Origin of the sequence: Buttiauxella agrestis ATCC 33320, assembly GCF_000735355.1 — a bacterium.
In the GTDB taxonomy this organism is placed as follows: Bacteria; Pseudomonadota; Gammaproteobacteria; order Enterobacterales; family Enterobacteriaceae; genus Buttiauxella; species Buttiauxella agrestis.
Genome location: NZ_JMPI01000076.1, coordinates 1 through 47,888 on the forward strand (window position 1 = coordinate 1; position 47,888 = coordinate 47,888).

At 52.8% G+C, this 47,888-nt stretch carries 42 protein-coding genes and 3 pseudogenes; 9 read left to right on the forward strand and 36 right to left on the reverse strand.

From position 1 onward, the window contains the following. Positions 1-80: 80 nt before the first annotated feature. Both GBAG_RS21250 and GBAG_RS21255 read right to left on the reverse strand, forming a co-directional pair. Positions 81-452, reverse strand: a complete 372-nt coding sequence (locus tag GBAG_RS21250; RefSeq protein ID WP_034500123.1) for a type II toxin-antitoxin system death-on-curing family toxin — start codon at positions 450-452, stop codon at positions 81-83. Further along, positions 449-670: a type II toxin-antitoxin system Phd/YefM family antitoxin gene (locus GBAG_RS21255; RefSeq protein WP_034500125.1), complete on the reverse strand. Its 222-nt coding sequence runs from the start codon at positions 668-670 to the stop codon at positions 449-451. Before GBAG_RS21255 ends, GBAG_RS21250 begins: the two co-directional genes overlap by 4 nt. A 417-nt stretch (positions 671-1,087) precedes the next feature. Here GBAG_RS21255 and GBAG_RS21260 point away from each other — a divergent pair, with 417 nt between their 5' ends. After that, positions 1,088-2,137 (forward strand): DUF262 domain-containing protein, encoded by a 1,050-nt coding sequence (locus tag GBAG_RS21260; protein ID WP_034500128.1) that lies wholly within the window; start codon positions 1,088-1,090, stop codon positions 2,135-2,137. A 4-nt stretch (positions 2,138-2,141) separates the two neighbouring features. Beyond that, a complete protein-coding gene (locus tag GBAG_RS22880) occupies positions 2,142-2,750 on the forward strand; it encodes an MAE_28990/MAE_18760 family HEPN-like nuclease (RefSeq protein ID WP_156104920.1) in 609 nt (202 codons plus the stop codon). A gap of 67 nt (positions 2,751-2,817) precedes the next feature. Here the strand turns inward: GBAG_RS22880 and GBAG_RS21270 are convergent. Beyond that, a pseudogene (locus tag GBAG_RS21270) lies at positions 2,818-3,378 on the reverse strand (tyrosine-type recombinase/integrase); the annotation flags it as partial. A 91-nt stretch (positions 3,379-3,469) separates the two neighbouring features. On the opposite strand from GBAG_RS21270, the gene GBAG_RS21280 reads away from it, so the two are divergent. Then, positions 3,470-4,698, forward strand: a protein-coding gene (locus tag GBAG_RS21280) for an IS3 family transposase (protein ID WP_167333351.1) whose coding sequence is annotated in 2 segments (ribosomal slippage) — positions 3,470-3,785 and positions 3,785-4,698 — 1,230 coding nt in all. Because the reading frame shifts where the segments join, the coding sequence is not laid out codon by codon here. Between the two features lie 3 nt (positions 4,699-4,701). Here GBAG_RS21280 and GBAG_RS21285 read toward each other — a convergent pair. Beyond that, positions 4,702-4,941 (reverse strand): annotated as a pseudogene (locus GBAG_RS21285) (phage integrase family protein); the annotation flags it as partial. A 12-nt stretch (positions 4,942-4,953) separates the two neighbouring features. Beyond that, the gene (locus tag GBAG_RS21290; protein WP_051873769.1) at positions 4,954-5,586 is read right to left on the reverse strand and encodes a hypothetical protein; all 633 of its coding nucleotides are present in this window, start codon (positions 5,584-5,586) and stop codon (positions 4,954-4,956) included. A gap of 899 nt (positions 5,587-6,485) precedes the next feature. Between GBAG_RS21290 and GBAG_RS21300 the strand changes: the two genes are divergently transcribed. The 3 genes from GBAG_RS21300 (at position 6,486) to GBAG_RS21310 (ending at position 10,846) form a co-directional block, all read left to right on the forward strand. Further along, positions 6,486-7,574, forward strand: coding sequence for a hypothetical protein (locus GBAG_RS21300; protein ID WP_034500138.1), 1,089 nt, complete (start codon positions 6,486-6,488; stop codon positions 7,572-7,574). Between the two features lies 1 nt (position 7,575). After that, positions 7,576-9,801: a KAP family P-loop NTPase fold protein gene (locus GBAG_RS21305; RefSeq protein WP_034500140.1), complete on the forward strand. Its 2,226-nt coding sequence runs from the start codon at positions 7,576-7,578 to the stop codon at positions 9,799-9,801. Positions 9,802-10,063: 262 nt separating this feature from the next. After that, the gene (locus GBAG_RS21310; protein ID WP_081908440.1) at positions 10,064-10,846 is read left to right on the forward strand and encodes a TraX family protein; all 783 of its coding nucleotides are present in this window, start codon (positions 10,064-10,066) and stop codon (positions 10,844-10,846) included. 820 nt (positions 10,847-11,666) lie between these two features. Here the strand turns inward: GBAG_RS21310 and GBAG_RS21315 are convergent. The 25 genes from GBAG_RS21315 to GBAG_RS21435 all read right to left on the reverse strand — a co-directional run bounded on the left by GBAG_RS21315 (position 11,667) and on the right by GBAG_RS21435 (position 42,177). Further along, positions 11,667-12,713: a Replication protein gene (locus GBAG_RS21315; protein ID WP_081908441.1), complete on the reverse strand. Its 1,047-nt coding sequence runs from the start codon at positions 12,711-12,713 to the stop codon at positions 11,667-11,669. Positions 12,714-13,276: 563 nt separating this feature from the next. Then, positions 13,277-14,056: a DsbA family protein gene (locus tag GBAG_RS21320; protein WP_034500141.1), complete on the reverse strand. Its 780-nt coding sequence runs from the start codon at positions 14,054-14,056 to the stop codon at positions 13,277-13,279. Between the two features lie 14 nt (positions 14,057-14,070). Next, positions 14,071-19,395 (reverse strand): conjugative transfer relaxase/helicase TraI, encoded by a 5,325-nt coding sequence (gene traI / locus GBAG_RS21325; RefSeq protein ID WP_034500142.1) that lies wholly within the window; start codon positions 19,393-19,395, stop codon positions 14,071-14,073. After that, positions 19,392-21,860 (reverse strand): type IV conjugative transfer system coupling protein TraD, encoded by a 2,469-nt coding sequence (gene traD, locus GBAG_RS21330; protein WP_034500144.1) that lies wholly within the window; start codon positions 21,858-21,860, stop codon positions 19,392-19,394. Before traD ends, traI begins: the two co-directional genes overlap by 4 nt. 234 nt (positions 21,861-22,094) lie before the next feature. Then, positions 22,095-22,826: a conjugal transfer complement resistance protein TraT gene (gene traT, locus GBAG_RS21335; protein WP_034500146.1), complete on the reverse strand. Its 732-nt coding sequence runs from the start codon at positions 22,824-22,826 to the stop codon at positions 22,095-22,097. Between the two features lie 171 nt (positions 22,827-22,997). Then, positions 22,998-23,690 (reverse strand): hypothetical protein, encoded by a 693-nt coding sequence (locus tag GBAG_RS21340; protein ID WP_034500147.1) that lies wholly within the window; start codon positions 23,688-23,690, stop codon positions 22,998-23,000. A gap of 6 nt (positions 23,691-23,696) precedes the next feature. Continuing rightward, positions 23,697-26,942 (reverse strand): conjugal transfer mating-pair stabilization protein TraG, encoded by a 3,246-nt coding sequence (gene traG / locus GBAG_RS21345; protein WP_034500148.1) that lies wholly within the window; start codon positions 26,940-26,942, stop codon positions 23,697-23,699. After that, entirely contained in the window at positions 26,942-28,306 is a 1,365-nt protein-coding gene (gene traH / locus GBAG_RS21350; RefSeq protein ID WP_034500149.1) for a conjugal transfer pilus assembly protein TraH, read from the reverse strand. Before traH ends, traG begins: the two co-directional genes overlap by 1 nt. Positions 28,307-28,420: 114 nt before the next feature. Next, complete coding sequence (gene trbB, locus GBAG_RS21355; RefSeq protein ID WP_034500150.1) at positions 28,421-29,023, reverse strand: F-type conjugal transfer protein TrbB; 603 nt, start codon at positions 29,021-29,023, stop codon at positions 28,421-28,423. Next, the gene (locus tag GBAG_RS21360; RefSeq protein WP_246864894.1) at positions 29,013-29,306 is read right to left on the reverse strand and encodes a hypothetical protein; all 294 of its coding nucleotides are present in this window, start codon (positions 29,304-29,306) and stop codon (positions 29,013-29,015) included. Before GBAG_RS21360 ends, trbB begins: the two co-directional genes overlap by 11 nt. An 8-nt stretch (positions 29,307-29,314) precedes the next feature. Further along, the gene (traF, locus tag GBAG_RS21365) at positions 29,315-30,100 is read right to left on the reverse strand and encodes a type-F conjugative transfer system pilin assembly protein TraF (RefSeq protein WP_034500152.1); all 786 of its coding nucleotides are present in this window, start codon (positions 30,098-30,100) and stop codon (positions 29,315-29,317) included. After that, positions 30,097-31,959, reverse strand: a complete 1,863-nt coding sequence (gene traN / locus GBAG_RS21370) for a type-F conjugative transfer system mating-pair stabilization protein TraN (RefSeq protein ID WP_034500154.1) — start codon at positions 31,957-31,959, stop codon at positions 30,097-30,099. The genes traF and traN overlap by 4 nt, the downstream gene beginning before the upstream one ends. Then, complete coding sequence (gene trbC / locus GBAG_RS21375; protein WP_034500155.1) at positions 31,956-32,576, reverse strand: type-F conjugative transfer system pilin assembly protein TrbC; 621 nt, start codon at positions 32,574-32,576, stop codon at positions 31,956-31,958. Before trbC ends, traN begins: the two co-directional genes overlap by 4 nt. Positions 32,577-32,585: 9 nt before the next feature. Continuing rightward, entirely contained in the window at positions 32,586-33,590 is a 1,005-nt protein-coding gene (gene traU / locus GBAG_RS21380) for a conjugal transfer pilus assembly protein TraU (RefSeq protein WP_034500156.1), read from the reverse strand. Between the two features lie 176 nt (positions 33,591-33,766). Then, positions 33,767-33,988 carry a hypothetical protein gene (locus GBAG_RS21385; RefSeq protein ID WP_034500159.1) on the reverse strand — a complete coding sequence of 74 codons (222 nt, stop codon included), beginning with the start codon at positions 33,986-33,988 and terminating at the stop codon, positions 33,767-33,769. Between the two features lie 227 nt (positions 33,989-34,215). Continuing rightward, a complete protein-coding gene (locus GBAG_RS21390; RefSeq protein ID WP_034500160.1) occupies positions 34,216-34,512 on the reverse strand; it encodes a hypothetical protein in 297 nt (98 codons plus the stop codon). After that, on the reverse strand, positions 34,509-35,141 hold the full coding sequence (gene traW / locus GBAG_RS21395; RefSeq protein ID WP_034500161.1) for a type-F conjugative transfer system protein TraW: 633 nt from the start codon (positions 35,139-35,141) through the stop codon (positions 34,509-34,511). The genes GBAG_RS21390 and traW overlap by 4 nt, the downstream gene beginning before the upstream one ends. Then, positions 35,138-35,554, reverse strand: a complete 417-nt coding sequence (trbI, locus tag GBAG_RS21400; RefSeq protein ID WP_034500201.1) for a type-F conjugative transfer system protein TrbI — start codon at positions 35,552-35,554, stop codon at positions 35,138-35,140. The genes traW and trbI overlap by 4 nt, the downstream gene beginning before the upstream one ends. Beyond that, positions 35,551-38,151, reverse strand: a complete 2,601-nt coding sequence (traC, locus tag GBAG_RS21405) for a type IV secretion system protein TraC (RefSeq protein WP_034500164.1) — start codon at positions 38,149-38,151, stop codon at positions 35,551-35,553. The genes trbI and traC overlap by 4 nt, the downstream gene beginning before the upstream one ends. Beyond that, positions 38,148-38,705 carry a type IV conjugative transfer system lipoprotein TraV gene (gene traV, locus GBAG_RS21410; RefSeq protein ID WP_034500165.1) on the reverse strand — a complete coding sequence of 186 codons (558 nt, stop codon included), beginning with the start codon at positions 38,703-38,705 and terminating at the stop codon, positions 38,148-38,150. The genes traC and traV overlap by 4 nt, the downstream gene beginning before the upstream one ends. Positions 38,706-38,776: 71 nt before the next feature. After that, positions 38,777-40,183 carry an F-type conjugal transfer pilus assembly protein TraB gene (gene traB, locus GBAG_RS21415; protein ID WP_034500167.1) on the reverse strand — a complete coding sequence of 469 codons (1,407 nt, stop codon included), beginning with the start codon at positions 40,181-40,183 and terminating at the stop codon, positions 38,777-38,779. Further along, entirely contained in the window at positions 40,180-40,920 is a 741-nt protein-coding gene (traK, locus tag GBAG_RS21420; RefSeq protein ID WP_034500169.1) for a type-F conjugative transfer system secretin TraK, read from the reverse strand. Before traK ends, traB begins: the two co-directional genes overlap by 4 nt. An 11-nt stretch (positions 40,921-40,931) precedes the next feature. Continuing rightward, entirely contained in the window at positions 40,932-41,513 is a 582-nt protein-coding gene (locus GBAG_RS21425; RefSeq protein ID WP_034500171.1) for a TraE/TraK family type IV conjugative transfer system protein, read from the reverse strand. A gap of 5 nt (positions 41,514-41,518) precedes the next feature. After that, the gene (traL, locus tag GBAG_RS21430; protein ID WP_034500203.1) at positions 41,519-41,821 is read right to left on the reverse strand and encodes a type IV conjugative transfer system protein TraL; all 303 of its coding nucleotides are present in this window, start codon (positions 41,819-41,821) and stop codon (positions 41,519-41,521) included. 2 nt (positions 41,822-41,823) lie between these two features. Continuing rightward, a complete protein-coding gene (locus GBAG_RS21435) occupies positions 41,824-42,177 on the reverse strand; it encodes a type IV conjugative transfer system pilin TraA (RefSeq protein WP_034500173.1) in 354 nt (117 codons plus the stop codon). Between the two features lie 196 nt (positions 42,178-42,373). On the opposite strand from GBAG_RS21435, the gene GBAG_RS21440 reads away from it, so the two are divergent. Then, entirely contained in the window at positions 42,374-43,015 is a 642-nt protein-coding gene (locus GBAG_RS21440) for an Arc family DNA-binding protein (protein ID WP_034500176.1), read from the forward strand. 34 nt (positions 43,016-43,049) lie between these two features. Here GBAG_RS21440 and GBAG_RS21445 read toward each other — a convergent pair whose 3' ends face one another. Further along, positions 43,050-43,445, reverse strand: coding sequence for a relaxosome protein TraM (locus GBAG_RS21445; RefSeq protein ID WP_034500178.1), 396 nt, complete (start codon positions 43,443-43,445; stop codon positions 43,050-43,052). Positions 43,446-44,024: 579 nt separating this feature from the next. On the opposite strand from GBAG_RS21445, the gene GBAG_RS21450 reads away from it, so the two are divergent. Further along, on the forward strand, positions 44,025-44,549 hold the full coding sequence (locus GBAG_RS21450) for a lytic transglycosylase domain-containing protein (protein WP_034500181.1): 525 nt from the start codon (positions 44,025-44,027) through the stop codon (positions 44,547-44,549). A 37-nt stretch (positions 44,550-44,586) separates the two neighbouring features. Here the strand turns inward: GBAG_RS21450 and GBAG_RS21455 are convergent, their stop codons facing one another. Further along, positions 44,587-45,408 (reverse strand): DUF932 domain-containing protein, encoded by an 822-nt coding sequence (locus GBAG_RS21455; RefSeq protein ID WP_034500182.1) that lies wholly within the window; start codon positions 45,406-45,408, stop codon positions 44,587-44,589. A 61-nt stretch (positions 45,409-45,469) separates the two neighbouring features. Next, complete coding sequence (locus GBAG_RS21460) at positions 45,470-45,754, reverse strand: hypothetical protein (protein WP_034500183.1); 285 nt, start codon at positions 45,752-45,754, stop codon at positions 45,470-45,472. Positions 45,755-45,960: 206 nt separating this feature from the next. Here GBAG_RS21460 and GBAG_RS23190 point away from each other — a divergent pair, with 206 nt between their 5' ends. Further along, complete coding sequence (locus tag GBAG_RS23190; RefSeq protein WP_281630607.1) at positions 45,961-46,083, forward strand: hypothetical protein; 123 nt, start codon at positions 45,961-45,963, stop codon at positions 46,081-46,083. Between the two features lie 471 nt (positions 46,084-46,554). Here the strand turns inward: GBAG_RS23190 and GBAG_RS21470 are convergent. From GBAG_RS21470 to GBAG_RS21480, 3 genes and pseudogenes are all read right to left on the reverse strand, one after another. Continuing rightward, positions 46,555-46,692 (reverse strand): annotated as a pseudogene (locus GBAG_RS21470) (succinate dehydrogenase flavoprotein subunit); the annotation flags it as partial. Positions 46,693-46,777: 85 nt separating this feature from the next. Then, entirely contained in the window at positions 46,778-47,266 is a 489-nt protein-coding gene (locus GBAG_RS21880; RefSeq protein ID WP_051873770.1) for a hypothetical protein, read from the reverse strand. Positions 47,267-47,324: 58 nt separating this feature from the next. Next, positions 47,325-47,693, reverse strand: coding sequence for a hypothetical protein (locus GBAG_RS21480; RefSeq protein ID WP_034500190.1), 369 nt, complete (start codon positions 47,691-47,693; stop codon positions 47,325-47,327). Between the last annotated feature and the right edge of the window lie 195 nt (positions 47,694-47,888).

Genomic DNA, 47,888 nt, shown 5'->3' on the forward strand with positions numbered 1-47,888 from the left:
GAGCCTCTACAAGTTAACTTCGTATAACGTTAATTATGTTAAATTATAAAATAATAATCATTTATAATTAATGGTTTATATCACATCCCTGACTTCAGTACCTCTGCAATCTGCCAGACATCAAGACTTCCCTTTGCAGCTTCCACGGTCAGTTCTTCATGTTCAGTGGAATACATGATCAGAATACCATTGCGCCGGAGGAACATAATCGCAGATGCAAATGCGGTTCTTTTATTTCCATCGTTAAAGCAATGACCACGAGCTATTGCCAGGAGATATGCAGAAGCAAGAATGTATACATCTTTTTCACCTTCATAAATATGACGGTTAAGAATACGAGTTATCATGCTTTCAATTCTGCCTACATCAGCAAATCCATGTAACCCACCATATACAGATATCATACGGTCATGAATAGTAATGACATCTGTAGTCGTCAGGAAAGTTATCATCTGTTCTTAAGTGCTTGTAGCGTTTGTCCATGTTCAGCGAACAGCCAGTCAAAATCGGATTCAGCCTGGATCTTCATCATTTTCTCGTATTGCTCTGCATCTATAACTACAACCGGTTTAGCTGAACGTCGGGTGATCATAACTGGTTCGCCGCTGGCAACACCATCTAAGACAGAAGCCAGCTTGTCACGTGCAGTAGTAAAGTTTATAGCTTGCATATGTAAGACCTCATTCTAAATACGATGAAATGAGTGAAATAACTGAGTATCCAGTCAACTGTACAACTTAAATGGGGGAATATCAACTAATCTACTATTGATGTGCGCATAAGAGCAAGATCATGAAATCTATCTTATGTTAAATAACCTGTTGATTTACATGTATTTTAACAAATTATAGTATCTAGGTACTACCTTCCCATCCTTTCCAGTATCTAATGAATACTTCTCTCCAGGGCCTATAGTCGAACAAGGTGAAGAAAGCGTGCCACATAACCCCTGCCCCTAAGCAAAATACAACCAAAATGAATCAAAGTTATTGTTTCAGTCCTACTTCACCTGCAATAATAAGAGATCACATCAGTATTTTGATAAAATCATTATTTTTCAAATTATTAGAGGGTTGGCGGAGCAGGTATGTTTGATATTGAAGAAGTCATAACTAAGAAAAGAAACTCTTTAAAAGCAGATCGTCTTGACATGTCTTTCGGTGAACTGATGAACATGTATGAGGATGGTGATTTATTTATCACCCCTGAATATCAAAGAGCATTTCGGTGGTCGAATTTCCAACAAACTAGATTTATTGAGTCAGTGTTACTGGGGATCCCAATCCCTCCAATTTTTGTAGCAGAAGATGATAAAGGGAAGTGGGAAGTTGTAGATGGGCTTCAACGTATATCTACAATATTCTCATTCTTTGGTGTGCTTTCTAGTTTTCCTGAAAAAAATAACCTTCAACTTTGTGAAGGCGAAATGGTTGCTGAATTAGCAAACATAAACATAAATAATTTACCTATCAGGTTAAAAACTACAATTAAAAGAGCTGTTTGTCGTGTGGAAATAGTTAGGTGGGATAGTAATGAAGATATTCGTTATGAACTCTTTAACCGGCTTAATACTGGTGCAAGCCCACTATCGGACCAAGAAATAAGAAATTGCATATTTAGATCTTACCCTGTAGATCTAAATCAAATATTACGTGATGTGGCTGTCATGCCTAATTTCATAAACTTAATAAGCCCCTCATCAACAAAAAAAGAAGAAATGTTTTTAGAGGAGCTTGTTTTACGCTATTTTGCATTTAAACATTTTAATGATGATTTCAAGACTACCATTCCGAATTTCCTTTCAGACTTCATGCGTGTGGTTTCAAAGGGTGAGTATGCATTCGATTTAGAGGCAGAAAAACAATCCTTTGTTGATTTAATCGATTTCCTTATGGCTAATAATGGTCGGGAGCTGTTTAGACCGAAAGGCCCATTTGTACTTCATTTATTTGATTCAATGTCTTACGCCTTACCAAAAGTATTCGACACAATTAATGGTAACGAAGATAGAATTTTAAAAGCCATTAACACCCTGTTAACTGATGATGTATACCAAGGTGTAAGTGTCCTAGCATTTTCAACTACTCGCATTCGCAACCGTATGGATCGTGCATTAGAGATTTTCAGAAGTGCATAGTTTAGTGGAGGAAATTAATGAGACAAACTCCTGGAGAGATAGGGAGTTTGCAAAATTTAGGGTCAACCCTCATCAAGTAGAAAGTATATTGTGGGGGCGCATGTGTGTACCTATGATATATGCAAACTGGGAGGGTTTTGTTGTAAGTTCCCTAAAAATGCTTTTACAGCATTTAAATAACCTAGGATTAACTCCCTTACAAATCCCTACTCGACTTGTTGTTGTTGGATTAGGTGACACCTATAGAAGTTTAAGTGGTAAGCAATCATTTGAACAGAGATGTATTTTTACAGATAAGTTTAATGAATTATTGAGGAATACTGTTAGGTTTAAAACTAAGATAGAGACTAAATCTAATCTGCATAGTGAGGTTTTAAAGGAACTGTGCCAAATGTTTGACTTTGATTTTGAACGTTTCTCTGATGTAAAAAGTACACTAGACCGTTTGGTGCATGTCAGAAATTGCATTGCCCATGGTGAAAATTCAATATTACCGACTCAAGAAAATATTGAAAATTTCATTGATGCAGTAAAACAAGGTATAGATATTTTAATGGATGAAATTGATATATTTTTGATGCAAGAGTGTTACTTATATCAACAACAGGCATAAAAAAGGATGCCATCTAGATAGGTGGCATCTTGTAAAGTAAATCTAATGCGAGTTTTTTCACTGGGTCTCAATTATTAATATTTACTGCTTTCAGCATGGCTACCGCCTCTGCTGCCGACATCTGAAACTGCACTCTATGTTGTGCCGCCACATCAAGTGCAAACACCTTCGTATATACTTCCGTTGAGCTGTTACTCCGGTGTCCCATCAGGCTCTGCAATACCTTAAGCGGAATACCAGCATACAACATGTGCATGGCATAAGAATGCCGGAACGTATGAGGTGTAACCGGCACGGAGAAATACACACCGTCAGCATTTGCTGCTTCCACAGCTTCATTTATCCAGCTGCGCACTGTCCGGTCAGCAACAGTCCAGATCCGCGCCCTTTCTGTTCGTCCTGTTTTCTTGTTACGTCTCTCCATAGGAATTTTTAGCGTGGCGACCATAATCTGCAGTTGCGAGACGAACTGAAGATCTGACAAAGGAACAATTCTGCTGGGAATGACGCCTGAAGGAGCACGGCCCGCTGTTCGGGCTGCCTTTTCTAGGCGCTGCTTCAGGGTGGCCAGTTGTACGAACGGGTACGGGGGAGTCAGTGTGAAATCTCCCCGAGTTAGTGCCAACGCCTAGACTGGCCCCCTGAATCTCCAGACATTTTGACTCGCTTAATAAGTGATAGTCTTAATACTAGTTTTTAGACTGGTTATGGAGTTGAGGATGATCGATGTTTTAGGCCCTGAGCGCCGTAGACGACGTACCCCGCAGGAAAAAATGGCCATCGTTCAGCAGAGTTTCGAGCCCGGTATGACAGTGTCGATGGTTGCCCGCCAGCATGGTGTTGCTGCAAGTCAGTTGTTCCTCTGGCGTAAGCAATATCAGGAAGGCAGTCTGACCGCCGTTACCTCCGGTGAACAGGTTGTTCCCGCATCGGAGCTGGCCTCAGCCATGAAGCAGATAAAAGAACTTCAGCGTCTGTTGGGTAAGAAAACGATGGAGGTTGAGCTGTTGCGTGAAGCAGTGGATATCGGCCGCCAAAAAAAGTGGATAGCGCACGTACCCTTGTTACCAGAGGATGGCGAATAAGCTTCGTCAGTCGCTGTTTGCGGGTCTCACGTGCGCAGCTTCATGCGATAGCCCGCCGTCCGGATGACTGGCAGGATCGTCGATGTAAACGTCAGCCCGATGATACTGAAGCACTGGCCCGCATCCATGCTGTTATCGGTGAAGTGCCGACTTACGGCTATCGTCGGGTATGGGCATTGCTGCGCAGACAGTCAGAAACTGAAGGTGTTGCGGCTATTAACGCCAAACGCGTCTACCGGATCATGCGTCAGCACGCGTTATTACTTGAGCACAGGCCAGCACTGGCAGTAGCAAGCCGGGCTCACACAGGCAAAGTAGCGGTAAAAGAAAGCAATCGACGGTGGTGCTCAGACGGGTTCGAGTTCCGCTGTGACAATGGAGAAAAACTGCGAGTTACCTTCGCGCTGGACTGTTGCGATCGTGAAGCGTTGCACTGGATGGCGAGTACAGGTGGGTACGACAGCGCCACGGTACAGGATGTGATGCTGGGAGCGGTAGAACGGCGCTTCGGAAGTCGGTTACCACCGAAACCAGTTGAATGGCTGACAGATAATGGTTCGGCCTATCGTGCTCACAAAACGCGACGGTTCGCGAAAATGGTGGGTCTGATACCGAGAACAACAGCAGTACGCAGTCCGGAAAGCAACGGTATGGCTGAGAGCTTCGTGAAAACGATGAAGCGGGACTACATCAGCATCATGCCAAAGCCGGACATGATGACAGCAGCGATGCATCTTGCGGAAGCGTTCGAGCACTACAACGAATGGCATCCGCACAGTGCGCTGGGATACCGGTCGCCACGGGAATATCTGCGGCGTCGGACCCGTAATGGGTTAAGTGATAAAAGGTGTATGGAAATATAGGGGCAAATCCAACGCCTCATTGATTCGCGCACCGGTATTCCACAGCGTGGCGATAAGCGTCTGGCGATAAAGGTCAGGAATATAATGAAGAAGTGCGCTGACTTCCGGGGCCAGTAGGTATTTCGGGTAATCCTCATGGGCCAGCGCCATCTGACGTAATGCCAAGGCGGCCGGGTAATTGATGGCCACAGGTAGCGGCGATGTCGTCATTAGTTCGTAGCCTGCTGGTAGCGCGGGCATCATCTGACTTCTTCCTTACAAATCAAAATCAGGAACTTCACGTGCCATGCGGGCCCGGAATTTTCTTTCTTTTCGCCACTGTTGCCATAATACGTGCTGTGCTGACCAGCGGCTGGCATCAAGGCGTGAGGAGGGCATATGATTCAGCCTGCGTAGTCGCTTTGCCAGTAATACGGCGCGCATCCCCAGACGGGAATATTGATACCTTCGCTCACGAAAGGTCATCTGCCAGTCAGGAGGATTATCCCATTCGTTAATGACGCGAATATACCGGTTGGCTTCGGGGATCAGTACCGTCAGCTCGCGGATACGGTACAGAATTGTGGCAGGAAGTACTCGCCAGTCGCCAGCAATATCATCGGAAGAAAATGATTCTGCACTTGTCGTTGTCCGAGTGTATCCTTGTTCATCTTCTTGACCTTCATCGTTCACGACGTCAGCACATCCCTGAGCAAATCGCTCTAGCCTGAATACCAGTTCGGTGGAAATGAAATAGAGTTCCGCTTGGCGCTTTTCCGCCGCCGCTTTTGCTTCCCGGTCGAGCGTATAATGATGATTAAGCTTACTGACTAGAAGCGCGACTCCCCCAGTGAGAACTCCTCCAGCCAGAGCCGAATATAAAGGCACCCATGAGATTCCATCAGCCATACATTCTCCTTTAATAAATCCGGTCAGCCATTAAACCGGTCTCTATAGTCGTCTGATCGTACATTGGGGCGCACTGCCATCGTGCTTAAGTTTAAAAGGGTTATCTTCAATCCTTGGCTCATCACGAACACAGTCATCGTTCTCGCGCCGGCGCCAGCCTCCCATAGGTTCAACGAAGATAGCTACAACAGTCCCTTCCGGTGTGAGTAAATGTTTTGCAGGTGCAATCTGGCCAACGCCAGCTAATACAGGATATTCAGTTATTCGCTCGTAAATAACAGAGTGTCCCTCGTTATGAAGCTCCTGGATTAACGCGTCAATCGTTCTGTATCTCGGAATATGCATTAAAAAAGTCCTCCTAGATTGCTGCTGACTATGGCAAGGAAAATAGTCACATATAGTAATTACATTCTGCGGCCAGTCTAATCGTCACCAATATGATTATCCCTTCCGTAAAAATCATCTACCTGATAATAACCAGCCATATAACCACGCCGGTAAATTACCGTTTGGGTGTTTTCTCTTGATCCGGTTTATCCCGTATTCAGCAGTTTCCGGAAGTATACCATGCGCGGTATTCAGACAAATCGCCCTTTTCTGACCCTTACCTGCCGCAGTCTGCGACGGTTGAAAGCACAAAATATGCCCGTTATCTGCGATGTGAAATACCACATAATGTGTTCTGAAGCTATTTGTCGATCGAGCAAGGAAGCATGATCCGCAACTCAGGGTTTTCGGATCTCCGGTGAAAAGGAGTGACTACTTAAGAATTGTATCCAATTAAGTGACATGATGTCATTAAATTGACCGCTAGATAATTAAATGATTTACTTCATTTCTGATTAATTCATTCACTGAAACTGTATTCAGAGAATACAGCCACCCTGACAGGAGCCCAAATGCTGAGTCAGCTGACCCTGCGCTTTCACAAGAAACTGATCGAGGCACTGAAAGTACGTGCCGGTCGCGAAAATACCTCGGTCAACGCCCTGGCCGAACGCTTCCTCGATGATGGTCTGAAGACGGCCGCCACCGGCGACGGTTATTTTCAGCTGATCGCCGATCCGGAGGCGACCGTCCGCCAGCTTTACCGTCAGGTCATTCTGGGCCAGACGTTTGGCCTGCCATCGCTTTCACGTGATGAACTGCGTTTCGTGCTGTCCCACGCCAGACAGGGGTACATGCACAGCCATAACCGGCTTGTCACACAACCTGCCCTCGGAATGCTGCTGCAAATCATCCGCGAGTTGCTGGCATGGCAGGTCGAGCATAACAGGATCAGGGATGAACATTATCTTAAGGGGATTTACAAAATCGCGGGAGAAAACTGGGTTGACGAATTTGACCACTTCATCACCACTCTGCGACCGGTCGTTGACCCGATGTATGCAGAGCAACTGTTGCGTCCGCTGGAGAGTGGCTGTTTTGAGCTGGCCGAGTTCCCGGATGCAGTACTGAATGAAATTTTCACCCTGCCCCGTCTGCAGCAGATTTTCCCGCTGATGCTGTACGGGCTTGACTGGTCTGACAGCAAAGCGGAAGTGCTGGCCCAGGAGCTGCGCCCGCTTATCCCGGCAGTGACGGAAACCATCCTGGCCGGTACGCTGCGACTCGATATCCAGGTATACGGTCAGCCGGCTGGTCAGCGTCCCGACGCCTGGTATCAGACTCCGCGACTGCACCTGATCATCACCGGCAAGGAATTTGTGTTGCCCTGCAGCTGGACCCATTTCTCCGAGCTGCTGGGGCTGTTTACTCTGTATAGCTGCTGGCCAGAAGCCCTGAAGCAGGGCCATCAGGGCAGACACGTGATGTTTTCTCCGCCAGGACACGTGACGGCGGACGGCTTTTTTGGCATTGACGGACTGCGGATTTTCCTGCCAGCGGAGGCGTTTGAGACGCTGGTTCGCGAGCTGGTAACGCGCAGCCGCGAAGGCTTGCTGGCTGACGCCCTGACCGGGCTGCGCTGCCTGTACGGAGATCTGTGATATGGCTGATATCAACGCAATGAGGCTGGATCAGTCCGTCACCCGTCCGGAACAGGATCGCTATGGTTTCCGCTATGTCGCCGCACAGCTGGCACAGTCTGTTCAGGCTATTGGCCGCGAAGGAAGCGCCGTTATCGGTATTGAAGGTGCATGGGGCTCAGGAAAAACCAGTCTGCTGAACCTGCTGCGTGCGGCACTGGATGAGCAAAAAGAGGACAACACCTTTGTCCTGAGTATCTCCCCCTGGCTCGATGGCAGTGACACCAGTCTGGTGGAATCGCTGCTGATACCGGTGGCAGGTATCATTGCCGCTGAGGAAGAGCGTCGCCTTTCGCCCGAAGAGCGGGAAAGCCTCGAAAAGAAAAAGGGGCTCACCCGGACAGCCCGTACCCTCATGGAATATACCAGAGCGACGGCCCGCCATCTGGCTCCGCTGGCTCAGGCCGCGACGGTGATCCCGGGCGTACCTGATGCGAGCGGGGCGCTGAACGCACTATCGGAAACCAGCTGGTTAAAAGAAAAACAAAAAACCGCAGCGGAGATGCGTACCGAAATCGCAGAAAAAATTGTCGAAATGGATCTCAGTTTTATTATTCTTCTCGATGATCTGGACAGGCTGGAGCCTGCGCAGGCTGTGGAAGTTGTCCGTCTGGTCAAATCCGTCGCCGATTTTCCCCGCTTCCGCTACATACTCTGTTATGACAAGACGGTGCTGGCGCAAGCCATCAAGAAAGGACTGGGCGTGGAGGATGGCGAACTTTACCTGCAGAAAATCGTGCAGATTTCCTTCAGTCTGCCGAGGCCGGAATCCTTTGATCTCCGCCGTGAATTTAACGCAGGTGTTGTCAGATTATACGAGTCGGTAAACGGAATTAACGTTGACGAAGCAATGCAAAGTGACCTGGACAGAGTAACCGACCTCTATGGCGCAAGCCTGAAAACTCCACGGGAGGTACAACTGGCACTGAATGGAATGACCTTCCGCTACAGTGGAATCCGTGATTATGTGTACTTGCCGGATCTTTGCTTTCTCCAGTTGATACGTACCACCAATTCCGGGCTGTATGACTGGGTAGAAGAATATCTGACAGAACGTGCCATCGTGGAATCAGGGGATGGAAGTGTCAGTGAAGAAGAACAAAAAGCACTCGTTCAAACTTTGGGTTCATGCCTGTCGAGATTCCGAGCCTCAGAGGCTAAATCTGCAACTTCCCTGCGGCACTGGGTACCGGGTATTTCAGGGTACAAGCTTGATAAGCTGTCCTTGTTCGGACAGACCGCGGATGATGAAAAAGCGATGATGACTGCGAACCGCCGTCTCGGAAGCTCCGCATACTGGCGTTACTACTTTGCTTTTTCATCCCCGCAGAACATTCTCCCTCCGACTTATTTTGATGAGCTCTTCCGTATGGCCGGGAACCCGCAATCCGGCGAGCCTCTGAAGGAGGAACTGCTGAGTCAGATAAACAGTAACGGCGTTTCTTCCCGAACCTGGTTTGAGCATATCCTGAGCCAGCTGACACGTCCGATGATACACGAACATACGGCATCCGAATGTGCTGGTCTGCTGGCGTTCTTCTTCAGCGCAGGTGATGAGATCACCACGCGTTACAGGCAGAGAAACCGCTGGTTTTCCCGGTATGACCTTGATGTCAACAGGGTTGTAGATCGGCTGCTGAGAAGGATGCTTGACGATGACCGTGCGAAAGCGATGGCTACTCTGCATTCACTGACAATGCAAGGAACTTCATGGGTCTGGATTGCAAACTATATCCGCGATTTGTTGTGGCAGAATGGGCTGGCCGGTAACCGGTTTGTGTCTGAGGAGGAACGGGTGCTGACGAATGAGGAACTGCAGTGTGTTCGCCATCATTTTTGCGAACGGCTGAAGGGTGGTGAGCTGAAATCAGACTTTCTGCATAGAGGTGAGTTGGGCGGATTTGTCTGGGCCTGGCAGGATATTGCAGGCCCGGAATCACTAAGATCCTGGATCTCACAGTACGGTACCTGTGATGAGTCATTTCTGACGTTATTGCTGAGTCTGCGCTCTCATATTATCTCCAGTGCAACCGGACACTATCTGGTTCTGAAACTAAATGATGTCAGCCCTCTGTTCGGTGGTGAAAAGGTAATCATTGAAAGGCTTGAGCGGATCCAGACCGAAGGTCTGTTCCCTGAGCAGACTGACGAAATCAATAAAGCTATCGCGCTCAGCAAATCATTCTGATTTTTCCAGCAAAGTCATTTTACCAACAATTCCCAGGGAACCTGCCCAGCAGGTTCTCTTTTTGACTGGCACAACCTTCTTATTTGCTTTCAGGAAAAAAATAGCTTTCGGGCGATGCTTATTTTACGTGATAAATCTGAGTTTGCCGCCCGTAAAATTCTGGAAAAGGCCAGAATAGCCACTCCATCTTGTTCAGGTAAGTTATTCTGGAAATGGGTTCAGAATTTTATATTCAAAGCGTGCAAGTCATCGCAGGAATATTATGAAAATAAATCTTCAGCCGTATCTGCACAGCATAACCACAACCCTGTCTCTGCCTGCCGGACTCAGCCCGGATGCGATGGACAGGATAAAAGTGGTGGCGCTGATGGCCATGATGCTGGATCACATCAACACGATTTTTCTGCAGCCTCCTTGGCCGGAACTGTATGCCATCGGCCGGATGGCCTTTCCCCTGTTTCTGATGATCTGGGCCGTGAATGTCCGTCAGCAATCGGGAAGATTGCAACACCAAGCGAACAGGTTGTGGATATGGGCCGTCATCACACAACCCGTCTTTGCTCTGACGTTTCACGCTCCGCATCCCTGGTACGCCCTGAACATTTTGTTTGTATTCGCGGGTGTCACGCAGTTGCTGGCACTGGATCACACATATGGTTTCCCGGGACGGTTTGCCGGCGTGATACTGCTCGTGCTCCTGGTTTATCCGTTATCACTCGCCAGTTATGGTCTTCAGGGAGTGATGTTGGCCCTTTCACTGGCCGTGTTTTATTCCACACAAACTCTCCGTGATAAACAGGGAGCTGCTCTGGTTGCCTTTCTCTCACTGTGTACGCTCAATGGCGTGGGTCACCTCGCAGACAAACCCGCAGACGCACTACTTTATGCGGTACTGCCGACCGTACTGTTTCCTCCCGTGGTCCTTTCACTTGCCTCCCGGTATCAGCCTACACAAAACACGCGCTTTTTGCCCCGCCGGTTTTTCTACTTCGCTTATAGCGGCCATCTATTACTACTTGGTCTGATACATCGGTTAATGATGTGACGAAATCGAGCACCCACCCGAGCTCTGAGTCAGTTCAGTGGGCGTATTGTATGCCGCTACGCGGCATGGAGGCGCCAGCCGGTGTCACTTATCGCATCGATCTGAACGGCGCCGGTTACGCGGCGTAGCCGCCCTGTACTGATAGTTTCCACCAATCGCCCCCTCCGCCCTGTTCAGCCAGACCCGCTGACCGCTACGAAGAATCTGCTTTGCGCCGTCGGAGTGGTCCGGGCAGTGCCCGGGCGTATCTCCGCGTTAGCGCCGTCAGGCGCTTACGGGCGTGTACTTCAATCCTGAAGCAACACTACCTACAGCCATTCCTTAGCTAGTTACAACATCCATTATAAAGCCACTCTGTTCCGGGCCTGTGGCCCGGGGCGGCGGGGCTTTGCAGTGGGACAGGTTTCGCTGGGGGTAACAGATAACAAAGGACGGGACCCGCCGCATGCGGTGGGGGGTACTTTAAAGAGAAGTGATAATGGTAGCTGGAGGGATATTTGCCCCGAGCAAAGCGAGGGGAGGTACTTTCGAGTGTCATGCGAAGCTGACACGAAAGAGACTCCCTTTTTAGGGCTTATTTTGTTCAGAAATAATGTTCGAAGCTAATCATATACTGGGGGGGTCATTCGAATTTAACTACATGAAAGATGAGCGATACCTGTCTTTTGTCAGCGCAGGCGTCTCAGTACGTGAGTCAGGTGAAGTAATAGAGTGAAAAAACGGACGGGTGATGGCTTTAAAAGGAGGAATTCCTGAATGGCAGGCAGCAGAAAACCCGCGAAGGACGCGGTTCTGTAAAAGGAGGGGTAAAAGACAGGCGTCAGTGTGCCCCGGCTTTCTCCAGGAGGAGCCGGTAATACTTCTCTTTATCCAGACGTTTCAGGTCAGGATGTTCATGCTCGACCGCACGTTCGATCTCCCGTACACGATACAACGGTGCGTCAGGGCTGGTTGACCAACGCACCCACGCCTTCCAGTGACGATCGTTCTCTGAAGACTTTCCGACACGCCGCATTTTCTGGTCCAGCGCATCAATCTGCGCCCCCAGGTCCTGCGTCACACGTCGCTTTTCTTCCCTCAGTTCCGGGCTGACCACCCAGCGCTTGATTTTGCGCAGGCGGTTTTTAAGCGAATGGTGCCTGTCGATATCGATACCCATACGCGCCATCTTCAGCAGGTGGTGTTCGTAACGCAGACTGAGTGACTCAGCCAGCCCCTGAGCAATGGCCCACTGCCGGTATTTGTGAAGCCACTGACGAATTTCGTCCACGGTAATACCCCGTGAAGTGAAAAACTTCTCGGTCAGGAAGATACGCATGGGTTTGTACTGGCCAGAATCGGTGTCATGGTCGCGGTGGATCACCAGGTAGTCGAGTTCTTCCTGGACCCGCAGCGCATGCAGCAGAACGTCATAGGCCAGACGGCCATTTTCATAACGATGGAGCACTCCCATCCGGCGCGCCAGCGCCTCAACCGGCAGCATGACTTCAAACATATAGTCGCTGTCAGGGTTGTAGTCACAGTTGGCCGCAAGCGTCAGTGAGAGCGCCGTTAAGGCTTCACGGCTTTCCTGGCGTGTGCTCACGCGCATGGGTTTCGGGGTAAAGGAACTGTCGAACAGTCGGGTCCAGGGCGTGTAACCCCGGCGACGCAGTGACACCAGTTCCGGATTCCGGTTCCAGTCGTGGCTCTTCAGACGCGCCACCACTTTAGCGGCCATGCCACGGGGCGTACTGCCGGTGAAAGCAGGCTGATAATTTCGGTGTGTTTTAGACTGCCCCTTACGCAGACGATTGGCTTCGCCACGCCGGGAGGGACGGTACTGAGGTACGGGCGCAGCCCGCAGGTGAATAACCTGGTTAGTCACACCCGCCCGAACTTATGGCGGGCAGGGGTTGTCTTCTGTTTTGCATGCGTTATAATCCATCTCAGGCCAGCGCCTGCTTTTGGACCCCCTGATATCTGCTGCTTCCGCCAAGTTGCTTTGCAGATTTCGGGGGGTTTTTGCATTCAGGCTCCGGCGATATCGCTGAAGCCTTCTCCCGGACGATTTACGGATACGTCCAATCCTGTGTCCCTTCTCCCACCGGGCCGCATTTTTCCGATGGCAGTTTTTACTTTTCCCTTCTCGTTTCACCCCACCACAAGGTGCCCCTGTCAGTACCGGTCGTACCAGCTCACAGAAATTTACGTTAAGGAAAAAAAGTAATACTTTTAGTGTGAAACCTCACCACAAGGCCCACAGAGGATTCCGAGTTTACCGTTTTGTCTGACTCAATTCCAGCAGGTATGCGCGCGAAATCACCGATGGGATCGGAATTTCAGGTGTTGATCGAATTTACTGTGAAATGGATCGGGGAAAATGTACATCAGTCATGCTGTATGGGGGTAATCTGGCGGAATATATCCCCACACCCAGTGGCACTTGTTTTACTGGCGAGCTTTATCGATGGCGATTTTCAGCTGTTCCGCCGTGGCCGTACCGGGAAACACCGTGATGTTTTTCGGCGTGGCCTGTCTGACCGGCATCACGATAAGACCCGGTGTCCCGGTCAGACCCAGTGTGCGGGCCAGTTCATCATTTCGCGCAAGTGCGGCCATCTGATCGCTCTCCGGGAACGGTTTTTTACCCAGTGCCGCCCGGGTAGCCTGAGAAATATCATCCAGCGTGAGCGCCCCTTCGATATTCCCGGTGTCATAAATACCGTTGTGATAGGTCAGGTAGGCGTCAGGACCGGCAGCTTTCCATATCGCCACGCCCCGTTCAGCTGCTTTGCGCGAGTTTTCAAAACGGTCACCAAATATTGGCCACTCCTTGAAGAGGTACCGGACTGAGGACTGCTGTTTCATCACTTCCTCTATGTCAGGCGCCATATGGCTGCAGTGCACGCACTGGTAATCAAAGAATTCAATCACAGCCACCGGGGCATCTTCAGGCCCGATGACCGGCGTATCCGGATCGGTAAGCAGCGCGTTCTGATTGTCCATCACCTTTATCGAAAATACCTGCTGCTGGCGCTCACGCTGCTGTGTCTGCAGTTTCTGGCTCACCTGGACCAGAATCTCAGGATGCGATACCAGGTAATCAGCGGCAATTTCGCCTATCCAGGCCTCCTGTGCCGGGGTGAAGAGTGGCGCCGAAGCCGAGGCGGCAGAAACCAACGCAATGTATGATGTAACTACTATGCTTAATAACTTTATCTTTTTCATGAGTGTTCCCGGGATTAACGTTCTTTCTGAATGGTTTTTGTGAGGGTCTGTTCTGCTTGTTCGGGCATCCGGCCGCGCTCGCTGTTCACGCCCTGACGGACGATGTCCCGCTCCTGAGCGGCAAGGTCGCTGACCACCCGTGATGCCCTGTCGTGTTCATGTGCAGAGTTATCTGGCTGGATATTCTCGCTTCTGACCTGGTCTGCCAGCGCCTGTTCCCGACCGTCTGAACGGTCACGGCTTCGCACACTCGCCAGCACACTGTCGTCAGGTATCTGCGGCTCGGGTTTCACCGGATTGAGCTCTTTCGGCCGCAGTTTCACCACGTCCTCCGGCGGCAGTACAATGCTGATATTGTCACCCTGTTGTTGACGGGCGGCCTCCTGTGCACGCACCTGCTCAGCCTGTTTCAGCTCGTTCTGGCGCTGCAATTCCTCCTGACCGTTGATGCCGGTCAGGGTAAGATGCCGTTCATCTTCCTGACGTACCCCGCCGGTCACCTTCAGCAGATGGGCCGAGGGGGACTCAGGACCTGTCTGCCACACGACGCCATCCCTTGGGTTTTCACGGACCGCATTCAGTGCGGCCGCCAGCTCGCTGACCACCAGGGTATTGCCCGACTGGCTACGCTGAAGTACCGCACCGCGCGCCTGGCGGGTCATCACCATCCGGGTATCGCCCTGCGTCAGTCGCCCTTCAGGACTGGCGACCAGCGAGACCAGGGCCAGCCCGGCGCTTTTGCCGTTGTTGTCATAGACGGGTAGCGCCAGTGCCGGCTCAGGAAAACGCCGGGTGGCCGGGATAATTTTCGCCGTGAGGCTGGTCTCCCCCATCCCCTGATGCCGAATCCAGGCGCGACCAATGCCGGTTTTCGTCACCGCCTGCCCCATTGCCCAGATAGCCTTCGCCTGCTGACGCTGCGTTTCCGGTGCCAGCGCGTCGTGTGCGGTTTTAATGTCCCGTTCAGGCGAGGTGACGGCTTTCGTCCAGTCGGCTTTCCCGTCGGTGTAAATCTGGACGTGCTCTTTGGCACGGGAAGCGGAAATATAGAACGCCCGCCGGGTGGCCAGCGCCTTTCTCCCCTCACTGGTGCCTTCCAGGGAAATGACGTAATCGGTGCTCGCCCCCTGCGCACCGTAACCGGTCACCGCCCAGGCGTAGTCGAGGTGCTGCTGTGCCCGGACATCAGTCGGGTTAATCGTCACCACGCCGTTCGCCCCGCGAAGCCGGATATCTCCAGTGTCGCTCACGGCATCGACCGTAAAACGCTGGTTAGCCGTCTGCCCCTGTTCCCGGTCGGTGGCCGTGAAACGCAGCAGATCACCCTGACGCACTTCTATCTCGCTGCGCTTAAACAGCTGCACGTCACCGGTGATCAACTCTTTTGGCGAATACAGCCCGAGTTTCCCCTCCTCATCCCGCACGGTCACGGTGTTACCGTTGCGGTCAACGGCCAGCACATCCTGGTAGCGATCGCCACGTTTCACGACCATCCCTGACTGCCAGGCTGTCGTTTGGTTGAACTCATGGCGGGTATGGGTAATTTTATCGAGTACCGGCACGGTAATGGCTTTTTTGCCCAGTTCGCCCCGTTCTGCCAGCTGCGCATGAATACCAGCGTTGACGGCCTGACGGTCAGCGTTCAGCTGGGTGATGATGAGCGTTCGCGCCCGTGCCTCCGGCGTGCGGCCCGTCCAGTCATTCACAATATCTGCCACCGGAGAGGGGGTTTCCTGAAACGCACTCTCTGGCGCTTTTGCGTCCGCTTCACGGCTGATACGGTCAGCGGGTTGCGTTTCGATCCGCTTCAGGGCCGCATCGATACGGTTGTCGATGATGTCGTGAACCGCCCCCCGCAACTGCACATCTTTCTGGCGCACAATTTCTTTCATAATGGCCACATCCATCGGGCTGCGCTCCTGCATCAGCTTAAACGGCGCGCCGGAGTCGACCGCTTCAAACTGGTCAATATCCCCCATTGAAACGGCGCGACCACCACCGTGAGCAATCGCCTGAAAGAGCGCTGCTGTGTCCTGGTTCCCGGCCATCGAGGACTCATCAATCAGGAATACCTGTCCTTGGTAGTCGGGCTTTTCGCCAGCAGCTGTCACCTGGTCGTGCTCGACAATAAAGGATTTGATGGTCTGGGCACGCACACCCACATCGCTCATTTCCTTCACGGCCTGATGCGTCGGGGCAAGCCCGGTCAGTGACGGTCGGGCCTCTGCCGGCAATGTCTCCAGCGCAGCCACCACCGCCTTCATCTGGGTGGTTTTCCCCACCCCGGCATAACCCTGAATACCGGTGAACTGGTCAGGGCTGCCCAGTACCAGTGACGTGGCCTGTTTCTGCCCACTCGTCAGCCCATTGAGGACGTCCCCAGGCACCTGGTCCAGCAGTGGCTGCTGCGTGTTTTTCCCTTCATCCACCACCCGCAGTATCGCTTTCTCCATTTCCCAGGTTGAGCGGGCAACAAGCATGGGTTCACCGCCCACGTTCACCGTCCTCAGCTCACCGTTTTTCACCATCCCGGTAATTTCATAACCAATATCGTCAAAGTTTTGATGATACTTCGCGGAATCTTTCGCCAGCGTCAGCTCGCTGAACGTCACGCCACGCTGGTCATTCACCGCACGCCACACCGCCAGACCCGCGTCGGTTCTCACGTTGTCATGCAGGCTGCCGACAGCCTCACTCACGTCCTGCTTCCCGCTGAGGGTGCGGACAAGCTGCACGGGCGTTGCACTGGTTTTCATCCGCTGCAGGCGAGATTCGGCTTTATCCTGCACTTCGGCGGTAAACACCTCCGCGCGATGGCCACTTTGTGCCAGCGAGTTCATGGTCTGGCTGGAAATGTCGCGGGTGTTCAGTGCGCCCAGCACCACGCCCGTATCGTTATCGCGTCCACCCGGGGCGCTGACGTAAGCGTGTGTAATATAGAGGGGCGCATCTTTCGGTAATGTCAGCCTGTCGTCACCCCGTCTGACCTCAATGCCTTTCTCGCTGATGCCCGTCACTTCCAGTCGGTCTTTCGCTTTCAGGTTGTGCTCCCTGTCGCCGGCCACACTCAGCAGGCGTTCTCCGGCCGCCACGTTCAGTGTTTCACGATTAAACAGACGCCAGTCCGGGGTCACGTCGCTGATTTTCATGCGTGTCAGCACGCCGTCACCGTCAATCAGGGACAATACCCGCGTATCTTCGTGGACACGGTCAATCACGTAAGACTGCCGTTCCTTCGCATCGCTGCGGTCCTCGAGCACCATCCCTGCCCGATAAGAGCCGGGCATACGACGGGTTTTACTGTCGAGCCACACCGGCTGACGCGCTTCGATATCCACACCGTCGCGGGACAGCTGCCCGGCATTCTGCAGCGCATCGCGGATGAGTCCGGTCAGGTGCGTCTGTTCCCGCTTCCCGACCACCACGGCGGTCACGTTTTCATCCCCATGACTCAGGTCTGCAAAGCGGGTGGCCAGCGCCTCATAACGGTCACGTTTGTTCGGAATACTGACCACTTCGGCTTCAAGCCCGGGTGCAGGCTCAGTCCGGCGCGAACGGGTCACACCGGCTGATTCCAGCACCGACATGGCATTCCCGTTGGCCTGACGGCTGGCGCTGTCGAGAAAGACCAACTGCGCGTCCTGTGCACGTGCCTCGCCCAGTAGCACCAGTGTTTCCTTCAGCCCCAGACGTTCAGCCCCCTCGATAATCAGTGTGCTCTGGGGTTTAAGATGAAAATCCCCGCTCAGCACATGCTGGCGACTGACCAGCCGGTCGCGCAGCGTATCGGACTTCGCCAGCGACGTGGCACGTTCGGCGGAGCTGACCAGCACCTGTACCTCACGACCCTGAGCCGAGGAAATGTCGGTCAGTTCGCTCGCCAGTTCACGAATACCCGCCACACCTGACGGCGCATTCATCAGGACAAGGGCATCCCTTTCAACCACTTCCAGCGCGGGCGGCGCATAGTGTTCGGGTCGGGTAAAGCTGACCACCACGGTGGATTTAAGATGCTCCTGGCTCAATGCCTGAATGGAGAGCTCATCCAGCAGGTGAATACGGGAGGTAAACACCCCTTTTTCACTGTCCAGCGGCACTATCATGCCGTCCCTGAGCGAGGCGTCGATCGCCTGACGTATCACATTCATCTCCGGTAGCTGTTCGCTAAGTTCGGCGGTTGTCAGCAACAGTTCACCGAAGGTGAAGCGCGTTTTACTGTCACTGAGCTGTGAAATGGCCAGGCGTACCGCCTCCATCACTTCCGGTACCGGTTGAGGGGTTTCACTTCTGCCCGGCTCGCGCTGATCGGCCGTTTTTTGAGGGGGGGTCACGTTGACCATACCCGCCTGTCCCTTCTCTGGCACTGTCGGCTGTGCGGTGTTATCAACGGAGACACTCTGCTCCGGTTGCTGGCGCACTTCCCGGGTCGCTTCTTCACGCGGTACCACTCTTTCCTGATATGCTTTCAGGTCGTAACCCTTCTCTTTCATCTGACCGACCCAACGGTCCATCAGGCGCAGACGGGACGGGTCTGTTTTTGCCTGACGGGTGTCTTTGGCGGCCACGTCACGGCTACGCAGTGTGGCTTCCGCCCCGATGGCCCCCTGGATTTCACGGCCGCGCGAGGAGAACTCTTCACGCACCTCCTCCGGTACCCCTTTGATCTCCCACATGCCGTGTTTACCGACCTCTTCCACCTCATGACCAAGCGCTTCAACACGTTCACGCAAGGCACTGCGATAGATTTTGCCGAGTGTCACCTGCATTTTCATGACGGTCTCAATAAAACCGGCGTTGTGGATATAGTCGGTGGCCAGTGCTTTCCATTTGCCGTCATGTTCGGTCATGTTGGCAATCAACACGTGGGTGTGCAGCTGTGGGTCGAGATTACGCGAGGTGTCGTGAGTGAAAGCGGCGGCGACCATTTTCCCGGTATGAACAATAGAGGTGACACCATCGGTTGTGCTTCGCGCCGAGATCAGTTTTTCCACATACCCGGCAGCCACCTGAACGGCATGGTTGTGTGCGTCCACCATTTCTTTGTCGCCCCCAATCAGCCCCAGAATTGACACACTTTTGGGGGCCGAAAAGGTCAGGTCATGGCCTGGTCGGTGAACATGGTTGCCGTTGATCTCTTTGCCCAGGCGAGAGCCGTCTGGCAGACGGCCCTCGAGCACACCGGTCAGGGCATCCCCCCGGACACTCCCCTCCAGTCCGAGGGCTTTGGCCCCTTCGCCCAGCCACAGACTCTGAAGATTGCCGAGAAAATAGTAGTTATCGGAATTGCTGTAGTAACCGGCGGCGCTGCCTGCCGATGCTACGGGGGCGACTGACATCATAATTCAGGCTCTCTGTCATGGTAGTCGTGGTCGTGGTCGCTGTAGCCCGGATCTGCCGGATCACGGTGACGTAAAATGTTCTCTTCGTCCTGAGCCAGCTGCCGGTTGACGCGGTGAAGATCAGTCGGACTTTCCGGTGTGGCACTCTGACCTGCAGCGGTGACGATTAAACCGCCGTCACCACGCTCAGAAAGTTGCATATCGAGGTTCATAGATTCGCCGCCAGCTTCGGTATCGGGATCGGCTTCATTTGCGTTGTTAGCGCCCGATATCAGGCGGCGCTGCAGCATGTCCAGCGCTCCCGATGGAGAAGATTCAGGAGGGAGTGCCCGGTTTCTGATGTTTAAAAGGGCTGAAGGAATATCTTCACTCGTCGTTACAGCTCGGGCGCCTGCTTCAGGTGTGTGTTGCGTGCTATGAAGCGGGACAACGTTATTTGACTCAGGTGCAGTGACCGGTGTTTTGACTTCACTGCGCTTTTCATGCGTCATGGTCGGCGCTTCGGATTTCGCGGGTTTAATGACGTCTGTCACGACTGGCGCGGGTGTGGCCGCTTTTGGTGACGGTACAGAGGTAGCTGCCGGGGATGCGGTGGTATCGGTACTGCCCTTCTCGAGAACCTCATCTCCGGTCGGGAACGCAAGGCCAGCGACGGATGCCGCACGCTCATTTTCGTGGATCACTTTCTCCAGCTCAGGACTCAGGGCGTCGCGGATGTTGCGCTCTATCAGGCCAGGATGATGTTTCTTCTGCTCACGATATTTCAGCTTCAGGCGCACCACTGGATATTCCCCCGGCAGGCGTATGTAAAAGCTCAGGTTAGGCAGACGCATCACCTGCTCGTAGTCGACAATCGGGTTATTCACCTCATCCTTACCGAGCGACACGCCATCACGCACCTGATCGAGACCGTAACTGTTCTGCTCACGAATTTTGCGCTTACGCTGGTTGCCTAGCTCTTCTTCCACCACTTTGGCCATCTCAGCACTCGGGGAACGGCCGTACATACGGGTGTTCATCAGGTCAAAAATACTTTTCGCCAGTTCACGGCCGTAAACGTGGACCAGCTGCGCCATGTTCTGCATCCCCAGAACAAAGCAACCGCCGAACTTACGGGCTTCAGCCAGGGTTTCTGCCAGCTCAGGGATACGCTGCAGGCTCGGGGTCTCATCGATGATGAACCAGACGCGGCGCTCACTGTTTTCTCCCATGCTCTGCAGCATCATGGTGGCCAGCGACACCCACAGTGATATCAGCGGACGTACGCTTTTACGGTGGCGGGCCTGAGTCGAAATAAAGAGCCAGCTGCTGTCGTAGTCCTCTTTTGTCATCCATTCACGGATGGTAAAGGGGGGGTTGACACCGTCATCCAGCCCCTGCAGGTAACGCAGCGATTTGGCGTAGTTCGTCACCACCGAACGGATGGAAATGGCGGTTTTTTCGATTTTTTCCTCAACCAGATTGGCTGAAGGTGTATTCGCCAGATAGTCGCGCAGGCTTTTCATGCTCAGCGACAGCAGGGTCTTGAGGAACTTCTCAATACTGCGCTCAGGATCTGCTGACATACGAATAGCGAGATCCGCAAAGATGGTGCGCGAACTGGATACCCAGAACGGGTCCGATTCGCCTTCAACCGGTATCAGGCTTGCGGCCATGTTGTCGTAGTCGACAGCATCAACACACTCACCCCACAATTGCCAGTTGGCACAACGTTCGTCGTGAGCGTTAAGAATGAAGTCAGTGGCGGGGTTGTAGTGCGTTTCGGTGAAAGTGCAGCCTGAATCGTAGATAATCGCCCGGTCACCGCGCTTTCGGATGTAATCCAGAAGCCAGCGGATGAGTGTCGACTTACCGACGCCAATCGTGCCATGCATCAGGAAGTTCATCACCTCAGCCATCCTGACCATGTGCAGGTCACCCACGCGCAGATCGGAGAGTTCGCCGTTTTTACGCAGCAGTTGGTTAACCTCTGCGGGCTTGTCGGTCAGCAGCATGCCGGAGAGATATTCATCCTCACTCTCCCGGCGCCCTATCCCCACGATGTACCAGCTCACGGCCATAAACACCGCCAGGCTGAATACGCCGCTGCCCAGTCCCGCCCACTGCAGGTAGTCAAGGAACTGTTCACCCATTGCCGTCATGTACGGGTCGGTAAAGATCTGCACAACGGTCATTTTCAGAACCATCACCGTCTGAGTCGGGGCGTACCAGTAATGAATGTCATAGAGTTTTGGAGCGCTGGCAGGCATCAGCTCAAAAAAGCTGCTGTTCATCCAGGCAAACCACCAGAGAGAGCCGTTATCCAGCGTTTCCTGGGGAATGCGCCATAAGAAAATGGCGGAGGCCAGCACAGCGAACAGAATGAAAATCCAGAAACCTATCCAGTTATTCACCTGAAGTAACATGCGCCAGCGGTAGGCGGTCATCTGCCCGCCCTGGGTGAGATTTTTACCTGCAAAGCTCATAGAAAATGTCCGGCAGTTATCGCATCGCCAGAAGGGCAATGTGACAAAGTGAGAGGTTATGAATGAAATCCCGGCGCTCGCCGCAGACAGGGCTGCGCCTGCGCAGTCATGCGAGGAAGCGAAATTTCACGGTAATGACAGAAAGCACTGACGCGCCTGTCTTAACAGAGGAACACGGTTAACAAGCTGAAAACGAGGAGGAACGGCTGTGACGGTCGCCACAGCCGCAGGGTATTAGAGGATACCCGTAATGGATTTAGCCAGCTGTGCTTCGAGAACAGGTTTAGCTTCTTCGAACTTGAGATTCACCTTGTTCGCATTGGATACCACGCGGGTCTGGTATTTGGCGCGGTTGCCCTGCTCTGTGCTGGTCTGCACTTTCGCACCGGACGTCCCCTGCTTCAGCGCCGCAATATTGTCAGTCGTGACGGTAGCCTTACTACGCTCGGCAATCTGCAGATCGGTCACCATCGTGTAGTTCACGTCCTCGACCATGGAATCCGCCGCCAGACCAATCAGGCCGCTTGCCAGACCCACACCGAGGGTCGCCCCTGCAGAAGCTGAGTTATAAGCGGTGATGCCCGCGCCCAACGCAGCACCAGTGGCCGCTCCCTCATAACCCGTGCTGAGGAAACCCTGAGAAGCACGGAGGTCCATCTTCTCGGCTTTCAGCACATTAGCCTGAACCCAGTAATAAGCATCATCTGGTGAGCGCGTGACGTTGTAACCTTTTGCTTTCAGCGCATCTGAAATCTTCGCTTCCAGACCGGACATATCCTGGTCGGAAGTATTACGCACCTGAAGGTATACGCTTTTCTCTGATGACGGCTCCAGCCAGACAGTCTGACTCATCTGGGTTTTGACATCGAGGTTGCGCTTTTTCACTGCGGTAGACATAGCACCACAACCAGACAGTGCAATAGTGGAAGCCACTAAGCCAACGACTGCATATTTTTTAAATTTCATCTTTTATCCTTTGCATAAAAAAACGTCCTGTTAACGGCGTAGCGCTAACAGGACTGTTATCGGCAAAATTGTTTATATATTTAAAAATAATTTTTGAGCTAAATCACATCGGTACTGAGGATATTTTCTAATTACCATGAATTATTGGACGTGGGGTTTTAGACCCCTTCCTCAATAACCACGGTTAGGGTCATATGTACTGGATGGCTCGTTGAAATTAGTACCAAAGCTATTTCCATGAATATCCAGGCCTGAAATCCCCCCAACCATCGGCATGCCAGAAGAAGGATTGACGATAATAGCGGAATTGTAATCAGAGAGATTTAAGCCATTTGTCATAGGTATGACAGGAGAGTTAGTATTAAATCCTTTTATCGAGCTTGAAGAAAATTCCCCGATAGGAGTACTGCTACTCTTTGACGCTGAACAATATTTCACCACTTCACTATCTGATAATCGGTATGCCTTTCCACTCTTGATTCGATAGTAAGCACCTGTATCTTTATCTTGTAACAAAGCTGATTTTTTACCTGCAACAGCAGCTGCGAAGATAAATGCAACGATCGTATGAACAGCAGTACCAGATATAAGAGCTGTCTCAGCATCTTTACCAACATACAATGCAAGGAACATAAGGGAGCAGGAAAGAGTAACACTGGATATCAGCACAATGATTTTACTTATTTTCTCCCTGCTTTTTTTTAATTGGATAAAGCAAGCAAGATATAGGAGTGTAGCAAAAAATGAAAGCAGGGCTCCTTTCAACCAAAATCCACCGTTAATAACATACTGCATGTAAGCGATATACAATATATAGATGCATGTTGGTAGCCAACAAAAGTAATTTTTTGTCTTAGTGTTCATTTGTCATCACCCTCCTGTTCCTGTTCTCGTCCTTAGCTCTTTAATTCTATTTTCCAATTCATCTGGCTGAAGGTCATTAAACGGGTTTAATTTACTTGATTGATCAAGTTCCGCTTCTGCTCTTCCAAGCTGGAATTTACCTTGTGCATTCGCATCTTCTCCTTTAAGAATATCACTGGATGCCTGAACAGTGGATCGGTTTTTAACTATTTCACCAGCAGATTCATTGATATTCTTCTCATTTTCAGATCTTTGTTCCGCAACCCGACGTTGTATCTCATTTTGTGGTCCAAAACCCTGACCAGATTGCTCATGAATCTTCGCCTGGTTTTGCTTAAAGTTATTCTCCATCTCACTTTCGGGAGCACGCTCACCCTGCACGCTCCGGCCCGGTTCGCTGGTTATATTCCTGATCGAAGACTCTGTATTCCCACCACCGACGGCATGACTTTCTTCGTGAGCAGCGCGTGTGATATCACTCAGTTGAGGGCCGGCATGTTGCGGTACAGTCGCATCTGAATTCCCCCCAAGCGCTACGGTTGTTGTGACTGAGGTCGGAGAATCAGGGCTCGAAGACCGACTCTCTGGATTGTTACCCTGTATTGACTCACCACCTGCATAGTGACCGTTTCCGCTCGCCACAATGTTACCAGACACCGTCTGCACTGCCGCTCCACTGTATGTCCTTCCTGAGACCTGCCCTTGCTGATTCGCCGTAACACCTTGCGATACGCCCGTGGAGTTATCACCCTGATCCGGCTGAACGACATGCGCACCACTGAAAGCGGCATGCTCATTGCCACTGACGAGATCTGCGCGTCCCTGCTGGTAATCTCCGGTTATTTCCGGTTTAAGGCGCTCATTCACAAACTCCATTGCTGCTTCACGAGCACTTGGTGCGCTGGTCAGCATCGTCTGTGCTTTGTCACCGTATTTGTTACCCGCCCAGTCCACAAACTCCTGAGTGTAATTGGTATCGAGGCTCGCACTTTCGTTCTGCGCCAGCGTCGCCATACGGCTGAATTCGTTACTGTTAGTCGCACTGGTTGTGTACTGATGGTACTGACTTTGCGCATCATTAAGCGTTGCCGCGAACTGCTGAACATTGCTGGTACCCGCATTCTCGGTATGATTTGCACCCTCTGTTACACGACTGCTGGTGACCATATCCATACCCTGTCGGAAGTCGTTAACCGCCTGGCTGTTTTTGTCATGACGCATATCCTGGCTGTGTGAATCAGAATTCTGAACGCCACGCGAACTGCCTGTACTGTGGCGAATCTCCGTGCCCGCACTCCCTTCGACTCCAGCTTTAACAACCCCGAGATTAAGCCCTCCACCTGCGGTGGCTTTGACACCTGCAGACATAGCCCCCTGATTGCTGATATCCATAAGCGAGTTATACGCTTCCTGCGTAGAGATGTTATTGGCTTTGGCATAGCTCTCTGCCGCCGACATCATCATGCTGGCCCCGCGCGTTGCATTTGTTGCCTGGCTGTTTTCACTGCCACTGCTCAGTGAGCTACTGGTGCCACTCTGGTTGGACAACTGCGAGAGCTGCGACCAGCCGCTGGTCACGCTGTGGTTGTAACCGTCCAGTGCCGTCTGTGCCTGTACCTGCGACTGTCGTGCTGACTCCTGGAACCCGCTACTGGCCAGTTGGCTGAGTTTCATATTGACCGGAAGGTTCGACATCGCACCGGAACCGTCGATAACCGTGTGGCCACCCGCTGTCATGGTCTGGGTCGAGCCGTTATCAGCCTGCCACGTCTGCTGGCCCTGACGCTGCACCAGGTTGGAGTCCATCTTGTTCTGACTGAGGTTGTCCATCGACATGTTATTAAATGACCAGTTACCGTCGGCGGTCGTGGCGGAAACACCGGCCGAGGTGAACGCCGCCGAGCTGAGTACACTGCCTGCTACCTGCGAGCCAATGGCCGACGCGCCTTTGGTCAGATAGAACGACAGGACCGGGATAGATAGCGCCAGATATCCCGCCAGATTTGCCACATCGGAATGTTGTAATGCCACAATGTTTTTGTTGGCCAGCACCAGGGGAGTCCCCCCCGTTTGCGACTGTAGCCAGAAGTTAGAGGCATAGTTCAGAATGGCGAACATAATTGGCCACATCTGAAAATAGATGAATCCGCCGATGTAAATCTTCAGGGTATTGAGCCCGAACATACTGTGGTTCGACGCCGCCAGTGCAATCATCAACGGGAACAGACACACCAGAATCAGCATCAGCAGCGACTGCGCAAATGGCAACGTTCGGGTGGCCAGTTCATTACCCGCCGCCCAGCTCAGACGCTGTTTGGTGGCCGCGTTTTCCGTGGCAAGGTTCAGCAGATTGGCAGTGTCAGAAGAACGAGCAGCAAAACCTTTAATGCCCTGACGCACGGCACTGTTGGTGATGTTGTTCTTCATGATCTGCGCCGCCGTCATGCCACCGGCATAAAAGTAGCCATAGCTCTCACCCATCGCAGTCGACAGCAGACTGGCCCCGTTCAGCTTGTTGCCAAAGACCTTACGCGTCATCCAGGTAAAGGTGGCACTGCCCGGGCTGGCCTCTGTTGTCGCCAGCGTTTTGATTTCTGCCGCTGCCTGCTGACAGGTCAGAAACTGGCGCGTCGTGGAGGTCATTCTGAAAATGCCCCGCAGCGGACTCGGATTACTGGTGATAAGCGTCAGTGGGTCAGTGGAATTGAGCAGTTGGTTAACGGTGTACTTGCCGTTGAGCAGAATGTCGCCAATGACACAGTTCTCCACATAATCCGGCAGCATCTGCGCAAGCTCCGGGTTCTGCGTGGTGAAGTCACTGGTTTCCGCCACAATCTGCGAGCCGAACAACATACCGGTTTTGCTGTAGGTCACCGAGTCAGGACGCGCCATCAGCGAGTCATACAGTGTCGTTAACTTAAAACCGATGCTGGTCGTCAGCGACGCAATGGCTGCAAGACCGACCGGCACATTGTCTGTTTTCCAGACCGCTGCAGGATCAGAGATATCAATCACCTGTACGGAACGTTTCGGGACCACCAGAATAGTGGTGACCAGCATAAAGATGGCCAGCCACTGCACAAACACCATCGGGTTACGTTGTTTAATGAACGTCACGACGACCGCGAGCACCGCAAAAGTACCGGCCATACGCATCAGCGTACTGAAGGTGTTGGAGCCAATGAGGGTGACCACGGCGTCCAGCGCCGTTTTCCACATTCCCCCGCCATATATTGTGTAGATCTCAAGCATCAGCGATCACCCCAGTGGTAGTTGTTCTGGTAAGAGCCTGAAACGATGGTGGATACCTGCTGTTGCAGGTACTGCATGTTGCGGTCAATCCCGTCGAGTGCGTTCTGGTCAGCCGCCGACTGCAGCTTCATGTCAGCCAGAAGTCCCTGTGCATGAATAATGTTGTCGCGCAGTCTGGCAGCTGCCTCTTCCGGGAAATTCTTGCCAGCCAGTGACAGGCTCGCCTGTTTGACCAGCTCCTGCAGGTACTGGATCATCAGGTCCTGCGCGATGAAGTCGGAGACCTGCAGCAGGTAGGTCGCACTCATCCCCATGCTTTGCGCATTGGTCAGATACTTCAGGACCGGTACTGACGTCGTGTTAATAAAGCCTTTTTCCTGATCGGTCAGGGCCTGGTCATCAACCAGCTTATTCTGCATCGAGAGCATCAGGTTTTTCACCAGCGTCACCAGCCCGTTCGCTTCCGTGATGGTCATGTCCTTCACGGTCGGAGCCAGACACAGCGTGGCTTCATCACAGCCATACACCTTCGCCGTGCCGCCCCGCATCAGCACCTTTATCAGGTCACGGTTGTCGACAAGCGGGGTTAGGATCGTCACGTTGCCTGCGTTGTTGAAAATGATGGAGCCGACCGTGCTCATCACCAGCTCCTTCAGTGCCCGGTCATTTGTGAGCAGTCCGTTCCTGCTCAGCGTGTCCCAGATAAGGTTTTTGTTCTTCAGCACCTGGTCTTTCTGTTTATCGTTTGCCCGGCCAGTCACATTGTCGCTCTGCCCGCCGACCGTACATCCCTGACGGGACGCCGCCCAGTCCGAAAACATATTGGTTTCACCCGCGATGTCCTGACAGATTTTCTGCTGTGAAACCTGAGTGACCGGCCACAGACCGCCAATGATGCCCTGCGCAGCCTGACATGAACTCATGTTGGCGGAGTTCACATCGCTGGCCAGCTTCTGCAGAAAGTCTTTTGCCTGCTTCAGCTCCGGCACCATCGTCTGCAACGCCAGGTCAAAGGCATAACCGGCGGCATTGCTCATGATTTGTTTGACGAAGCGCTGGATTTCCGCGCCACTTATCATGGAGAACGCCCCCAGATACGCATCAATACCGCCGCAGCCGGCATTCAGCGACGGCAGCTGCATCGAGATAAGCTGAACGTTTTTAACCGGGTTACGCAGGTACACCGAGCCACCCGAGAAGTAACCTGCCGCCTGCCCTTGCCAGGCCTGTGCCTGTGAAACGTTCCCACTGTAGCCGAGGCTACCGAAAAAACCGTTCAGGTCACCGTTCACATCGGCCTGTGCAGGCTGTGCAGCAAGGCCCGTCAAAAAAATACCGGCCGCCGTTATCAGAGACTTAATCATGCCGCACCTCCCTTTTCTGCGTGTTGTGCAGCGACTCGTTGCTGAATAACAGCCACACGCTTTCGGTACGCGGCAACGCATACGTGTAAGTAGTCATTTTGTAGTCCGGTTGTATTACTGAGGAGTGACCTGCGCACTGGCAGGCATCGGCGGCAATGTTTTCGGGTCGACGTTGTCGATATCTGCCTGAATCAGGCTGGCCCAGCGGCTTTCGAGTACCGGAATATCCATCACGCCCTGCGTCAGCGGGTAGGCTTTCAGGGTATTGACGTTCACCACAAACGCCGTGGGTGTGGCGATGGGCAGGCCGTTACCAAAGAAGGTGACAATCTCATCAGCAATCGGGGCGGCCGGGTCAAGTTTGCGTGGGATAAGTGGATTCGGATACGAGCCATCCCCTCCACCGTCCAGGGTGTAGGGATACACCCTGATATTATGCTGGTCAGCCCAGCTCTTCAGCAGTGGATCGAACTTTGCGCTGTACTGACAATGGGCCTGCATAAAGAGCACGACCGCATAATCCTTCATATCAGCACGTCGCCCATTCGGCAGTTGCATCAGACTCGAGGGCTTAACCGGGTCGGGCGCGGCGGCGGCAACCGGTGCCGACGCCCCCGGCTTCGCTGATTCAAGGGCCATGATTTCCTCCCGAATCCCGGCATGAGCCAGCGCGGGCAGAACCAGCAGCAGCGCGACAAGGTGAGTTTTACACTTCATGGCGACCCCCCTCGTTATGTTTTGTGCGTCTTTCTCTTAATACACGAATGACAGCATGGACAACCAGTGCACCCGCTATCGCCCACAGGCCGTAACTCAGCCAGACCAGCCCAGTTTGCGTCATGGTGACGGAAACAGTCATCAGCTCGCTAAGCACAAGCGACATCGTGCCCCAGAAAATCAAACCCGCCAGCAGCATCACGTTCATCAGGCCAGTCCTTTTTATGCAATACAAACACAGTCGCCCTGCATCACGGACGAGGGGTAACACATCGTTTTTCATAAGATTCCTTACGACTGAGGTCTGAAACCAGTGGCCACGTTCAGAAAACGCTTCGACAAATCGTCCTGGGTCATAAAGCCATACGACAGCGGGCGATAGTTTTTGCTTTTCGGGTCAACCAGAAACAGCGCAGGGAAATGTGAGATGCTCATCGAGCGGGACTGACCGGTGTCCGGTCTGCTCTGCGGCAGGGTTGCCGCAACCTGCCCGTCGACTGATACCGGGATCAGCGATATGCCGTTGGTTTTTGCGAAATCCGCCACCACACCGGCCATCTGTACATCAATCGGGTCACTGCCACGGTAGAAGTAGAAAAGGCCGTATTGCTGCGCGAGCCGCTCCACCGCATTTTGCTGTGTCTGCTGGTCACGGGTCTGCATAAACGGGGCCATGCTGTTGTAATGCGGGTATTCCAGGTTGTAGTCGAGATCGGGGTGACTGAGTTGGGCGGCAGCAAAGGACTGACTGAACATCGATCCCCGGTCGGTCCAGAACTTCTGCCAACGCAGGAACGTGGCCGTATTTTCCCGTGTGGGGTAAAGGATGGCGCGGTTAAGCGCCTCCATTGTGTACCCCTTCAGCACCTTTGCCTGCTCAATCGCGGACATTTTACTCAAATCCGGGATAGTCTGCAGCGGTGCAGAGGGCTGGGGCTTTTTGGTTTTGTCCGGGGGCGTTTTCGGTTCGTTATACCAGGACCAGCCTGTAAACGGGTCAGCGGGAGTCACTATCTCCTCCGCGATGGCCTGCAGACTGGTCACGGCCATCAGCAGGCCCCACAGCAGTCTTTTCATTTTGGCCCTCCCTGCTGATTCACCTGCGCGGCAATCCTGTCTTTCACCTGCTTCACCATTGCGTCCGTGTCAGGGATTTTCTGGTTATTCATCAGGTCGTCGTAGAAATCAGAGAAGTTAATTCTATCGAAGTTGATGTTCTGCAGTTCCGGCACCGTGATGCCACGGCAGTCGGGATTGTCACCCGAACCAAAGCTGACACCCAACTGGTCCCGACGCCCCTGCTCCTGGATAATACGGGCCAGTTTGCCCTGAAAGACGCAGTAAACCTGACTTTTCTGGACACAGACACCGAGGACCTTATGATCACAGCGCTCCCCGACTCTGACCGTGACTTTTTTGGCCTTTGCTTTGCCGAGGGCCATTTCATCACTGTTACAGTGAGAAAGTCCCACATCCTGCCCCCACCCACTGTCCTTACAGCAGTTGGAAAAGCCGGCGAACGCTTTACGGCAGCGCATCGTATTCCCCGTAAATGCTTTCACATTCACCTGGTCCTGACTGCTGGCCACCTCATCGCCGGCAGAGGCCAGCCCCGCCAGTTTTGCCACCGCCTCATCGAAGCCGTTATCTCCGGCACCGTTTGCGTCATTACAGTCGCCCGTTTTGCAATAGTAATCTCCGCCGCACAGTAGCCCACCCGAGGTGTAGGTTTTCTGGCATTGCCAGGATTCACTCTGATGAACACAAACGCCGCTTTCCATCTCTGTACAGGCTGTCGTTGCCCGGGTGCAGTTCCTGTCATTCATCAGCGCACTGCAGTTACCGGTGGAGTTCGTCGCCGTGGCATAAGCATCGGAATACTGCCAGCAGTCGCTGTGCTCCGTGAAGGTTTTACCGTTCTGCGTCACAGAGCGATCCCCGCCCGGATCAACACAGGTGGTTTCTTTCAGCCCTGTAGACTGCGACTTGTCAAAATTACAGGACTCATTCCACTGCAAGGATGATTTTGTGGTGTCGCGCTGTACCGCAAACGGCACCGTGAGTTTCACAATATAGCCTGCTGCCTGAATATTTTTTACCAGGGAATCACGGTAGGTTGCGTAGTGTCCATCCGTGTTAGAACGGATGCGCAAACTTACCGTGTCGCCTTTGCTGACGGCAAAAGGGGCAAAGTTCATTGCCTGAGACTGGTTAAAGTTGATCCGCACCGAAGCGCTTCTGAACGATACTGAGTAATCGAGGCGCCCCCCGTGATAGCCGGGTTGCGAGGGATAGGAAAAATTCACAGTCCCGGGCGAAATGACGCCGCTTTCCTGCATCACAAAGTCATAGCGAAGCCAGTAGTCAGCTTCCAGTGTCAGGCTTCCGGCCTGCGCGTTCAGCTCAAGCGTGGTGTTCTGGGTTTCCGTACTGCCGGTGACCACAATCGATGCCGTCCTGGTGCAGGTCTGAATAACCGCCACATCCCTGTCGCAGGTATAGTTCTCAAAGGTCGTTTTGCTGACGGATGTTTCTGTACACTGCTGACCGGAACCATCCATGATTGAGCCTGCGGACCCTTCCGTGTTTTTGCCGTATTCGATAAACGGGGCATTCGGGTCAATGGTGGGAACAGGGTTGGTTGTACCGGAACTGATGATGGCCTGACCGGCATCATTACTGCCTATTGCCGTCTGCCCCTTATTCCCTATTCCACCATCACCACCCTGAACACCTCCGTAGTAGCCACTTTCTGGCGGATTCGTGGTGTAACCCGGAATGGAGCCTGTCACAGTGCCGGGATTATTCAGACTGCCGGTTCCCTGAGAGACATGACCTTTACCAAAACTCGCTCCCTCGTTAAAAGCATCGTTGGTCGCATCCGCAAACGCCACTCCGGCCAGCATACAAAGGGCGATAAACAGTAATTTTTTCATGGCTGCCCTCCCAGTAGCTGGCGAGCCGTGGCAGCACACTCCCCGCGCTCAACCACTTTTTCCAGTGCCGCCTTCAGTGGCAGGCTGCCCCGGACAATGTCGAAATGGCCCGGGCAGGTCACCACAAGTGCGGGCACCGTGGTAATGCCGTAGTCGCGGTAAAGCGTGGGATCAATCTGAACGCCGATGTTTTTATCTTCTTTCGATAATTCAAACATGAGCGACGCCGTCTGGCGCATATCGTTATTCACCAGCCCTCTGAGCGTTGCCGGGATACCATAGCGGTGGGCATCCTGCAGCATAGGCAGTAAGCCTTCCCGGGGAATACCCAGACTGACAAAATACAGCGCAGGGAATGACTTCTTCTCGCCAGCCTCCTGTTGCGCCTGCTGATGACCGATATCCTGCTGTAACTTGTCGATCAGATCCTGCTGGGCGGTCGGCAGCTGAAACGACTGGTTGCGCATGGCATCCTGAAACGTCTGCAGCGAACTCTGCTGTTGTTTCATCCTGGTCATATCCTGTGACGAAACCGGTGTTTGCTCGCTTGCCAGTACGACAGGGGCGCAGGAAAGCAACCCGCTCATGAGCAGGAGCTGACATAAGGCAGTTTTCATATTAAGACCTCAGGTATAGGCGCAGTTACGTTTACGCCACAGGAGATAACCAAAGTTTTTCTTTGACTGGGGGGAGTTGTGCGTGCTGCCCCAAATCTGGGTGCTGGCACCAAACGGATAACAGCTGTTGGTGGCGGGATACATGTTCACCATCTGATATCGCCATCGTTCTTTGGGAATAATCGGTGACGGGTACTCATGGCAGACCGCCACATCCGCCCCCACCGAATTCCAGACCAGCCCCTCTCTGTGCATTTTGAACGCCATCCTTTCGGTGACGAGAAGCGAGGACTCAAGGGGGGAAAATTCACCACTGGTGAAACCGGTAAACGGATACATGCTTCCCTGACTGCCGGCGCACCAGAATAAGGGCGCAAGGGGCAAACCTGCCGAGCTGGATGCCGCGTCAGCCGCACACGCGCCCTGGGCGATAAGGTTATTAAACAGCGCGGCTTCCGGATTGAGGATCATGGCCAGCGTACTATCATTCCATGTCGGGTCGACTTCGGAAAGGTAGGCGATGTCCATGTCACCGGTCTGCATACATCCGGCAGTCGTGATGATGTTGAGCCAGTAAACCAGTGGATATTTATACCAGTGCACATGGTAGAACGCCCCGGCGGCCGGTCGGTCACTTTGCCCCGCCGTTCCCGTCCCGGTGCGTCCCAGGTCGATTTTAAATCCCCCCATATTGACCATCACACCCGGCTCCCGGGTGACGTCCACCATAGCCATTGGCTCCCAGAATCCAATCGCCAGGCCAACACGGTACAAAATCCCCATCGGGCAGATCTGGATGGGTGAGGCCGGATTCGTGGTGTCTGGCTGAGGGCCGGAGGCCAGCTGAATGCTGCCCAGCGACATCGGAAACAGACATTTCCAGCAGACATCCGAAATGGGGTTCACCCAGCGGCCATCTCCGGCATTACTGGTGGCGGCGGAGGCAGAAGACAGCGAGGCAGTCCAGCACACGATCGCAAGGATTATCCCGGTCAGGCAGGCTCTGAACGTCATGTTGCCTCCCGCAGCCATTGAGGGACGGCATTCCCGGCTGGGATCTGTAAAGCTGTCGAGGGGAACCAGAAAGGGTCACGGGTCACCGTCACCGGTCTGATATTGTCAGGGTGAGTCATGGGATATCTCCGGGCAAGCCGCAGCCATCGTTGTGGCGGGAGGGCTAAGAGGAAAAGTCAGTCATCTCTGGCGTGACTGGCAGCTTTAATAATGACGTCCAGGCGTTGTTTTGGGCTCATTTCATACAGGGCAAGAATGGCACCGCGCAGTACAGCGGAAGGCTTGTACAGCGGGTTGTCACGGAGGATCTCTTCCAGCTGCCTGGCTGAAACCTCATCATGACGAACAGATGAGATGGTGACATTCCGGCCCTTTTCACAGTCAGGGTCTTTTTTCATGGTGTTACCTTGTCGGGGGTGAAAAGAAAACCGGTACGCCATTCAGGCTGAGGCGGCGCGCAACTCAGTGAGCACCGAACATCCTGAATGACGTGGCAGTTGGATCAGTGTGATTGAACAGGGAAGAGGAAGACAAAAGCGTATCCGCTGTTATGGTCATAACAGACGCCCCTTACACTCCGGTACCGACGCGTCACGGGGAACAGGGGGAGAGGCCATAATCGGGGTTATCGCCATGAACCCATCTCCACCATTTTTTCCTTGATGAGCCCCACAAGATATTCCGGGAAGCGTTCGTCACGCCCGTCTGGTTCAACCAGTTCCATGTTATTTTCTGAGAGCCATCTGAACCATGCCTGGGTAGCAAAGACGGGATGCCATGACTCAATTTCCGGATACAGGGCTTTGAGTCTCTCCGCTGTCCCCTGCCGGGTTATCTTGTTACCGGATTTGCACTTTTTTTCCTGACCACAGGTGGCATTGCGCAAGTCGGGAAACAGATCACCTAATGTGGTTGCGGTCATTTTTTTGCTCCTGTTACCGGAATTTCTTCCACTTTCAGCACGTGGCCATCACGTGAAATACGGGCGGGGGTATGTTCGAATCCAAACTTACGGGTCAGGACACCGGACTGGTCGAAGAAAATACGTTCATCTAGTGCATCGCTGGTTTCTTTGATATTGCCGTTCACCAGGATCACCTTAATGTTTGTCTGTCCCGCGATTTGCTGACGAGCCCAGTCCAACTGTGCCTTGTCATCACCGTCAATAAAGTAGAGCACCTGACTGAACGGGACTTTATCCAGTGGGTTCACCTTGTCGCCCTTGCGGGCGATGATGTTGCCCTGCATATCGGTAATGGTTTCCTTCACCGTGAACGTCGGATCAAATGCAAAGCTGCGGTATTGCACCGCGTTGCTCAGTCCTTCCACCGGCGCCGGGCGAACAGCATGTTTCTTCACTCTGTCCGTGGCTTCCTCACGCAGTCGGTCAAGTTCTCCTGACTGCTCCATCCCCTTCAGACGATGCTGGATGAAGTCCAGCATGTCCTGCTCGGCAGGCTCAAACACATTTCCCCAGGTCCCCAGGTCTTTCGCCCCGCTACTGGCAGACAGCACCAGCAGCAGGGCAGTCAGTGGCAGTCGTTTTCTCACTGGCCCTCCTGAATGCGTCTGGCAATGTCGCTGCGGATGTCAGCCGTAATGTCCTTCAGTGGGCTCATGGCGGCAGGCTTGACCAGCACGATGGCGTTGTGAGATGCCTGCCAGTCACTCAGACTGTCGTTGAGCGCCACGTTAAATCGTGTCGTCAGCACCTTTGCCTTCGCCTCATCAAGTTGCAACTGCGCAGATTGCTGTATAAAGAGGTCGACCGTTCCTTTCATATCAAACACCACCATTTCCGGTGTGGTCGACTTCAGCAGCCCCCAGGCAATCCCGGTCATGACCATCTGAGAGACCAGCACGCAGGCGGCTATTTTCATGCGTCTGGCCGTCAGCCACTTGCCCATCGCCACGCCACCCCGGACGGTCTCCCCATCAGTCGGCTTTTTATTGTTTTCACTCATGCGGCTTTCACCCATTCTTCAAGTTCAAGGAGTTCCGGACCGAATTTCTTCTCGGCCAGCAGGTAAGCGGCTTCTTCGGCTGTGGCTCCCGCCCCCTGTGCGTTCTGCATAAAGGCGAAGTCCTCACCGCGCGAGCTGAACATGGCGCGAGTCACAGGGTCGACGAACAGACGGTGGAAGGAGCTGAATTCCCCGGCACTGATAAGCAGTGAGCTGTAGCCGGTCTGCAGCGCGGGCTGAAAGCCCCGGATAACTTCTTTTTCCATGTCAGAGAACTGGTCCGGATTATCAGACAGGTACTGTTTAAAGGCCTTCGCATCCTGTAGCAGGGTGATTTTTGTGGAGCTATTGTTCCAGGCGGCTTCCGCTTCCTTACTGGCACTGAAGTCCTTGATACCCTGGGTGATGGTGATAAACGATCCCCGGTGACGACGCACGGTACGGTAGCCGGTTTCGATAAAGCGCGCGGCGTGCGGGTTGGAGCCGCCGAGCAATCGCCATGCCTCATCGATGATGCAGACTTTTTTCAGGTCACGCGGGCTGTGGTACATCTTTTCCTGAATGGCCAGAATGAGCGAGAACAGGATGGCAGACAGCAACTTCGGTTTGTCCTCAAGGCTCAGCAGTTCCAGCACGGCAAAGCGGGTTTCGCCATCAAGCGTAGGATTGTCAGCATTGAAGTATTCGCCGTCCGGTCCCCAGGTACAGTAGGTTTCGAGCAGCATAGCGAGCTCTGCCAGGCGGGAAATGATGGTGGGCTTGTCGGCAAACGCTCCATTCACTTCCGGACTGGTCAGGTAGTTGTGAACGTCATCGATACGCGCCCTGCGCTGCTTTTTCTCCCACGCATCCATCACCGCTTTTTGCAGAATAGCCTCACAGACGCCATCAAGTGCCTCACCGGGGCTGGCCAGCACCGTCAGCAAACGAACAATCCCCTCAGCGGAGTGATTGATATCTTTGATGTTGGCAAACGGGTTAAAGCGCAGCTTCGCACCGTCCAGGTACACCCCGCCAGCCTGATGACAGTAGTTCTTGTAGCTGTCACCCATATCAATAACCCAGGCAAAGCCGCCAGCATTCAGCACGTCGCGCAAAATGCCCTGTGTCAGAAAGGATTTACCTGCGCCGGAGGTGCCCGTGACCGCGATATTGAAGTTGGTGCTGCCGTTCTCTTCTCCGAACATGTCAAAGAAGGCAACCTGGTTGCGGTAGGTTGGTAGCGGCATCCCCACATGTGATAACTGGCGTTCGGCCACGACCGGCATCAGGTTCACCGCATTCCACGATTTACACCGGAGTGTGGCACCGGTCATTTTCATGTCCTCCCACATCCCTTCCTGCATCACAAACGGGAAGCAGCCCAGCCAGTTACGCATCTGCTGGTACTGCACCGTCACCATCTCCAGATCGTTCTTACGGAACACGTTCACGGCCGCAAGCTCACAGGACTGTGCATCGGTGTTGTTGTCCGGGGTAAACAGGGTCAGGTTAAGGGACATTCTGCAGAAAGCGATTTCGTTGTTGGACAACTGCTCGCGGTTGCGACGCCATTCCTCCGCCTGCCGCTTCGTCCCCGGAAACAGCTGGCCATAGGCCGAGTTGGCTTTCTTCGAGAGGTCCATGTCCTTACGAAGCGCTTCGTTCTGGGTGGCCGTTTGCTCTTCCAGCTCCGTGGTCCAGGTGATCATAAATGGACATGGAATGCCAAGATCAGGGAAGCGCAGGTTCTGCAGGTTGTCTGCCCCCTGCCAGAGCGCAAAACGTTTCGGGCTTTTACTGAGTTGCATATTTACGATACGACAGGCGGATGCCGGCAGACGCGTACCGAGCGCATCGATGCTTTCAGGCAGTTCGACGCGAATATGCGACGGACGCACCCGGACATCGATGGCCGAGTCCACCACCTGGCGGTTGAGTTTTTCATCCTCGTTGTAATCGCCGCTGGAGGTCATGACCTGATCATGGCGGTAGTTCATCATCTCGCGCATGATGGAGAGAAAAGCATTCACATCCGTATTTATCGACTCAATACGCGCAGCATTGAGCGACACACGGATGGTATTACGTATCTGCACAAGTTCGTCCATCACCTGCTGCGTGAAGCGCTTCGCGGGTTTACCGAATACAATGAAGATACGGTAGTTACGCAGGTACAACGGATATTCACGCTCGTTCGCCAGCCCCTTCAGTGCCGAACGCTGCCAGAAAGCCCGGGTGATTTTATTCAGATGAGTGGCCATCCCCCCCTTCCACATGTCGGTACTGACGCCGCGTGAAATTCGTTCACCCACACATTTACTGGCGACGAGAATGACGCTTACCGGTGTTTTGCGCGGCAGTTTCTTACGCAACATGTCATCCAGCGCAGCGATCACCTGCTCATTCGCACCCGGAAGCGGAGCCGCTTCGAGAATGAATCCGGCAGAGCCAGCATTAATGAAAAGCTCACTGGCGTCGTCGTAATAGCGATACGGAAGGGCTGAGACCAGAGACGGATATCCCCAGGTCTGTTCAAGGTTAGCGCGGGCTGTCGAGGCCCCATCCTCCTGCTTGCGGCTGTTAACCAGCCCCATCAGACTGTCGAGTATGCTCATTCTCCCCCCTCCCCGATAACACGATAGCTTTCATCCCAGTGGGATTTATTCTTCACGAACTCGACCACGGCAGGCTGATGAAAGTTGTCATCCGTATCCACCCAGGGAGCAATCCACAGACGCTGTGTTGCGTCCGGAATGCGCTGGACCGGAACACGCCCCGCCGTGTTGACGGGCGTGGATGGCGTGATCGGCCCCGTTGTCATCTGGGGGGTAACGACCGCACCAGTACTGTCAGCTGGGGCGGTGGCCAGTGGTCGCGGTGCAATCGGCTTAGCGAGGGAGGTTCCGGTTGCTGCGACAGAGACAGGGCGCAATGGACTGACGGTCGGCGCTGTGTTACGCAGTGCCGGCAGGGTTTCACCCGCAGGCTTTTTTGTCGCTTTTTCCGCCGTCAGGTCATCCAGGCTTTTGCCCTGTGCGGCCAGTTTATTGGCCTCACTGGTGGTCAGGCACTGGTCGGTCGCACTCTTGTTGCAGTCGAAATCAGAATTCAGACCGGCGCAGCCAGTCAGCGCGCTACACAGCAGTGCAGCGCCCATCATTTTTTTCATGGGATAACTCCGTTTGGTATTTCAGAGGGGGTAAAACGTTCAAAAGCGGGTTCAGTACGGGAGCGGAGACCTCAGTTGATGGTGTCGCCCAGGCGCAGCTGGCTGGCCTGACGAAGGACGTCATCCGGATTAATGTTACCGACTGAGGCAGTGCGGGTTGTTGTGGCCTGAGTGGTCTGAGTGGCGGGTTGTGGTGCGACAGCGCCCTGTGCGGCATTACCGGCCTGCTGCAACACTTCCTTCGCTTTCTCCTCTTCAGCGTCTTCCAGGGTTTCCAGTCGGAAGCCCTTCTGGAACACCACGGTGACCTGGTTACCCGCACCAATATCAATCACCGGGTGATATTGTTCGGCGCGCTTAATCCAGTACTGGCTCAGCGTGTCGGCCGCTTTATTGGCCCCACCGCCCAGTCCTTGTTTAAACACATCGCTGGCCCCCACATCCGCCGTGGCCCCAAGTCCAACTGAAGGTGTGGCGGCGGACTTTATCCCTTCGCCAAACCCGGACAGAAGACCGGCTGCCCCGGCGTAACCGACAATCATGCCGTTACGCATCACCGGCTTACCACGTATACCGCCTTTGCCCTGGTAACTGACGTGGCCATCAAACTCCATATCAACATGCTTCCCGTTCTTGAGTACACAGCTTATCGATTTGGTGCGAACCACCCCGCGTTCGCTGGAAATATCACCCCAGATTTCACCCACAACAAAGCAGCCATCGGCGCTGTATTCTTTGTTATTGGGCATCTGGATGTTACCCAACAGGCGGATAGTCACGGGCTGAGTATTCTGCTGACCGGTGACGCTGGCGTTGGCATCAGCCCCTTCAATCATGATGGCATCAGAGAATGAGCCGGACGGTATCCAGGGAAGTTTTGTCGGCTTTTTTTTCAGGCTGTCATACGTGAACTTTGTGGTGGCCAGCCCGCCTGTTATGCGCTGACCGGAGCCGCCCGGATAGAAACCCCCGCCCAGCCCCATGTTGACGGCCCCCGTCGCACTGGTGGGGGTGATGGTGTATTCAGGCGGTCGGGCCTGACCGGCAGCAACAGGTCCCGGGAGTGGTGTTCCGTTCTGGCCAGCAGGTGGTGTCTGCTGTCCGGGGGTCTGGCTGCTGCCGGGGGCTTTAGTGAGCTGGTCAGTCAGGCGCTGTATTTCAGCATCCTTTTCGGTCAGCTTCTGTTCGGTGGTCAGTTTGTTCTGCGTGACCTGCTGAGCAAGGGTGGCGAGCTGCTGCTCAAGCGAGGATGTTTTAGCCTGCTGCTGGGCCAGTGCCGCGTCGTTAACCTGTTCGTTAAAGGTGGCGGTCACGACCCCGGTCATATTCGGTGCGGTGGCTGTCGCGGGATTTCTCTGCTGTTCCTGGTGGCTGCCGTACCATACGACGCCGCCGGCGGTAGCGGCCCCGATAACGATAACGGATGACAGGACAGCAAGCTGGGTCCGGCGGGTTTTCAGGTTTTCGTTCAGACTCATGAGCGCGGTACCCCATCATCTGAAAACACAATCCAGGCATACCCTTCACCACCGGCGTAAAGCTGGTTTTGCGAGAGCATGACGGCCCGGACCCCTTTGCGCCAGAAGTCACGCTCACGCAGGCTCTGGGTAATACTGCCGGGGTTGTTCATGCGGAAACGGACAACGCGCAGGTGATTGCCAATAAACTGGCGCTCCGGTGTCAGACGGACGGATGTGGCTGGCGTGTACGCCGTCATACGGCTGACGGGATACTCCACATAGTCGTCAGGCACCTGACCGTTCACCACGGCGCGGGACAGGGCAACCAGTGTTTTTTCATAGGTCTGCCCTTCTTCCCATGCCTTCGCGTCGTCGTTCTTACGCAATGGTGGTGACATGGGTGTAAAGCGCAGGGTCTTGCCGTTACCGGTCTGTGGTCTGACATTCAGGCTCAGCGATGAGCCGTGGTCAGTCTGTATAAACAGCGTGAAGTTCTGCGCAACAAGCGGTGACAAAATGAGTGCGCCGTCTTCCGTTGTGCTCTGGTCGTAGGCTCCGGATGGCCCGCTGATGCTGGTAATCAGTTCCCCGTCGATAACAACCTTGCTGGGGTTGTTATTACTGAGAGTGACATTAAAGGCGGCGTCGTTCTCAAACGGGATGGCGGCGGGAGCGGTAGCGGCCCGAAGGCCGCTGGTGAAGATTCCCGATGCCAGTAACACAGCAGCAGCCGCCGGTGAAATACGAAGTTTCATGGGCAGTCCTGTCAGTTGGTTGGGGGGTTCTGCTGAAGCTCCTCGAACGAATGAAGATTAACAATGCCGTTCTTGTAGCTGATTTTAAGACGGTAGGTTTTTGCCTGGTCCTTCAGGGGCGTGGTGATAGCACCATTGGTGGTGGCGGATTTCAGTGTGCCGCTGAACTCCACAGAGCCATCGGACATGACACGAATATCCTTCGTATCAAAGCGGGTGGTGATGCCCCCTTTCTTGATGCGTTCAGCTTCAACGTCCAGCGCTTTCTTCAGTGCATCCCGTTCGGTGGAAGGGACAAAGCCGAGCAGCATATTCTGGTTATTGTCGATATTTTCCGGACTCACGTTCAGCCGCCAATATATAAAGGAAGAGGCGAACATGGTCATGCCGGAAGCATCAGCGCCGACAGCGTCAGAGGTAAAGGGTTGGTTATAAGTCATAGGCGTGGTAACTGTTTTCTGGGTGGTGGCGAAATGCCACGCCAGTGAACCTGTCAGCACATTTCCCATGCCGCTGAGAACTAATAATGAGGCGAGACCTATAAACGCATAGCTGAGTTGTTTATCGCGCTCGCCTTTTATTTTCATTTTCATGGGAATTACGCCCTCCAGTGTCGGAAACTTGAATCAGGTATCTGTCGGAAGGAAACTTTGAATAAGAGCGAGGGGAGATGCCAGTAACAGAAATTAAGTAACCAGAACGACCCCTGCCCTTTCTTCAGATATCTGATTAATGCCCACAACAGGCCCGCTATGATGGAAAGTTCCGTAGACATATTGTTAAGCACACCGAGAATAACCAACGGCGCGACAATAAGGAGTTCATCGAGGGGTAAACCAAAATAGCGGTCCTGCTGATTGAGTGTTTCCGGGAAGTAATATTTATCCTCTTCCCCATTCATCATCAGCTCGCAATAGCAAAGGCAATGCGGGTGAAGATAATACAAATAACCAGCCCCAGGAAAACGAGAGGAGAACGGACTTTAATATAGGTGAATAAGGCAATAATAATTTCGGCAATATAAAACCACTTCACAATTGACGACCCCGAGCCGAACGTGGAGCTCACCGTTGCTTGTTGAGAGGCGAGCAGGTCAGTACCAGAGGCGAGTACCGGGTGAGCGACCATAAGTGAAATTAAAACCAACCCTCCGTTTTTGATGAGTTTTTTTAACTGGCGATTTTCACGAGCCTTTCGAAATAAAGACGCTACCGCCCATCCCTTTTCGACATTAAGGGCATAACCTTGAGTGAACATGCTTGTTTCTCCGGATGTAAACAAAATTTATGTGAGTAAGTGGTTGTTTACTCACGCGACATTGTCCCATGACCCTAAAAAAAAAAAACTGTGAACCGTGTCACATAAATATAAATATTTCGGAATTATCTGAGCATGGTTGTGCGTAGGCTTTGCCTTCCAGAGGGTTTCTGTGTTGCATGGGAGATCTACACCTATGAAAGTTAAAGAGAAAATGTGGGATGGCCGTGGGCGCCCTCGAAAGTTCCGTCCAGGTGAGGCTGTTGAGTGGCGGCTGCGGGCGCCTGATAATTTGCTTATGGAATTACGAATATGTGCCCGGGCAGGGAAAAGAAGCGTTAATGATGAAATTATCGCAAGGTTGTTATTGTCACTTAATTACCATTCTGAGAAGCCAGTCATTAAAACTGCGGAGGGAGAACGCCTGATATCACTGGCGGTGAAATTTGAGTTATGGCTGGGTGAATTACTCGATGGTGAGAAGTGTCAGGGTGATAATGAAAATATATATGATACGCCTACAGAGCGGTTGTGGATGTGGCGTGAGGGAGAGCGAGTATTGCTTCCGGGAAAAACTACCGGTTACAGCATGCGCATTCCTGAGAATCTTGCTGAAGAAATACGAGTAATGGCGAGGGTTCACAAACGCAGTCTTAATGACGAAATGCTGACAAGGTTAATGAATACATTGGGATATTTTACTGAGCGAATACTTGACCAGAATGAGGATGGTCAGGCACTGAAAGTACTGTGTATGGAGTTTGAAGTGTTTTTAAAAGAGAAAATAGCCGTAATTGAAAAAGAGGTGTTTCCATGGGATAAATCCAACCCATCCTGACTTGTTGTGGCCGGTTTGCTTCCGGCCCTTAGAGTCATCCTGCATTATTAACGAAGTGTCGGGATTCCGCATCATCTTCTGCGGTATTAATGCTGTTTAATAGCATATCAAGGGTATCTTCCAGTTTAGCCTCGCCATCTTTCCCTGTCATTTTCAAGTACATCTCAGCGAGTAATGTTGCAATAAGTACAGTACCCTCTCTTGAGCCGGCAGATTTTCGTATAAGGTCTCTTTGATATCCCTCCAGATCGAATTGATGCCCATCATCACTATCTCTTTTATAAACTAACAATCCGAGCCGTATTAGTTCATTGCAGGTAGCTGAAATGTTTGCTTCGCCGGGGTTCGCACCGTTCTGTAAATCCTGTTGAACGATATCACGTACTTCTCGCTCTATTTTATCTTTAAGGTAAATCCCTACTCTTCCCATATTAATGACCTTACTGAGATGGTGTCGGAACCGACACTAACTTAATTAGTTTGTAAAAATCGTGATACCGCAAGATGCTGTGTTATCAACGTCCTGATCCGTTACGTAAGTGGTTATACAGTAGTAGGTTTGTACACTATTATGTCTCACAGTGTGACACTGTACGATACCTAATTCAATGATATTATGACACATCTACAATTGTACGACATATGTAACACATACCGACACCAACAGGTATTCTAATCCTATGATGTAATAGTGTCGGTATGTACGATAAAACCCCCTCAAGCATCAATTTCGCGCTTTTTTTATCGATGTATGCAAATGATTTATAAGTAAATATCTGCAAGACGAAGTCTTGCGTGGGGTGTGGTGTTTTAAAGGGTCAGCAAAGAGCGGCTGGTAATAAGTGAGCTTGTTCTCACATGATATATTCTGGCGTACGGGTTCTCTGCTAAACAGGAGCGCTCACGCGCGTCTGGAGTGAATTATCTTGATAAAAATGATGGCGGCGGGTATTTTTTATTTGCCTGGCCTGTCGTCTGATTTAACACCTTTCCCGTGGGTATCCTGATAATGAATAAATTACCATTGCTACTGCTTCCTCTCGCATTATCCTGTGCTGCTGCCCCGCAAATGTGTTTCGATCAGGCCGGGCATGACTTCAGGATCGATCCATTGTTGATCATGGCTATATCTATTAAAGAGAGCCACCTCAGAGCTGATGCCGTGAATAAAGACAACCGAAATAAAACAGAAGATGTCTGCGGGATGCAGGTGAACAGTTCACATTATTCAAAACTGAACCGTTTTAATATTGACCGGGAAAGGTTACTGAGTGATCCCTGTATTTGTGTCTACAGCGGTGCCTGGGTACTGGCGCACAACTTCAGGTCATATGGGCGTAACTGGGACAGTGTCGGAATATATAATACGGGCCCGGCTCAGAAACTGATTGCGCAGCGCAAAAAATATGCTTCTGAGATAAAGAGTATTTACAGGATTTTGTTGGCGAGGAAATCACTGACAGAGCAGTCTGGTACAGTGGGAGAATACAGTACGTTGCCGCGTAATAAGGCCAGTACGCAAACACCAGATTAATGACATAAAAAACCCCGGCTAACCGGGGTGTTATTTTTCAGCCTTTGATTTTCGCCATCTCTTCCGCCAGTTTCCAGAGCGCTCTATTTAATTTCACATCACCATCAATTCCGGTCACGGGTCTTGTTCGGGTCCGTTTTCCCTGAGCGGTAATACCGGGTAAACGCCCCTTGATTAAATTTTCCTGCACCCGGTTAAAAGTGGTCCAGATATCACTTTTGCGATCTTCAAAACGGCGCGGTTCCAGAATCTGGCTGGCGGTAACGGGCTGGCGTTCTTCGCCGTATTTATAGTCCAGAGCGGCGGTGGCAAACAGGCGTTGTTCGGCGGGATTAAGATTAATCGTTTTCATCTCCGCCATATTATCGCCAATGTCGTCAAATGTTTTCAGGACTTCAAATGCGCCCTCGATAACCTGACCAACAATATCCCCTTTATGCGGCACACGAATTTCACCGAATGTATCTCCGCACACCATGCCATTCATGCATACAAATCTGAACATTCCCGGGATCATCTGATAACTTGACGAGCCATCATGGCTGTTAAGTAAAATAATTTCCGGGACTTCAGTTCCGGTAATTGTGTCACGGCGGCGCAGGCGTAACATATGTTTGGTATGTTCCTGCTTATCAATATTGCGCACACGCGTCTGACAGGCAAAGAATGGCTCAAACCCTTCTTCACGCAGTTTATTAAGCAGGGTAATGGTAGGAATATAGGTGTAGCGCTCTGAACGGGAATTATGTTTATCACCGCTGAATACACTCGGCACATATTTTTCAAGTTCATCATTCGTTAATGCACGGTCACGACGAATAAAATTTGCAGCGCGAAAACGGGAGGCCAGTGTGGTCATTTCATTTCTCCTTTCAAGTCGTTTAATGGCAGGTTTTCCCTGCCGTTATTAAATCTGAGGTTTATTCCGCTATGCCGGTCAGCACGGCCAGATAACCGCTTTCGGGTATCGCTGCCGCCAGTGGCCAGCCATTTTGCGTCCAGACGATCACCGTTTCGCCGCCGTCCTCACGAACAGCAATATGCAGATCGCCTTCCGGTGGCGGGACAAAAATGCCCGGTTGTTTCTGCCCCTCGCTGTTGACCATCACGTACAAAAACAGGTCGGTCAGGTGAGTCATGGTGAATTTTTTACCCCATCTTTCGGAAGATTCAGGAGCGGCGGTCTTGACGTTTTGTGTGTGCATTCTGGTCTTATCCTCTTCTGGTGGTTAATCCATCTCTCGGTGAGTTCTCTCGCGGCAAAGGGCAAAGGAGCGACGGCGCTGGACGGAAAACAAGGGCGAGCAAAGCGAGTGCATTTCACCCTTGTTTTCTGGCCGGAGACGGTGCTACGAAAAGCCCTCCGCGTGAGAACTGGCCGGGGTGATGGCTCACCTGAGCAGCAGACAGAATGCACACACCCGACACGACGGAACGTCGGGGCGGCTTTAAAGCGACGGTTCACCGGCGCGGTGAAGGCGTGGGCCAACGGCCCGCAGCAGAGGTTGACCTGGCCGTTGCCATCAGACCCTAGCGAAAGCCCGAAACCCGCAAGGGATTCGGCGGAGACTGGCCGCTGCCGTGCAGCTGCCCGTCGGAGTGGGGCTGACGACCCGGCCGGAACGGACGGAGAGCCGAAGGGGGCCATTGCCCTGACGGGGTTATGGTGGAAGAGAATAACCATCAGATACGGCCACCATGAGAGCCGTCACAATCGGAAAAGCATCAGGAAGGTAAAAATGGATATATGACCCATACCCGGAAAGACAATGCGGGGAACGGGAGAGAGCAGCGCGTCAGCGCTGCCCTTCTCCTGCCGTTCGCACCGGCCGGTGCGCGAGTTTTTCACGGCGCTTCAGAACAGGTACAGGCTTCAGGTCGGTCTGTTTTCAAGGGCCTGACCCCTCGCCCCCTGAAAGCCGCCCCGTCAGGAGCGGCGTGTTTCAGATCAGGCCAGGCCCAGTGCCGGGTAAACACTTGGCGTGTTGCCGTTACCGGAACCGGCACCATATCCTGCGTTAACGGTGGTCATGAACTGCTGCCAGTGCTCCAGCTTGAGCACCGGAACATGAGCAGGTTTTCCGCTGCGTAAGGCATTTACAAACTGGTTAGCCTGTGCAACTATTTGTGGGTCAAATGTCATGGTTTAATCTCCATGTAGGTTTTGATAGCCGGTTTAGCTTTCGACGGAGAAACCGGCACGAGAAAGCAGGCGTAAGCCTGCTTTTTTAATGCCCGGAAAATGACGCACTCCCGGACAAAACTTCTGTTTCTACCCGCGCCAGCACCTGTGCATGTGACAGGGTGCAGACATCGCGGAACTCAAAAAAACGCCCTTCGGTTCGGACAAAAATGCTGGTGACATCCCCGGCGTACATCTCCATGGATTTGAACGACTCCCCGTTGTTCGTGCGGCACCAGTCCATCGGCGGCAACACTTCAAGCTGATCGATGTAACGTTCCCCGGTGATTTCCAACACCGGAGTACGGTACTTTTCATTTTGCAGATCGATAAGTTCGGCCACACTCATCACGGCCATATCGGGGTAGTTTTCCTGCAACGCGCCCAGGGTTTTCTGGCCCCATTCGGTGACCCATTCACCGCCCAGCCACTGCGCGTGGCACCAGATATCGGCGGTGGTGGTGCGCACAAACGCCATCGGAACGGCTGTCTGTGGTGCGGTATCCGGGGTGGTGCAGTTCAGATTCTGTGACATGATTGGTTCTCCTTTCAGGTTAAGCGGTGGCAGCCTCACGCCGCCACCGGGTAATAAATCAGTCTTCCGCAGCCAGTTGGGACATCAGGGTGTCGTAATCCACCTGAGCGCGTTGTTCTTCCGCCAGTGTCAGCATGTAACCCCGCTTTGCCGCCGCACCGATAAACACGGGGCGGTCTTTCAGTGGCAACTGTGCCAGGTAGTCCAGTGCACTTCCCAGCAGGTGGGACTGATAAATCTCGTAGAACTGACCGCAGCGCCGACCCGCCTGTTTCTCCAGCCGCGCCAGTACCACATCAGCCCGGATCACGTCATACGGATGGCAGGAATCAACATTGGTGATAAAGCCATCCGTGCGCATGGCGGTGGTTTTCCCCCATCTTTCGGAAGATTCAGGAGCGGCGGTCTTGACGTTGTGTGTGTTCATGCTGGTTTACTCCTCTGGTGGTTATGTCATCTCTCGGTGAGTTCTCTCGCGGCGAAGGGCAAAGGAGCGACGGCGCTGGCCAGAAAACAAGGGCGAGCACAGCGAGTGCATTTCACCCTTGTTTTCTGGACGGAGGCGGTGCTACGAAAAGCCCTCCGCGTGAGAACGCGGCCGTGAGATACCCCACCGGGCACA

Excerpts from the sequence above, each read along its gene's own strand:
- GBAG_RS21250 (WP_034500123.1), bottom strand. The coding sequence starts at position 452 with ATGATAACTTTCCTGACGACTACAGATGTCATTACTATTCATGACCGT.
- GBAG_RS21255 (WP_034500125.1), bottom strand. The coding sequence starts at position 670 with ATGCAAGCTATAAACTTTACTACTGCACGTGACAAGCTGGCTTCTGTC.
- GBAG_RS21260 (WP_034500128.1), top strand. The coding sequence starts at position 1,088 with ATGTTTGATATTGAAGAAGTCATAACTAAGAAAAGAAACTCTTTAAAA.
- GBAG_RS21290 (WP_051873769.1), bottom strand. The coding sequence starts at position 5,586 with ATGGCTGATGGAATCTCATGGGTGCCTTTATATTCGGCTCTGGCTGGA.
- GBAG_RS21300 (WP_034500138.1), top strand. The coding sequence starts at position 6,486 with ATGCTGAGTCAGCTGACCCTGCGCTTTCACAAGAAACTGATCGAGGCA.
- GBAG_RS21305 (WP_034500140.1), top strand. The coding sequence starts at position 7,576 with ATGGCTGATATCAACGCAATGAGGCTGGATCAGTCCGTCACCCGTCCG.
- GBAG_RS21310 (WP_081908440.1), top strand. The coding sequence starts at position 10,064 with ATGAAAATAAATCTTCAGCCGTATCTGCACAGCATAACCACAACCCTG.
- GBAG_RS21320 (WP_034500141.1), bottom strand. The coding sequence starts at position 14,056 with ATGAAAAAGATAAAGTTATTAAGCATAGTAGTTACATCATACATTGCG.
- traI (WP_034500142.1), bottom strand. The coding sequence starts at position 19,395 with ATGATGTCAGTCGCCCCCGTAGCATCGGCAGGCAGCGCCGCCGGTTAC.
- traD (WP_034500144.1), bottom strand. The coding sequence starts at position 21,860 with ATGAGCTTTGCAGGTAAAAATCTCACCCAGGGCGGGCAGATGACCGCC.
- traT (WP_034500146.1), bottom strand. The coding sequence starts at position 22,826 with ATGAAATTTAAAAAATATGCAGTCGTTGGCTTAGTGGCTTCCACTATT.
- GBAG_RS21340 (WP_034500147.1), bottom strand. The coding sequence starts at position 23,690 with ATGAACACTAAGACAAAAAATTACTTTTGTTGGCTACCAACATGCATC.
- traG (WP_034500148.1), bottom strand. The coding sequence starts at position 26,942 with ATGCTTGAGATCTACACAATATATGGCGGGGGAATGTGGAAAACGGCG.
- traH (WP_034500149.1), bottom strand. The coding sequence starts at position 28,306 with ATGATTAAGTCTCTGATAACGGCGGCCGGTATTTTTTTGACGGGCCTT.
- trbB (WP_034500150.1), bottom strand. The coding sequence starts at position 29,023 with ATGAAGTGTAAAACTCACCTTGTCGCGCTGCTGCTGGTTCTGCCCGCG.
- GBAG_RS21360 (WP_246864894.1), bottom strand. The coding sequence starts at position 29,306 with ATGAAAAACGATGTGTTACCCCTCGTCCGTGATGCAGGGCGACTGTGT.
- traF (WP_034500152.1), bottom strand. The coding sequence starts at position 30,100 with ATGAAAAGACTGCTGTGGGGCCTGCTGATGGCCGTGACCAGTCTGCAG.
- traN (WP_034500154.1), bottom strand. The coding sequence starts at position 31,959 with ATGAAAAAATTACTGTTTATCGCCCTTTGTATGCTGGCCGGAGTGGCG.
- trbC (WP_034500155.1), bottom strand. The coding sequence starts at position 32,576 with ATGAAAACTGCCTTATGTCAGCTCCTGCTCATGAGCGGGTTGCTTTCC.
- traU (WP_034500156.1), bottom strand. The coding sequence starts at position 33,590 with ATGACGTTCAGAGCCTGCCTGACCGGGATAATCCTTGCGATCGTGTGC.
- GBAG_RS21385 (WP_034500159.1), bottom strand. The coding sequence starts at position 33,988 with ATGAAAAAAGACCCTGACTGTGAAAAGGGCCGGAATGTCACCATCTCA.
- GBAG_RS21390 (WP_034500160.1), bottom strand. The coding sequence starts at position 34,512 with ATGACCGCAACCACATTAGGTGATCTGTTTCCCGACTTGCGCAATGCC.
- trbI (WP_034500201.1), bottom strand. The coding sequence starts at position 35,554 with ATGAGTGAAAACAATAAAAAGCCGACTGATGGGGAGACCGTCCGGGGT.
- traC (WP_034500164.1), bottom strand. The coding sequence starts at position 38,151 with ATGAGCATACTCGACAGTCTGATGGGGCTGGTTAACAGCCGCAAGCAG.
- traV (WP_034500165.1), bottom strand. The coding sequence starts at position 38,705 with ATGAAAAAAATGATGGGCGCTGCACTGCTGTGTAGCGCGCTGACTGGC.
- traB (WP_034500167.1), bottom strand. The coding sequence starts at position 40,183 with ATGAGTCTGAACGAAAACCTGAAAACCCGCCGGACCCAGCTTGCTGTC.
- traK (WP_034500169.1), bottom strand. The coding sequence starts at position 40,920 with ATGAAACTTCGTATTTCACCGGCGGCTGCTGCTGTGTTACTGGCATCG.
- GBAG_RS21425 (WP_034500171.1), bottom strand. The coding sequence starts at position 41,513 with ATGAAAATGAAAATAAAAGGCGAGCGCGATAAACAACTCAGCTATGCG.
- traL (WP_034500203.1), bottom strand. The coding sequence starts at position 41,821 with ATGAATGGGGAAGAGGATAAATATTACTTCCCGGAAACACTCAATCAG.
- GBAG_RS21435 (WP_034500173.1), bottom strand. The coding sequence starts at position 42,177 with ATGTTCACTCAAGGTTATGCCCTTAATGTCGAAAAGGGATGGGCGGTA.
- GBAG_RS21440 (WP_034500176.1), top strand. The coding sequence starts at position 42,374 with ATGAAAGTTAAAGAGAAAATGTGGGATGGCCGTGGGCGCCCTCGAAAG.
- GBAG_RS21445 (WP_034500178.1), bottom strand. The coding sequence starts at position 43,445 with ATGGGAAGAGTAGGGATTTACCTTAAAGATAAAATAGAGCGAGAAGTA.
- GBAG_RS21450 (WP_034500181.1), top strand. The coding sequence starts at position 44,025 with ATGAATAAATTACCATTGCTACTGCTTCCTCTCGCATTATCCTGTGCT.
- GBAG_RS21455 (WP_034500182.1), bottom strand. The coding sequence starts at position 45,408 with ATGACCACACTGGCCTCCCGTTTTCGCGCTGCAAATTTTATTCGTCGT.
- GBAG_RS21460 (WP_034500183.1), bottom strand. The coding sequence starts at position 45,754 with ATGCACACACAAAACGTCAAGACCGCCGCTCCTGAATCTTCCGAAAGA.
- GBAG_RS23190 (WP_281630607.1), top strand. The coding sequence starts at position 45,961 with ATGCACACACCCGACACGACGGAACGTCGGGGCGGCTTTAAAGCGACG.
- GBAG_RS21880 (WP_051873770.1), bottom strand. The coding sequence starts at position 47,266 with ATGTCACAGAATCTGAACTGCACCACCCCGGATACCGCACCACAGACA.
- GBAG_RS21480 (WP_034500190.1), bottom strand. The coding sequence starts at position 47,693 with ATGAACACACACAACGTCAAGACCGCCGCTCCTGAATCTTCCGAAAGA.